Origin of the sequence: Marinobacter sp. 1_MG-2023, assembly GCF_030549045.1 — a bacterium.
Classification (GTDB): domain Bacteria; phylum Pseudomonadota; class Gammaproteobacteria; order Pseudomonadales; family Oleiphilaceae; genus Marinobacter.
In genome coordinates, this window is the sequence record NZ_JAUOST010000003.1 from 114,791 (window position 1) to 171,979 (window position 57,189).

At 56.1% G+C, this 57,189-nt stretch carries 57 protein-coding genes; 23 read left to right on the plus strand and 34 right to left on the minus strand.

The window, feature by feature from the left end; translation table 11 throughout:
- Window positions 1-5 precede the first annotated feature (5 nt).
- Window positions 6-239, plus strand: a complete 234-nt coding sequence (locus Q4606_RS09960) for a DUF2789 domain-containing protein (protein ID WP_303607422.1) — start codon at window positions 6-8, stop codon at window positions 237-239.
- Window positions 240-284: 45 nt separating this feature from the next.
- On the opposite strand, the gene Q4606_RS09965 is transcribed toward Q4606_RS09960, so the two are convergent.
- From Q4606_RS09965 to Q4606_RS10000, 8 genes are all read right to left on the minus strand, one after another.
- Window positions 285-1,724, minus strand: coding sequence for a GGDEF domain-containing protein (locus Q4606_RS09965; protein ID WP_303597131.1), 1,440 nt, complete (start codon window positions 1,722-1,724; stop codon window positions 285-287).
- Window positions 1,724-2,698 carry a tyrosine recombinase XerC gene (xerC, locus tag Q4606_RS09970; protein ID WP_303607423.1) on the minus strand — a complete coding sequence of 325 codons (975 nt, stop codon included), beginning with the start codon at window positions 2,696-2,698 and terminating at the stop codon, window positions 1,724-1,726. Before xerC ends, Q4606_RS09965 begins: the two co-directional genes overlap by 1 nt.
- Before the next feature lies 1 nt (window position 2,699).
- Window positions 2,700-3,446 (minus strand): DUF484 family protein, encoded by a 747-nt coding sequence (locus Q4606_RS09975; protein ID WP_303597129.1) that lies wholly within the window; start codon window positions 3,444-3,446, stop codon window positions 2,700-2,702.
- Between the two features lie 16 nt (window positions 3,447-3,462).
- On the minus strand, window positions 3,463-4,380 hold the full coding sequence (dapF, locus tag Q4606_RS09980) for a diaminopimelate epimerase (RefSeq protein WP_303597128.1): 918 nt from the start codon (window positions 4,378-4,380) through the stop codon (window positions 3,463-3,465).
- Between the two features lie 14 nt (window positions 4,381-4,394).
- Window positions 4,395-5,645 (minus strand): diaminopimelate decarboxylase, encoded by a 1,251-nt coding sequence (lysA, locus tag Q4606_RS09985; protein WP_303607424.1) that lies wholly within the window; start codon window positions 5,643-5,645, stop codon window positions 4,395-4,397.
- Complete coding sequence (locus Q4606_RS09990; protein WP_303607425.1) at window positions 5,632-5,787, minus strand: lipoprotein; 156 nt, start codon at window positions 5,785-5,787, stop codon at window positions 5,632-5,634. The genes lysA and Q4606_RS09990 overlap by 14 nt, the downstream gene beginning before the upstream one ends.
- Before the next feature lie 70 nt (window positions 5,788-5,857).
- The gene (locus Q4606_RS09995) at window positions 5,858-8,386 is read right to left on the minus strand and encodes a class I adenylate cyclase (protein ID WP_303607426.1); all 2,529 of its coding nucleotides are present in this window, start codon (window positions 8,384-8,386) and stop codon (window positions 5,858-5,860) included.
- On the minus strand, window positions 8,386-8,727 hold the full coding sequence (locus Q4606_RS10000; RefSeq protein ID WP_303607427.1) for a hypothetical protein: 342 nt from the start codon (window positions 8,725-8,727) through the stop codon (window positions 8,386-8,388). The genes Q4606_RS09995 and Q4606_RS10000 overlap by 1 nt, the downstream gene beginning before the upstream one ends.
- A 127-nt stretch (window positions 8,728-8,854) precedes the next feature.
- Here Q4606_RS10000 and Q4606_RS10005 point away from each other — a divergent pair, with 127 nt between their 5' ends.
- Complete coding sequence (locus Q4606_RS10005; protein ID WP_303607428.1) at window positions 8,855-11,311, plus strand: EAL domain-containing protein; 2,457 nt, start codon at window positions 8,855-8,857, stop codon at window positions 11,309-11,311.
- Here the strand turns inward: Q4606_RS10005 and argH are convergent.
- Window positions 11,308-12,717, minus strand: coding sequence for an argininosuccinate lyase (argH, locus tag Q4606_RS10010; RefSeq protein ID WP_303607429.1), 1,410 nt, complete (start codon window positions 12,715-12,717; stop codon window positions 11,308-11,310). The genes Q4606_RS10005 and argH overlap by 4 nt on opposite strands.
- 184 nt (window positions 12,718-12,901) lie before the next feature.
- Here argH and Q4606_RS10015 point away from each other — a divergent pair, with 184 nt between their 5' ends.
- The 6 genes from Q4606_RS10015 (at window position 12,902) to Q4606_RS10040 (ending at window position 18,830) form a co-directional block, all read left to right on the plus strand.
- Window positions 12,902-13,870: a sensor histidine kinase gene (locus tag Q4606_RS10015; RefSeq protein ID WP_368497847.1), complete on the plus strand. Its 969-nt coding sequence runs from the start codon at window positions 12,902-12,904 to the stop codon at window positions 13,868-13,870.
- Window positions 13,867-14,637 (plus strand): LytTR family DNA-binding domain-containing protein, encoded by a 771-nt coding sequence (locus Q4606_RS10020; protein WP_303607430.1) that lies wholly within the window; start codon window positions 13,867-13,869, stop codon window positions 14,635-14,637. The genes Q4606_RS10015 and Q4606_RS10020 overlap by 4 nt, the downstream gene beginning before the upstream one ends.
- A 120-nt stretch (window positions 14,638-14,757) precedes the next feature.
- Window positions 14,758-15,699, plus strand: a complete 942-nt coding sequence (gene hemC / locus Q4606_RS10025) for a hydroxymethylbilane synthase (protein ID WP_303607431.1) — start codon at window positions 14,758-14,760, stop codon at window positions 15,697-15,699.
- Window positions 15,680-16,492, plus strand: coding sequence for a uroporphyrinogen-III synthase (locus Q4606_RS10030; protein WP_303597119.1), 813 nt, complete (start codon window positions 15,680-15,682; stop codon window positions 16,490-16,492). The genes hemC and Q4606_RS10030 overlap by 20 nt, the downstream gene beginning before the upstream one ends.
- An 8-nt stretch (window positions 16,493-16,500) precedes the next feature.
- A complete protein-coding gene (locus Q4606_RS10035) occupies window positions 16,501-17,592 on the plus strand; it encodes a uroporphyrinogen-III C-methyltransferase (RefSeq protein ID WP_303597118.1) in 1,092 nt (363 codons plus the stop codon).
- Window positions 17,589-18,830, plus strand: a complete 1,242-nt coding sequence (locus Q4606_RS10040; RefSeq protein ID WP_303597117.1) for a heme biosynthesis HemY N-terminal domain-containing protein — start codon at window positions 17,589-17,591, stop codon at window positions 18,828-18,830. The genes Q4606_RS10035 and Q4606_RS10040 overlap by 4 nt, the downstream gene beginning before the upstream one ends.
- A gap of 87 nt (window positions 18,831-18,917) precedes the next feature.
- Here Q4606_RS10040 and Q4606_RS10045 read toward each other — a convergent pair whose 3' ends face one another.
- From Q4606_RS10045 to rho, 3 genes are all read right to left on the minus strand, one after another.
- Window positions 18,918-19,922, minus strand: a complete 1,005-nt coding sequence (locus Q4606_RS10045) for a 2Fe-2S iron-sulfur cluster-binding protein (RefSeq protein WP_303607590.1) — start codon at window positions 19,920-19,922, stop codon at window positions 18,918-18,920.
- A gap of 1 nt (window position 19,923) precedes the next feature.
- Complete coding sequence (ubiD, locus tag Q4606_RS10050; RefSeq protein ID WP_303607432.1) at window positions 19,924-21,411, minus strand: 4-hydroxy-3-polyprenylbenzoate decarboxylase; 1,488 nt, start codon at window positions 21,409-21,411, stop codon at window positions 19,924-19,926.
- 422 nt (window positions 21,412-21,833) lie between these two features.
- Window positions 21,834-23,096, minus strand: coding sequence for a transcription termination factor Rho (gene rho, locus Q4606_RS10055; protein WP_303597115.1), 1,263 nt, complete (start codon window positions 23,094-23,096; stop codon window positions 21,834-21,836).
- Between the two features lie 366 nt (window positions 23,097-23,462).
- Between rho and moaB the strand changes: the two genes are divergently transcribed.
- The 4 genes from moaB to Q4606_RS10075 are packed head-to-tail and all read left to right on the plus strand — an operon-like array spanning window position 23,463 to window position 25,983.
- The gene (moaB, locus tag Q4606_RS10060; RefSeq protein ID WP_303607433.1) at window positions 23,463-24,035 is read left to right on the plus strand and encodes a molybdenum cofactor biosynthesis protein B; all 573 of its coding nucleotides are present in this window, start codon (window positions 23,463-23,465) and stop codon (window positions 24,033-24,035) included.
- Between the two features lie 23 nt (window positions 24,036-24,058).
- A complete protein-coding gene (gene glp / locus Q4606_RS10065) occupies window positions 24,059-25,270 on the plus strand; it encodes a gephyrin-like molybdotransferase Glp (RefSeq protein WP_303607434.1) in 1,212 nt (403 codons plus the stop codon).
- Window position 25,271: 1 nt separating this feature from the next.
- Entirely contained in the window at window positions 25,272-25,532 is a 261-nt protein-coding gene (gene moaD / locus Q4606_RS10070; RefSeq protein WP_303607435.1) for a molybdopterin converting factor subunit 1, read from the plus strand.
- 1 nt (window position 25,533) lies between these two features.
- Entirely contained in the window at window positions 25,534-25,983 is a 450-nt protein-coding gene (locus tag Q4606_RS10075) for a molybdenum cofactor biosynthesis protein MoaE (protein WP_303607436.1), read from the plus strand.
- A gap of 14 nt (window positions 25,984-25,997) precedes the next feature.
- On the opposite strand, the gene Q4606_RS10080 is transcribed toward Q4606_RS10075, so the two are convergent.
- The 8 genes from Q4606_RS10080 to Q4606_RS10115 form a co-directional block, all read right to left on the minus strand.
- Window positions 25,998-26,255: a sulfurtransferase TusA family protein gene (locus Q4606_RS10080; RefSeq protein ID WP_303597110.1), complete on the minus strand. Its 258-nt coding sequence runs from the start codon at window positions 26,253-26,255 to the stop codon at window positions 25,998-26,000.
- A gap of 99 nt (window positions 26,256-26,354) precedes the next feature.
- Window positions 26,355-27,527, minus strand: a complete 1,173-nt coding sequence (locus tag Q4606_RS10085) for a formate dehydrogenase subunit gamma (protein WP_303607437.1) — start codon at window positions 27,525-27,527, stop codon at window positions 26,355-26,357.
- A gap of 85 nt (window positions 27,528-27,612) precedes the next feature.
- Window positions 27,613-28,221 (minus strand): formate dehydrogenase FDH3 subunit beta, encoded by a 609-nt coding sequence (gene fdh3B / locus Q4606_RS10090; protein WP_303597108.1) that lies wholly within the window; start codon window positions 28,219-28,221, stop codon window positions 27,613-27,615.
- Window positions 28,222-28,236: 15 nt separating this feature from the next.
- Window positions 28,237-31,122: a formate dehydrogenase subunit alpha gene (locus Q4606_RS10095; RefSeq protein WP_303607438.1), complete on the minus strand. Its 2,886-nt coding sequence runs from the start codon at window positions 31,120-31,122 to the stop codon at window positions 28,237-28,239.
- A gap of 89 nt (window positions 31,123-31,211) precedes the next feature.
- Window positions 31,212-31,403 carry a twin-arginine translocation signal domain-containing protein gene (locus tag Q4606_RS10100; protein WP_303597106.1) on the minus strand — a complete coding sequence of 64 codons (192 nt, stop codon included), beginning with the start codon at window positions 31,401-31,403 and terminating at the stop codon, window positions 31,212-31,214.
- 41 nt (window positions 31,404-31,444) lie between these two features.
- A complete protein-coding gene (locus Q4606_RS10105; RefSeq protein ID WP_303597105.1) occupies window positions 31,445-32,056 on the minus strand; it encodes a molecular chaperone in 612 nt (203 codons plus the stop codon).
- 89 nt (window positions 32,057-32,145) lie between these two features.
- Window positions 32,146-32,745, minus strand: coding sequence for a DUF3306 domain-containing protein (locus Q4606_RS10110; protein WP_303607439.1), 600 nt, complete (start codon window positions 32,743-32,745; stop codon window positions 32,146-32,148).
- Window positions 32,745-33,323: a DUF3305 domain-containing protein gene (locus tag Q4606_RS10115; RefSeq protein WP_303597103.1), complete on the minus strand. Its 579-nt coding sequence runs from the start codon at window positions 33,321-33,323 to the stop codon at window positions 32,745-32,747. Before Q4606_RS10115 ends, Q4606_RS10110 begins: the two co-directional genes overlap by 1 nt.
- Window positions 33,324-33,464: 141 nt before the next feature.
- Between Q4606_RS10115 and Q4606_RS10120 the strand changes: the two genes are divergently transcribed.
- Genes Q4606_RS10120 through Q4606_RS10135 form a run of 4 tightly spaced genes read left to right on the plus strand, consistent with a single transcriptional unit; the run spans window position 33,465 to window position 37,479 of the window.
- Window positions 33,465-35,444 (plus strand): 4Fe-4S binding protein, encoded by a 1,980-nt coding sequence (locus Q4606_RS10120; RefSeq protein ID WP_303607440.1) that lies wholly within the window; start codon window positions 33,465-33,467, stop codon window positions 35,442-35,444.
- Between the two features lie 15 nt (window positions 35,445-35,459).
- Window positions 35,460-36,305: an Mrp/NBP35 family ATP-binding protein gene (locus Q4606_RS10125; RefSeq protein ID WP_303607441.1), complete on the plus strand. Its 846-nt coding sequence runs from the start codon at window positions 35,460-35,462 to the stop codon at window positions 36,303-36,305.
- On the plus strand, window positions 36,302-37,006 hold the full coding sequence (locus tag Q4606_RS10130) for a biotin/lipoate--protein ligase family protein (protein ID WP_303607442.1): 705 nt from the start codon (window positions 36,302-36,304) through the stop codon (window positions 37,004-37,006). Before Q4606_RS10125 ends, Q4606_RS10130 begins: the two co-directional genes overlap by 4 nt.
- The gene (locus Q4606_RS10135; RefSeq protein ID WP_303607443.1) at window positions 37,003-37,479 is read left to right on the plus strand and encodes a DUF6505 family protein; all 477 of its coding nucleotides are present in this window, start codon (window positions 37,003-37,005) and stop codon (window positions 37,477-37,479) included. The genes Q4606_RS10130 and Q4606_RS10135 overlap by 4 nt, the downstream gene beginning before the upstream one ends.
- Here Q4606_RS10135 and Q4606_RS10140 read toward each other — a convergent pair whose 3' ends face one another.
- The 7 genes from Q4606_RS10140 to Q4606_RS10170 all read right to left on the minus strand — a co-directional run bounded on the left by Q4606_RS10140 (window position 37,480) and on the right by Q4606_RS10170 (window position 43,021).
- Window positions 37,480-38,727 carry a molybdopterin-binding protein gene (locus Q4606_RS10140; RefSeq protein WP_303607444.1) on the minus strand — a complete coding sequence of 416 codons (1,248 nt, stop codon included), beginning with the start codon at window positions 38,725-38,727 and terminating at the stop codon, window positions 37,480-37,482. It lies immediately after the preceding gene.
- An 11-nt stretch (window positions 38,728-38,738) separates the two neighbouring features.
- On the minus strand, window positions 38,739-39,230 hold the full coding sequence (mobB, locus tag Q4606_RS10145; RefSeq protein WP_303607445.1) for a molybdopterin-guanine dinucleotide biosynthesis protein B: 492 nt from the start codon (window positions 39,228-39,230) through the stop codon (window positions 38,739-38,741).
- Complete coding sequence (gene mobA / locus Q4606_RS10150; protein WP_303607446.1) at window positions 39,227-39,814, minus strand: molybdenum cofactor guanylyltransferase MobA; 588 nt, start codon at window positions 39,812-39,814, stop codon at window positions 39,227-39,229. Before mobA ends, mobB begins: the two co-directional genes overlap by 4 nt.
- Window positions 39,807-40,676, minus strand: a complete 870-nt coding sequence (fdhD, locus tag Q4606_RS10155; RefSeq protein ID WP_303597095.1) for a formate dehydrogenase accessory sulfurtransferase FdhD — start codon at window positions 40,674-40,676, stop codon at window positions 39,807-39,809. The genes mobA and fdhD overlap by 8 nt, the downstream gene beginning before the upstream one ends.
- A 65-nt stretch (window positions 40,677-40,741) precedes the next feature.
- Window positions 40,742-41,548, minus strand: coding sequence for a substrate-binding domain-containing protein (locus tag Q4606_RS10160; RefSeq protein ID WP_303597094.1), 807 nt, complete (start codon window positions 41,546-41,548; stop codon window positions 40,742-40,744).
- Window positions 41,549-41,582: 34 nt separating this feature from the next.
- Window positions 41,583-42,326: an ATP-binding cassette domain-containing protein gene (locus Q4606_RS10165; protein WP_303597093.1), complete on the minus strand. Its 744-nt coding sequence runs from the start codon at window positions 42,324-42,326 to the stop codon at window positions 41,583-41,585.
- The gene (locus Q4606_RS10170) at window positions 42,323-43,021 is read right to left on the minus strand and encodes an ABC transporter permease (protein WP_303597092.1); all 699 of its coding nucleotides are present in this window, start codon (window positions 43,019-43,021) and stop codon (window positions 42,323-42,325) included. Before Q4606_RS10170 ends, Q4606_RS10165 begins: the two co-directional genes overlap by 4 nt.
- A 114-nt stretch (window positions 43,022-43,135) precedes the next feature.
- On the opposite strand from Q4606_RS10170, the gene Q4606_RS10175 reads away from it, so the two are divergent.
- On the plus strand, window positions 43,136-44,020 hold the full coding sequence (locus tag Q4606_RS10175; RefSeq protein WP_303597091.1) for a helix-turn-helix transcriptional regulator: 885 nt from the start codon (window positions 43,136-43,138) through the stop codon (window positions 44,018-44,020).
- Window positions 44,021-44,064: 44 nt separating this feature from the next.
- Window positions 44,065-45,189, plus strand: coding sequence for a putative sulfate/molybdate transporter (locus tag Q4606_RS10180; protein ID WP_303607447.1), 1,125 nt, complete (start codon window positions 44,065-44,067; stop codon window positions 45,187-45,189).
- Between the two features lie 57 nt (window positions 45,190-45,246).
- Here Q4606_RS10180 and trxA read toward each other — a convergent pair whose 3' ends face one another.
- On the minus strand, window positions 45,247-45,573 hold the full coding sequence (trxA, locus tag Q4606_RS10185) for a thioredoxin TrxA (protein ID WP_008169901.1): 327 nt from the start codon (window positions 45,571-45,573) through the stop codon (window positions 45,247-45,249).
- A gap of 210 nt (window positions 45,574-45,783) precedes the next feature.
- Here trxA and ppx point away from each other — a divergent pair, with 210 nt between their 5' ends.
- Complete coding sequence (gene ppx, locus Q4606_RS10190; RefSeq protein ID WP_303597089.1) at window positions 45,784-47,310, plus strand: exopolyphosphatase; 1,527 nt, start codon at window positions 45,784-45,786, stop codon at window positions 47,308-47,310.
- Between the two features lie 8 nt (window positions 47,311-47,318).
- Here the strand turns inward: ppx and Q4606_RS10195 are convergent, their stop codons facing one another.
- On the minus strand, window positions 47,319-49,298 hold the full coding sequence (locus tag Q4606_RS10195) for an ATP-binding cassette domain-containing protein (protein ID WP_303607448.1): 1,980 nt from the start codon (window positions 49,296-49,298) through the stop codon (window positions 47,319-47,321).
- Here Q4606_RS10195 and Q4606_RS10200 point away from each other — a divergent pair.
- The 3 genes from Q4606_RS10200 (at window position 49,297) to Q4606_RS10210 (ending at window position 51,143) form a co-directional block, all read left to right on the plus strand.
- Entirely contained in the window at window positions 49,297-49,902 is a 606-nt protein-coding gene (locus Q4606_RS10200; RefSeq protein ID WP_303607449.1) for a DUF2390 domain-containing protein, read from the plus strand. The two genes, Q4606_RS10195 and Q4606_RS10200, sit on opposite strands and share 2 nt — an antisense overlap.
- Entirely contained in the window at window positions 49,899-50,282 is a 384-nt protein-coding gene (locus Q4606_RS10205) for a DUF4124 domain-containing protein (protein ID WP_303597086.1), read from the plus strand. The genes Q4606_RS10200 and Q4606_RS10205 overlap by 4 nt, the downstream gene beginning before the upstream one ends.
- Window positions 50,283-50,429: 147 nt before the next feature.
- A complete protein-coding gene (locus tag Q4606_RS10210) occupies window positions 50,430-51,143 on the plus strand; it encodes an FKBP-type peptidyl-prolyl cis-trans isomerase (protein ID WP_303597085.1) in 714 nt (237 codons plus the stop codon).
- A gap of 92 nt (window positions 51,144-51,235) precedes the next feature.
- Here Q4606_RS10210 and rsd read toward each other — a convergent pair whose 3' ends face one another.
- On the minus strand, window positions 51,236-51,715 hold the full coding sequence (gene rsd / locus Q4606_RS10215) for a sigma D regulator (protein WP_303597084.1): 480 nt from the start codon (window positions 51,713-51,715) through the stop codon (window positions 51,236-51,238).
- A 102-nt stretch (window positions 51,716-51,817) separates the two neighbouring features.
- Entirely contained in the window at window positions 51,818-52,324 is a 507-nt protein-coding gene (locus tag Q4606_RS10220; protein WP_303597083.1) for a disulfide bond formation protein B, read from the minus strand.
- A 114-nt stretch (window positions 52,325-52,438) separates the two neighbouring features.
- Between Q4606_RS10220 and fliL the strand changes: the two genes are divergently transcribed.
- On the plus strand, window positions 52,439-52,882 hold the full coding sequence (fliL, locus tag Q4606_RS10225; RefSeq protein ID WP_303597082.1) for a flagellar basal body-associated protein FliL: 444 nt from the start codon (window positions 52,439-52,441) through the stop codon (window positions 52,880-52,882).
- Between the two features lie 6 nt (window positions 52,883-52,888).
- Here fliL and Q4606_RS10230 read toward each other — a convergent pair whose 3' ends face one another.
- The 3 genes from Q4606_RS10230 to Q4606_RS10240 form a co-directional block, all read right to left on the minus strand.
- Entirely contained in the window at window positions 52,889-53,104 is a 216-nt protein-coding gene (locus Q4606_RS10230; RefSeq protein ID WP_303607450.1) for a hypothetical protein, read from the minus strand.
- 89 nt (window positions 53,105-53,193) lie between these two features.
- A complete protein-coding gene (gshA, locus tag Q4606_RS10235) occupies window positions 53,194-54,747 on the minus strand; it encodes a glutamate--cysteine ligase (RefSeq protein ID WP_303597080.1) in 1,554 nt (517 codons plus the stop codon).
- Between the two features lie 68 nt (window positions 54,748-54,815).
- Window positions 54,816-57,188: a Tex family protein gene (locus tag Q4606_RS10240; protein ID WP_303607451.1), complete on the minus strand. Its 2,373-nt coding sequence runs from the start codon at window positions 57,186-57,188 to the stop codon at window positions 54,816-54,818.
- Window position 57,189: the final 1 nt, after the last annotated feature.

Here is a 57,189-nt window from a genome sequence, read left to right on the forward strand (position 1 = left end):
TCTCTATGGACACCAGCAAACACAATTTGAGTACGCTTTTTGATCAGCTCGGACTGGCCTCTGACGAGAAGAGCATAGAAGCGTTCACCTCCCGCTACTCCCCCCTGCCCCGAGAAATTGCTCTGCAGGACGCCCCTTTCTGGTCTGAAGGCCAGTCCCAGTTCCTTGAAGAAGGCCTGGAAGATGACAGCGACTGGGCGGAGGTGATCGACGAACTGGATGCTATGATGCGACATTGATGCACCATTGCCGTTATATTCAGCAGGTCTGCATGGATTCGCTGTCTAACCTACTCTGACGCAATTCCGACCTGCGTCCTTTGCGGTATAGAGCGCACGATCCGCACGATCAAAAACCGTTTCCTCGGTATCGTCAGGCTTGAAAGCCGTAAGGCCTGCAGAGAAGGTAATCGTTACAGGGCTGCCGCCAAAATGAAACGGAAGAGCGCTGATATGGTCGCGAAGCTTTTCCATCACCATCAACGCATCGTCTGCCCGAGTCTCCGGAAAGAGCAACACAAATTCCTCACCGCCAAAGCGCGCAGCAAAGTCCGTATTACGTAACCGGTTTTTGATTTCTCTGGCCACGAGTTGAAGCACTCTGTCACCGGCTTTGTGCCCAAACGAATCGTTCACCCGCTTGAAGAGGTCTATATCCATTACACCCACTGTCAGTGGGTATTGGTAGCGTCTCCAACGGTTAAACTCGAACGACAAACGCTCCTGCCAGGCCTCCCGGTTCGGTAACTGCGTAAGCAGGTCTGTCAAAGCCCGTTCGCGTTCCTGGCGGACCTGACCCTGCATCCGCTCGGAGTGCGCCTCCATAACCGCCACTTTCTCCTGCACGGCCTGCAACTGTTCGGAAAGCATTTTTTCCCGCTCCGTCTCCTCAACTCGGAAACGGTCAACCGCCTGACCGATAAACTCCAGATGGCGACTAACTGACGTCTTGAGACCCTGAAGGTCGTCACTCGCCTCAATATGCCGGCTAACCAACTCAATCTCTTCACGAATGTTGCAATCAAGCGCTTCTGCTGCTGCCTGACGGCCAGACTGCGCAGACGATTGCACAGAAAAATGCTCCTGCAGCATTTCAAGGCGCTCATCAAGGCGCTTGAGAAAAGACTCGAACTCTCTCTGACTGCGGGTAACGGCAGCGACAATCAGGTCTGCGACCTGGTTTAGCCCATCCCGAAGCTCATCCCAGTTTTCGCTGGTCAGCAATGCCCTTTGAAGGTTCCTCGCTTTCGTCTCGGCATCTGGTTCCAGCGAAACCTGGATAAGTAGCTGGCCCAGCAAATGACCGACCCTCCGGGCAATACGGAGGCGCTGGCTCTGATGCTCGGCATTGGCCACACTACAAGAAGGGTCAGAGTCAGATTCATCTTCAGTCATGGCCGAAGGCTTCGGGCTAGAAGCAACCGTTGCAGACAGCTCGGAGCCGCCGCCATGGCTAGCTGGAACATCATCCAGCAGAGCGACCTGACGATCGATCTGCTCCTGTAGCTCCTTCCAACTATCTATATCAACTTTGCTCTTGCGCAGGTCCAACCGGACGCGGGCAAGCAGGCGATCAAGCTCTGGAGCCTGGCCTTCGGAAGCAAGACAGGTGCGCACCAACATACGTTCAAGCGTATTACGCTCGGCCTTCCAATGTTCCGCCCTGTGTTCTGCAGCTTCAAGCTCCTGGAAATACTTTTCTTTCCAGGATTGATCCGATGACATTAAGCGTTCCCTTCCTGTCCGGGGTTCTGATCGTCACGGTCACGCGAGTTGCCTCGGCGCGCCCTGGGGTGGCTCTGGTCATAAACCCGTGCCAAATGCTGGAAGTCAAGATGAGTATAGACCTGTGTGGTGGCTATGTCCGCATGCCCCAGTAATTCTTGTACCGCCCGTAAGTCTCCGCTGGATTCAAGCATATGACTGGCGAATGAGTGTCGCAACATATGCGGATGGAGCTTCTGGTCAGCACCTTTAACAACACCCCACCGGCTCAGGCGAGCCTGAATACTGCGCCGGCTCAGGCGATCGCCCCGGCGGCTCACAAAGAGGGCAGGCTCGGATTCCGGCGCCAACCCTGTGCGGACAGGCAACCACTGTGCTATGGCCTCCAGTGCCTTCCTGCCTACAGGCAGCAAACGGGTCTTGCTGCCTTTACCCAGAACCCGTGCTTCACCACTCCTGCAATCAACGGCATCAATATCGAGGCTAGCCAACTCCGAGAGGCGCAAGCCGGAAGAGTACATAAGCTCGAACATGCAACGGTCGCGCACTTCCAAGGGGTCATCCGGCTGGGCATCAAGAAGCGAACTGAGCTGATCTACATCCGCGACCCGAGGCAATCGCCTGCTGCTCTTCGGGGCCCGGATATCCAATGCAGGGTTATCCGTGGCCCGCCGCTCTCGCAACAAATACTGGTAGAAACGCCTTATGGCCGAAAGGTGGCGGGCAATGCTGCGACCACTCAGGCCCTGGCGGCTGAGGTGGGCCACGTAGCGACGTAGATCGTGACCGCTGACACCCTGCCACTCGGCGTTGCCCTGCTCAACGAGCCAGGCTGCAAACCGATACAGGTCGTGTTGGTAACTATCACAGGTCCGGGGAGAATGACGTTTTTCAGATGCGAGGTGCTGAATAAAATCCGCCAAGTACCCGCTTAGCTCATCAGGTAATTGAGCCGGCGCGGACACCTTGGTCACTTTAGCGAGCCTCGGTCGCAAGGTCCGTAACTGGAGCCGCCGTTGTGTAGCGCTGAACCATAGGTGGCAGAAGCCGGCTGAGCGTGTCGCTGATGTAGCTTAGAAACAGTGACCCCATGCTCTGGTCAAAATAGCCAGGCTGGCAACTGCCAACTGCAAAAACACCCACAAGGTCGTCATTGCGCAAAGGCACCAGTGCAACCGACGCAATAGGTTCATCGCGGTCAGGAAACAGAAACTCCCGCTCACTCTCCCGGAACTGGCCGCAAACCGCTCTACTGCCATCCAGCAGATTCCCGAGACGGTTCCGTGCCTCAGCCGGGCTCACAACATGGAGCGCCCCCTGAGAGCTGCCGGGCACTTCCACATCGGTAAACAGAATTACAGAAGCGGCGTCCAACCCGAAATCTCCGCGAATACTGTCATCAATAGTCGATGCCATATCCATGAGGTTGCGGGCTTCAATTACCTGCATCAGCAACCGTTTGCTTTTTTCAAACAGTCGATCATTGTGCCGCGCGATGGAAACCAGCTCGACCAGTTCGTGCTTCAGGGTGTCACGCTGTTCGCGAAACAGGTGAACCTGGCGCTCAACCAGAGAGATAGCCCTGCCGCTATCGTGGGGCAGGGTCAGGCTGCGCAGAAGCTCATCCTGTTCAATAAAAAAATCAGGGTTGCTTCTCAGGTACTCAGCCACATCTTCCTGGGTAAGCTCACCGGCCTTCTGGCGGGCCGTTTGGTCTGTCATCGTGATCTCCTGGCTTTCAGGTACGTTGTTTGTGTGGGCGGCTAGGCTTTCGGCGCCGGTTACCACCTGGTTCACCAGGCAGTCTCAACTGCCCCTCAAATACACTTGTGGCGGGTCCTTGCATCATAACAGGCGCCCCTTCACCCTGCCATTCAATGACCAACCGCCCTCCGCGCAAATCCACCTCGACACGATTGTCGAGCAGCCCCCGCAGACACCCGGCCACTACGGCCGCGCATGCCCCACTCCCACAAGCAAGCGTCTCGCCCGAACCACGTTCAAACACCCTGAGGCGCGCCTGGCTCCGGCTGACGATCTGCAGAAAACCGATATTGGCTCTGGATGGGAACCTTGGATGGCTTTCAAGAAGCGGTCCAAGGTCGGCAACTGGCGCTGTATCCACATCGTCAACCAGGATAACGGCGTGTGGGTTGCCCATGGAAACAGCACTGAGCTCAACTTCTCCGGCATTCGTGTCCACCGTATAGACATTTTTACGCTCTTCGGCAGCAAAAGGAATGGCCGGCGGGTTCAATTCGGGCACGCCCATGTTGACCATCACCATGCCGTCTTTGACTACCCTCAGCTCAATCACCCCTGCGGCAGTCTGGACCCGAATGATCTTTTTGTTGGTCAACCGCTGATCGCGGACAAATTTTGCGAAACACCTGGCACCATTGCCACACTGCTCGACCTCGGAACCATCGGCATTGAAAATGCGATAGCGGAAGTCCACATCCGGCAACCCGGGAGGCTCAACTACCAGCAACTGATCAAAGCCGATACCAAAGTTTCTGTCGGCCAGTTCCCGGATCATCTCCGACCCCAGCCGAAAAGGCTGACTGATGGCGTCGACCACCATGAAGTCATTGCCCAGCCCGTGCATTTTAGTGAACCGGAGCAGTGGTCCCTGATTTCGGCGCTGTTGTGTCATCTCCTGCCCTGCACTCATTCCGGCAGGCAGCTTTCTGGAGCAAGCTGATCCTCAAGGGTCTCGCGGCGGCGAACAATATGTACCTGGCCCCCATCCACCATGAGTTCTGGCGGGCGGTTTCGGGTGTTGTAATTAGAGCTCATAACGAAACCATAGGCACCCGCAGAGCGAACGGCCAGCAGGTCACCAGCTTTTAGCCGAAGCTGCCTGTTTTTACCCAGGAAATCCCCGGTCTCACACACCGGACCAACCAGATCCCAGGTTTTTTCTTCAACATCCTGATGCGGCTGTGCTGGCACTATGGCCTGCCAGGCACTATAAAGTGCTGGCCGGATCAGGTCGTTCATGGCAGCGTCAATGATTGCAAAGTTGTGATGTTCCGTGCACTTCAGGAATTCGACCCGCGTAAGCAGTATGCCGGCATTGGCTGCAATTGAACGGCCGGGCTCGAGAATCAGCTCAAGCTTGCGATTCCCGATTCGCTCATCCAGAGCCCTGACATATTCAGAAGGCTGCGGAGGCTGCTCATCGTTATAGGTAACACCAAGGCCACCACCCATATCCAGGTGCCGGATGTGAATACCACTCTCAGCCAGAGAGTCGACCAGATCCAGTACCCGATCGAGCGCATCCAGAAACGGAGAGGAAGATGTCAGCTGCGACCCGATGTGACAATCAACACCTTTGATATCAAGATTCGACAGTGTTGCAGCCCGGGCGTAAACGGCCGGCGCTTCCGTGATATCGATACCGAACTTGTTTTCTTTCAGGCCAGTGGATATGTATGGGTGAGTTCCGGCATCAACATCCGGGTTCACTCGCAAAGAAACGGGTGCTTTAACACCCAGCTCTGCAGCCACCGCATCCAGCCGGTCCAACTCAGTATCGGATTCAACGTTGAAACAGCGGACGCCCGCTTCCAGCGCCCTGCGCATTTCCCACTCTTGCTTACCCACGCCGGAAAACACAACCTTGCCTGCATCGCCGCCAGCACGTAGCACACGTTCCAGTTCTCCGGCCGACACAATGTCAAACCCAGCCCCCAAGCGAGCCAACACGTTAAGCACGGCAAGATTGCTATTCGCTTTGACGGCGTAACACACAAGATGCTCCCGCTCTTTCAGAGCATCATCGTAGGCCTTGTAATGGCGCTCCAGAGTGGCCCGGGAATACACATAAGCCGGTGTACCAAAGCGCTCTGCAATAGAAGAAACAGCCACATCTTCGGCGTAAAGCTCGCCGTTACGGTAGTTAAAATGATCCATTGGGTTCCTGATCGTGTAGCGGAGTCTGGTGCGGCAAAACTGACGCCTCCGGGTTCTCCCGGTATAAAGGCCCTTTCTGGCCACAGCCGCCAAGTGCCGTCGCCACAACCAGAATCATGATTGGCAGTGTCCACGTGCGCATACTTGCCACCCCTGAGTTTGTAATGAGCAAAGTATACCTGACCCGTGGCCCGCACGGCGAGGGCGATGGGCTATCGAAACGCCTCCAGTTCACGGTTCAGCGACTCTTCCAGAGCGGCGCGATAATAAAGATACTGGCTGGTCTGTATATCCTGCTGATAGACCCTTGGATCAAGGTCATGAGGCAGGTGCACATCCGTCAGATAAACCGGGTACTGCTCCCGGCTGTGGCGCAGCGAACGAATATAGTGAGCAACAGCCGGAATCAGCTGATCGCCGTATTGCAGCACTGTGAATTCCTGCTCATCACAGTAAAGGTCAAAGCGAACGCGGCTGTCCCCCTCCTGCACGCCCACGGCCTGCACCTCAAGCCCCGGTATTGCTGCGCCAGAATCAACGTGCGGCCTGTACTCCGGGCGCCACAGCCCATCAATTACCAGCATTTCGTAGCACCGGACTCCGGCTAAGGCCACAGGCATTTCGCTATTACGCAACGTGCGACGTTCTATCAGGTTCTCCAGAAAACGCAGCAGAGGTATCAGAAAATAGCGGCGGCTGGTGGCAGGCTGTTCCCAACTGAACAGTGAGCCGCGCTCATCAATGACCCAAATCTGCGCCCGCTCGCCACGCAAAAAATAGAAGACCTGAATACTGTCCGGCTCACTGGCCTGGCAGGCAGCCCGCAACGCAGGCTCTTCCAGCAGTGCGTGGCGATCGAAAATGACTGGGAGGTATAGGTCACGGGGCTGAGCCAGGCATTCCATGAGAGCATTCCGGCTTTCAAGGGCAATAAATCCTGGCTCCGGACCGGTGAATTCAAGCAGAAAATACCGGCGATCCATTTCGATGACGTAACGCAAGGGGTGCGGCCCGGTGCCACCAGCAAAGAACTGGCGTAACACATCCGCAAACAGCTCCTGAACTCGCCGAGCAATAGCGCTACCATGCCCCCGCTTGTGGCTGTGTACCTTAATGCCAGGAACTGCACGGGGATCAAGAGCAACCGATGCGAGCACATTTTTTAAGCACTGAACCAGTGTATCACCGGAGGCATAGTGCTGAAGGCTGACTTCGTGCCAACTGTTAAGCGTAATCTGATCAATAGTAACAACCAGGTTTTCACGCCCACCGCTGAAACCCAGCGAGTCATGCCGGGCGCTCAGCTTGTGCAATCCACGCTCGGTGAGATGAGACTGGGGATCAATACCCACATTGATCAGGAGAAGGTTGCGCAGGGGCCGAACGCCGCGAGCAAGCGCGTCTCGGCCTGCCGGTACCAAGGGAAACGACACAAACCCCGAAAGCGCATCCAGCATTTCCCGCAGCTCACTGATGGATGCAACACCCTGCCCCGCACGGACATTGAGGCGCGTAGACCGGGTCAGCAAGCCGTTGCAGTAACACCAGGCAACCAATTCCGCAAGGTTGCCAGAGCGCCGGATAACCGGCTGCCAGAAGGCATCCGAAGGGTCTTCCAGATCACGGTAAAGTAACCAGCCGCTTCCTGCGCCGCCCTGTTCAGACTGATGGTGAAATGCCAGGTTCTCCTCCGCCAGCGACGGAGCCAGGCCCGGGTTGATCTGCTCAATTTTGCCGGCCTTTCGCTGGAATGCCGCGTAAAGCTTGCGTCCGAGAAGGCTGATGTCGCTGATGCTGATCGCCGACTGCTCACCATGATCACGGGCCATTTTTGAGAGCAAACGGTAGCTATGTGTCAGTTCCGACACGACCGCACGGCGCAGAGAGGAAACATCTTCAGCCCGCCAGAGCTGACGATTATCTAACGCTTGAATCTGATTCTCCCGCCAACCCCATCCGTCCACGAGCTCTCTCAACAGCCGGGTTCTCCAAGGCTCCGCACCCTGCTCACCCGACGCGCCGATGCGAGTCAGTGGCAGCCCCGCTTTGATGTAGAAACTCCGACGCACCAGATCAAGCCTTGCCTCCGCCCCGGCTGCTTTCAACCACTGCTCGAGACGCTGGTACAACATGACATACGGGTCCAGAACATCAACATTGGTAACGCCACTGAAAACCGTTTGCTTGAACACCCGCGACAAAACCGGCTGATCCTGAGTCTGTGCATAACACTCAGTCAGCAACAGTTTCAGAATAGACTTCCAGGGCGCATCAATGCCCTTATAGAGTTGCCACACACCCGCACCAAGAAATTCGCTTGGTGGAATGGCTGGCACGGCACCGAAATCGATGTACTCGTCGTCGCGGATAAAGCGGTAGTCCACCAGTCTGCTTACACATTCCCTGTAGCGGTCTTCCTGATCCGAAGGAATGAGCCACCAGAGCGGATAACATCCGCCCAGATGAATTCCGGTACGATAGAACTCATCCAATAGCAGATAATGCTGGGCGCTGCCGCAGTTTTCACCGCTCACCTCCGCTCGTGGCCGGCCGTCCCGCCATTCGGCTGCAGAGAACACGAATACATGCAGCTCAATACCAAAAGACAGCGCCCACTCGGTCAGCTTTCCGGCCTTGCGCTCCAGGCAACGGATTCCCGCTTCCTGCAGGTCGTCCCGGTGACACAACCAGACATCCAGATCGCTGGCCACAGAGTGCCCCAGGGTTCCAGGACTGCCCATCAGGAAAAGAGCTTCCAGATCTGCCCGTCGCGACCCTCATCCCGAATACTGAAGGTACGGGCCAGGCGCCGCGCGGCCCCCACAGCTGCGGGATTTGGCTGATAGTGGCTAAGGCCGTAGGGACAGTCGACGTCCAGATAGCCGGGCAGCGCCGGATGGTTGGTGTGAAACACCAGGGGTAAAACCTCCAGCACTACCTGTTGCCGATAGGTGAGCGACGAATGGGTCCTCTCCCAACGCTGGTGATTAACCATGAGAAACCGGTCCCGCAGTCGACGCAGGGTTTTGCGGTCAATGCCCTCATCAAAATCCAGGGCAATCGGTTTGGCATGAGCGGTCAAGGCGGCTCCGGGGGAGAGGTTAGAAAGGTTCTTTCCGATTTATTTATCAGTATGATGAACTCATCGTGGCAAAACCATCAGAAAAATAAAAGCGGATTGCGCTCCCGAAAACCCGAGGCTGGGCCCAGTGAAAGAATTTGTCATACAACGTTATCGGACCGATACATCCAAGGGTAACAGTCGCCCCACCCTGTTGCGTATCGACGATGAAGGCAAGGTGTTGTTTGCAGACCAAAATGCCGAAGCCGTGCTCGGGTACGAGGCCAGCGAGCTGGTCGGTGGTGTGGTACACAAGGTTCTGGCATCCCGGGAAGACGACCCATTTGCACCGGTAAACCGGCACCGTATCGAGAGTGGCCGGAATGCGCTGGTCACGTTCCGTCATAAAGAAGGCTTTTTCTATACCGCCTGCATCTCACTGCGCATCAGCATGCGCGATTCCGACGAAGCCGCCAGTGCCCGAATCATCCAGCAGGACAGTGCCGCCATAGACCCGCGTTTACTGCGCTCCGCAGAAAGCGCTGCCGGCTTTGGAATATGGGAGCTGGACATTGCGAGCAACCAGATTATCTGGACCGAAGGGTTATACCGCTTGCTTGAGCTACAACCATGCACTGACATGACCCCCGAACAGGCCCTGTTTTACTGCCAGAGCGGCCAGGAGCGCATCCGGGCGCTGTTTCGCAGGTGCGCGCGCACCGGAACACCTTTTACCATCGATCTGGACATTCTCACAGCGCGCCATAGACGGATCCGCGCCACCCTCAGCGGCCGCGCGCTCAAAGCCGGCGGGCGGATAGGTAAACTCGGCGGCACTCTGGTTGACCTCACAGGTGAAATGCAGCGCGACGAGGCTCGCACACGGGCCGAGCAGATTCTTTGCGCCACCACAGCTGCAAGCCCGGGGCTGATCGCCGCTGTCGACAAAAACCTGAACCTGCTGCATTGCAACGCCCCCTACGCCAGGCTTTTTGCCAGCATTTTCGGCGCAACTCCCCGGGTCGGCGACAACCTGAGCAAGCTGCTGGCGAAACACCCGAATGAGCGACATCTCTTAGAGCAACTCTGGCAAAGGGCCTTTGAGCAGGGCAACTTTATTGTTGATATGCCCATCACCCAACAGAGTGGTGAATGGCCGGTTTATGAGTTTCATTATCAGCGCCTCACTGACAACCCGAACAGCGCCAAAAGCGAAACCATAGGTGCGGTCGTTGTCGCCAGTGATACCAGTAGCCGCGCAAGCAACAACGATGATAGCGAATATCGGTATCGACACGACCCGGTAACCGGGCTTGCCAATCGGCGAGAGTTCACTGCCCGCCTTCAACGCAGCAGGGAACAAAAAGGTGGCGAATCAGCCGGTAACAGCCTCTTATACCTGAACCTGGATGGATTCGGCCACGTCAGTAGCGTGGCGGGTAATGGTGCCTGCGATCGCTACCTCAGAGAGCTGGCCAGCAGCCTCGATGTTCGCAGCAGGACTCAGGATACATTAGCTAGGCTTTCCGGAGACACTTTCGCGGTGCTCATCGAGAACTGCACTGAGCCTGCTGCACGAAAAATCGCAGACGACACGCTGAACCTGATCCGTCACTTTGTTTTCGAGTGGCAGGGCAGTCAGTTGCAAACCACCGCCAGCGGCGGCCTGTTAATCATCGACAAAACCACGCCGGCGGAGCCGGAGCAACTGCTGGGGCAAGCCGCAGACCTCTGCCACGACGCGAAAACATCCGGACGCAACCGGGTTCATACTGCTCACTACTCCCGCCCAAAAACAGAGACCAGTGATGGCAATGAATACGTCGACCAGATTCGCAGCGCGCTGGATCAACAGGCGCTGATACTCGAATTCCAGTCACTCAAGCCGGTTGCTAGCGCAACATGGGGCGACCATATCGAAATTCTCTGCCGCATCCCCGGAAACGGTGAACAGGAACAGTGGTTACAGCCAGACCAGTTTCTCCCGGTCGCCGAGCGTTTTGATCTGGCCAAGCGACTGGACCGGCAGGTTATACTGCAAACCCTCACCTGGCTGGGCGATCACCGTTTGCTTGAACCGAGATTAAAATACTGCGGTTTCAACCTCTCCCTTGCCAGCGTTCTGGACGATACCTTTGCAGATTTCATGGAATCCGTACTGCGGGTTTCAAACTATCCCGCAGAGTGCTTCTGCCTCGAAATACGCGAACCCCACGCAACCCAATATCCAGATGAAGTTACCGTGCTATGTGATGCACTTCACCGGATTGGCTGTCGCGTGGCGCTGGATGGCGCCGGCGCTTCCGTGGCAAGCTTCGGCCTGACAGCGAAACTACCAGTGGATATCATCAAGCTGGATCGGAGCCTGATGCTCAGGCTGGGAGATGACCCGGTTCAGCAGATCATGGTGGAAGCACTACACCGGATTGCACAGGAGGCGGGGAAAATAACGGTTGCCACCTTTATCGAGAACGACGACATTCTCAGGAAGGTGAGAACACTTGGTCTCCACTACGGCCAGGGGTTCAGGCTATGTCCGCCCAAACCCCTGACTGAACTGGTGCCGGTGGCCGTCGACCTTTCCACCGGGCGAATTGGCGGCTAACCCAACAACTTACGCGCTCGGGCCACGGCCGCCCGTACCTGAGCGGGAGCCGTACCACCAAGATGGTCGCGGGCCTGAACCGAGCCCTCGAGGGTCAGCACGTCAAACACATCGTCATTGATGGTATCAGAGAAGCGCTTCAGCTCTTCGATCGTCATGTCTGAAAGGTCGCGCTCTTCGGCGACACCGAAAGCAACGGCCTTACCCACAACTTCATGGGCATCGCGGAAAGGCATGCCCTTCTTGACCAGATAGTCCGCCAGGTCCGTCGCTGTCGAGAAACCGCGCTTGGCCGCCACGCGCATGTTATCGGCCTTGGCTCGAATAGCCGGAACCATGTCGGCGTATGCTTTCAGGCAGCCTTTGATGGTGTCGGCCGTGTCGAAAAGAGGCTCTTTGTCCTCCTGGTTATCCTTGTTATAGGCCAGTGGCTGGCTTTTCATCAGCATAAGCAAGGACATCAGGTGACCGGTCACCCGCCCGGTTTTGCCTCGAACAAGCTCAGGCACATCCGGGTTCTTTTTCTGCGGCATAATCGAAGAACCGGTGCAAAAGCGATCCGGCAGGTCAATAAAATCAAACTGTGCCGAAGCCCACAACACCAACTCTTCACTGAAGCGGGACATATGCGTCATCAGCAACGCCGAAAAGCTGCAGAATTCAATAGCGAAATCCCGGTCACTGACTGAATCCAGTGAGTTCTCAGAGGGCCTGTCAAAGCCCAACAGCCTGGCCGTCATGGCCCGGTCGATGGGATAGGTAGTGCCGGCCAGGGCTGCCGCACCCAACGGCATCACGTTCACCCGTTTACGACAGTCCTGCAGACGCTCGGCATCGCGAACCAGCATCTCATACCAGGCCAGAAGGTGGTGACCAAAAGTGACCGGCTGTGCGGTCTGGAGATGGGTAAACCCGGGCATGATGGTATCGGCTTCGCGCTCAGCAAGCTCCAGCAGACCAGATTGCAGGCGCCGAAGTTCTTCGGCGATCACATCGATCTCGTCGCGCAGGTACAAGCGGATATCGGTTGCTACCTGGTCATTACGGCTGCGGCCGGTGTGCAGTTTCTTGCCGGTAATGCCAATACGGTTGGTCAGCTGGGCTTCTATGTTCATGTGAACGTCTTCAAGACTGACAGACCAATCAAAGCGCCCCGCTTCGATGTCTGCCTTTACGCCCTTCAGGCCATCGATGATGCTATCTCGTTCTTCCACTGTCAGAACACCAACCTCGGCGAGCATGGTCGCGTGGGCAATGGAGCCAGTGATGTCGTGGTGATACAAACGCTGATCAAACCCTACGGAAGCGGTGAAACGCTCCACGAATGCATCTGTGGGTTCGCTGAAGCGTCCGCCCCAGGGTTTTTCTGAGGTTGTGGCCTGGTCAGGTTTTTTCTGATCCGTCATGGTCTATCTTTCCTGCTGGCAGCCCGGCATTATCTGGCGGGAACTTGGTATATTAAGGGTACATTGAACGTGGCGGGAGTATAGCATTCTGACCCGTACAAAAGAGACTCCCCTGCGCGGGGACAAAACAGTCATCACTCAGGAATTCTTCGTACCGGACCTGTGCCGGGTGCGATCCGTTTTCATGCTGTTGATCACCAGCGAGTTGCTGGTACTGGTACTGGCGATCGTTCAGGCCAGCGACGGCTGGATCGACTGGAATTATTTCGCGCTCCTGTCGCTGTTTGTGCAATGGACTACCCTCACGAGCGCTGCGCTTATCTGCCTGCTAAGGCAACGGCTGGCCCGCATATCCGTGCCCCGCGCAACCCTTGCAATCGTAACCATTGTGCTGCTGGATGTACTCGCCTTCAGCCTGTTTGCCGACAATGTTCTGAACCCTCAGCCGGGGATCATCGACTGGCAAGCGATTGCCAAAAAGCTGCTACTGGCCCTGCTGATCGTATTAATAATACTCCGCTATTTTTACATACAACACCAATGGCAACAGCAACGTGAAGCGGAAATGCAGGCGCACCTGGCGGCGTTGCAGGCCCGAATACAGCCGCATTTCCTTTTTAACAGCATGAACACCATCGCCAGCCTTATTGCCATAGACCCGGAGCAGGCCGAAGAGGCTGTGCTGGACTTATCCGAACTCTTTCGTGCGAGCCTGCGCACGGGTGACCAGCTCATCCCGCTGGAAAAGGAGCTTGAACTTTGCCAGCGCTACCTCGCCATCGAAGCCCTGCGACTCGGACCGCGCCTGAAGCTGGAATGGCAAATTGCAGAAGGGGTCGGGCGCCAGGCCATTCCGCCACTAACCCTGCAGCCGCTGGTAGAGAACGCGGTGTATCATGGCATACAACCCCGTCCGGAGGGTGGTACGGTGCGCATTGAGGCGGAAGCACGGGGCAACTTTGTGTACCTGCTGGTACAAAACCCGAAACCGGATGGCAATGGAAACCCGCACAACGGCAACCGCATGGCTCTGAGCAACATACAGGCACGACTGCAAGCCATTTTCGGGGAGCCGGCCATTCTCAAACATAGCCACCAGGGAGACGTTTACACGGTTACCCTGAGGCTGCCAAAAACCACACAGCAACCATGACAAAACAAAAAATTCTGATTGTTGACGACGAACCTCTCGCCCGCGGCCGCCTCCGTCGGCTGGCCGAGGATTTACCGGACTACCAGGTTTGCGGTGAAGCCGAAGATGGCAATGCAGCGCTTGCCCGGGTAGCAGAGCTGCAACCGGATATACTGCTACTCGACATCCGCATGCCCGGCCTTGACGGCATGGAAGTCGCCGCACATCTCAACAAGCTCAGCACCCCGCCGGCTATCATTTTCTGCACGGCGTATGACAGCTACGCAATTCAGGCTTTCGATGTGCAGGCTTTAGCCTACTTGCTGAAGCCTGTGCGCAAGCAGGCGCTTGAAGAGGCGCTTGCCAGAGCGGGGAGAGTCAACAGGGTGCAACTGCAAGCACTGGCCAACGAACTACCTGATAACAGCGCGAGCCGGGATGATGCAGAAAGCGAGCAGCTGGCGGTGCGCAGCCACAGGGGAACCGAGCTAATCGATATAGCCGGGATCCGCTATTGCCAGGCGGATCAGAAATACGTAACCATTCATCATTCCCGTGGCGAAGCCGTATCCGACTACACCCTGAAAGAACTGGAAAATGCCTATCCGCGCCAGCTACTCCGGATTCACCGCAACACCCTGGTCGGTGTTCGTTTTATTCAAGCGTTAAAACGCACAGCGGAAGGCCACAACCTGGTGGCGCTGAGAGACGATCTTGGTGAGCTTCAAGTAAGCCGCCGGCATGCAAGCAACGTGCGCCAATGGCTTCAGGGTCAGCTGCCAGGCTAGGTATCGCGAAGCAAGGCGAGACCTTGCAGCTGCAGGCGATGTAGAGCAAGCACCTACGGGACTTTTACGACGCCACGAGGTAACCTTGGCGAACATTTTTCAGAACTGACAGTGAGCACCATGTCCAAACGAACCCTTCGTGTCGCAACCCGCAGCAGCGCCCTGGCGTTATGGCAGGCAGAATTCATCAAAGCCGAACTCGAACGGCTCCACGACAACGTGATTGTGGAGTTGGTCAAGATTAAAACCCAGGGCGACAAGATTCTCGATGTGCCTCTGGCCAAAATCGGCGGCAAAGGCCTGTTTGTAAAAGAGCTGGAAGAAGCCATGCTCGATGGCCGTGCTGACCTGGCGGTTCACTCCATGAAAGACGTGCCCATGGAGTTTCCCGAGGGTCTGGGCCTGGTTGCTATCTGCGAACGGGAAGATCCGACGGATGCATTCGTCAGCAACCATTACGATAACGTCGATGCCCTCCCCGAAGGCTCTATCGTGGGCACAGCGAGCCTGCGCCGGGAGTCACAGCTTCGCGCCTACCGGCCGGACCTGGAAATCCGGGTCCTGCGCGGCAACGTGAACACTCGCCTGGCCAAGCTCGATGCCGGCGACTACGACGCAATCGTTCTGGCGAGTTCCGGCCTGAAGCGTCTGGGCTTTCACGACCGTATCCGCTACTCCATGCCAGACACTGTTTCCCTGCCTGCCGTTGGCCAGGGAGCTCTCGGCATTGAGTGCCGTCTCAATGATGACGAGCTGCGTGCCATGCTTGCACCGCTGAACCATCCCGACACGGCGGATCGCGTAAAATCAGAGCGGTCTCTTAACCGTCGCCTGGAAGGCGGCTGCCAGGTACCTATCGCAGCCTATGCACTACTGGAAGATGACAAAACCGTTTGGCTGCGTGGGCTGGTAGGTGCGGTTGATGGTACACAGCTTCTCCGTGTCGAAGGCCGTGCTCCCAGAGCCGAAGGTGAGCGCCTGGGACGAGAGCTGGCAGAAGAGCTTCTCGCCATGGGAGCAGACAAAATACTGGCCGAAATCTATGGTCATACCCCGCACTGACCCAACCAGCCTGGCCGGCCGACGGGTTCTGATCTGTCGGCCCGAGCCTGAAGCATCACGGCTGGCCCGGCAGTTCCAGGTTGCCGGCGCAGAGGCGCTCGTATTTCCTCTATTAGAAAGAGAGCCGCTGGCCGAGACGCCGGAACGCCGAAGCACCATTCTCAGCCTGGATGAATTCACTCATATTATTGCTGTCAGCCCTTACGCGGCAAGGCTTCTACTGGAAGAGCTGGACATCTGGTGGCCCCAGCTTCCCATGGGGTTGAACTGGTACGGCGTAGGAGCCGGCACTGCAAAAGTCCTTGCGGAACATGGGTTAAAACCTCGCAAGCCTGAAGAGGGCTGGACCAGTGAAGCCCTGCTAAAGCTGCCCTCCCTGGCTGAGTTGAACGGAGAGCGGGTGTTGGTGGCCCGGGGCGAGGAGGGGAGGGAGTTAATCCGTAAAACGCTGGAAGCACGAGGCGCCCGAGTTACCCCTATGCCCCTGTATCGGCGATTCTGTCCGGATTACTCCGCAACACAGGTCCAGAGGGCCCTGGATCAGTTTGCGCCAGAGGCTATTATCGCGCTCTCTGGAGAGACCCTGAACAATCTCATCGCACTAAGTGCGAATTGCAGCCATAATCTATACGATAGTTCCGTTATTGTGCCCGCCCGGCGTATCGCCGATCAGGCTCGCGCAGCGGGATTTAACGCTCCGTGCATACCAGGAAGCCTTGCCGACAAAGACATCGTGGCCGCTGTCACAGAACAACTGGCAGGCCAGGACGGTGGCTCCGGAAAAGCCAAGTAAGGACGCCCGTGACTGATACAACGAAACAACTACCCGCCCCAATTGCGAAAGAACAACCCACCCGGCAGAAAGTCTGGCCGGTCTGGGTTATTGCTATCATTGCACTCATCAGTGTTGCTGCGCTGGCCTTCTGGAACTGGCAGCAATGGAACGTTCACCAAACTACGATGCAATCACTGGAGAGTCTGAAACAGGATACTGCCCAGCTTGAAAACCTCTACGGTGACCGTGGCAGCCAACAAGGCCAGCGTCTACAGTCCCTGGAAGACAAACTGACCTCCCAAAGGGAATTGATCGCCACCCAGCAGCGACAGATTGATCACAACGCCCGCGAACTTTTGGAAGCCGGCAACCGTACCCGTACTGACTGGCTGCTGGCCGAAGCCGAGTACCTGCTGCGCATTGCTAACCAGCGACTGCTGATTGAAAAAGACATTCGCGGTGCTCTTTCCGCGCTTGAAGCCACTGACGAGGTATTAACCGAATCAGACGATATAGGTGTGTACCCGGTGCGCCAGCAACTGGCACGGGAAATCCTGGCGCTCAGGGGCATAACCGGTGTCGACAGAACCGGCCTTTACCTCACCCTTGAGGCCGCCATCGACAGCGTACACCAGCTGACCGATCAGGCCCTTATCAGCGAGCAGGCTCCAGGATTTGTCGGCAACGGCCAGTCTGATGCAGATCCCGGGGAAGGCGGAGAACCCGGCATATTCGCCAGAGGCTGGACAAAGTTCAAATCCACATTGATGCAGGTGGTTGTGGTTCGTCGCCTGGATGAATCGGTCAAGCCTCTGCTATCACCGGATCAAAGCGCCTACGCGCGACTGAACCTGCAACTGATGCTGGAAGAAGCAGAAATGGCCGTGCTCAGAGGTAATCAGCCATTGTATGAGCGTGCTCTGGTCAAGGCGCAGGCCGCTGTTGACGACTGGTATGACGCAAGCAATCCACGGGTGAGCGCGCTAAGCAGCACACTTGCAGAGCTCGCAACACGCAATGTCGCACCGGAATTACCAGACATCAGCAAATCTCTGGAACTGCTCAAACAACGACTTGCAGGCCGCCTGAACAACGACAATGGAGGCGATGATTCATGATTCGCCTGCTTCTGATCGTTCTGTTTGCGCTGTTAATCGGCACCGGGCTCTCACTCGGGCTGCAGTACGACCTGGGATACATACGCATCAGCCTGGGCAACTACCTGATCGAAACCAACTTCTGGGTAGGCCTTGCCCTGCTCATTGCAGTGGTTGCATTGATCGTACTATCCATCAATCTGATACGCCGCATGCGACAAGGCACCGGGCTGATCGCCGGCTGGGTGTCCCGCGGCAAGGAACGCCGGGCAAGGCGGCGCACCACTCAGGGCCTGTTGGCACTGGCAGAAGGCAACTGGCCAAGAGCCCGCAAGATGCTGACGTCAGCAGCCGGTAACGCAGACACACCTCTGATTAACTACCTTGCCGCGGCTCAAGCGGCTTCTGAGTGTGGTGATCACGAAGCCGTGGACGAGCTGCTCCGCAAAGCATTTGAAAGCACACCAGGGTCTGATATGGCCGTTGGCATCACCCAGGCCCAACTGCAGCTTGCCGGCAACCGCCTTGAACAGGCACTGGCAACACTGGTGCGCCTGCGCAAGCAATCGCCACATCACCCTTTTGTACTCAAGCTGCTTAAAAACACCTATCTTCGCCTTGAAGACTGGCGGGAGCTTTCGAAACTGCTGCCTGAACTGCGTAAGCGCAGCGTGCTTCCGGAATCCGAGCTTGGCGAGCTTGAGAGGCAGGTTTGGCACAACCTTCTTGAAAGGGCGGCTGAAGACTGCCGGCGCCAACAAAAAGAGAGCCCGGAAGCGTCACTGGAACCGCTCACCCGCCTTTGGGATGAACTGCCAGGGTTTCTGCGCAGAGACGAGAAGACCATCGCGGATTATGCGCGCTTGCTGGCCGATCTCGGTGATGAGGCACAGGCCGAAACTCTGTTGCGCAAAGTTCTACACAATCACTGGAGCGATGATCTGGTCAACCTTTATGGCCGGATTGAAGGGCAGAAACCGGACGAGCAACTGCTTGCAGCCGAGCAGTGGCTAAAAGACCGCCCTAACAATGCAGAACTGCTTCTGGCACTCGGTCGACTGAGCCTGCGCAATGAACTCTGGGGAAAAGCCAGGGAGTATTTCGAGACCAGCCTGAAGTTACGTCGCAGCCGGGAAGCTCTTGCGGAACTGAGCCGCCTGAGCGCGCACATGGGCGACGAAGAAGTGAGTATCAAACTGATGATGCAAGGGCTTGCAAATGATAACGGGCTTCCAAGGCTCCCGATGCCCAAAGCCTGAAATCAGGACAATACCACGAGACTCAGTTGAAAGAATAAGGCAGGCCAATACAGGTGCCAGAACGGGCGTTCTGGCACCTGTTTCATTCTAGCTCCGGGGTGCATATTCCAGCACATCGGAGAAGAATCCTTCCGGAGGCAATCCGGCTTCTATCAAGGCATCCATCAGCGTGTAAACCATGGTTGGCGAGCCACTGGCGTGTACTTCCACGTTCTTCCAGTCCGCTCCGGTAGCCAGTACTGCCCGCACAAGCTGGTCGTGGTGCCCACTCCAGTCATTATCCTCGTCATCGCCGACTACCGGCTGAAACGTAAATGCTGACCATTCCTGCTCCCACTGGCGAGCCATAGACCTGAGATACATATCTTCATGGCGCCGCACGCCCCAGAACAGTTTGACCGGCTGAGAAAAAGACGTACCGCGTAAATATTCCACCAAACTCTTCATCTGCGCAAAGCCGGTACCAGCCGCAATCAACAACAATGGTTTTTCCGGCGCGCTGGCAATGCATGCCTTGCCATGGGGCAACTCCAGACTGACTGCTTCACCGGAAGTCAGCGCATCAATAACTTTTTGTGCTGACACCCATTCCGGAGAGGCCTGAATATGTAATTCGATGTTCTGCTCTGAGGGGCTGCTCGCGATAGAAAAGTAACAGGGTTCAGCATCCGGCAGGATGACCGACAAATACTGGCCCGCATGAAAGGACAGCTCGCGCCGACGGGGCAGCTGAAGCTCAACCCGATACACATCGTGGCTGATAGATCGCACATCCACGACGTTTGCCTGGAACTTTCGGGGCTGGTTCTTTCCTGCTGCCATAACGGCACTTATCTCCAGTTCAAGATGGTCGCACGCAACGGTTCTGCACATCATCAACCGCGCACCGACCGGAATCATCTGTTGGTTTCGGGTGTTAAGAGCTGATCCGCTAAGAAGTCGCGCCTCGCAGAGCTCACACACGCCATTTTTGCAAGCGAATGGAACGGCAATACCTGCATCGGCAGCAGCACTCAACAAATCTGTGTTAATGCCTGCTGAATAACGGATTCCGGAAGGTTTTAAACCTACCCACCGCGGCTCACTGCCCATATCAATCGGGGCAGTCAGGCGGATTTTCAATCCCCAGGCTGCCCCAGAGCTCATCTACCCGCTGCTTTACTTCGTCGGTCATGGCAATCGGCTCGCCCCACTCCCGGTTTGTTTCACCCGGCCATTTATTGGTTGCGTCCATTCCCATTTTGGAACCCAGACCGGATACAGGCGAAGCAAAGTCCAGGTAATCGATTGGCGTGTTCTCTACCAACATGGTGTCGCGTGCAGGATCCATTCGGGTCGTAATGGCCCAGATCACATCTTCCCAGTTGCGGGCATTCACATCATCATCGGTAACAATCACGAACTTGGTGTACATGAACTGGCGCAGGAAAGACCATACGCCCATCATTACCCGCTTGGCATGGCCCGGGTACTGTTTTTTCATGGTCACCACGGCAAGACGATACGAGCAGCCCTCTGGCGGGAGGTAAAAATCCACGATTTCAGGAAACTGCTTTTGCAGTATCGGGATAAAAACTTCGTTCAACGCCACACCAAGGATCGCCGGCTCATCTGGCGGCCTGCCAGTATAGGTGCTGTGATAAATGGGATTTTTGCGATGGGTGATTCGCTCAACGGTGAACACCGGGAACTGGTCCACTTCATTGTAGTAGCCGGTGTGATCCCCAAACGGACCTTCGGGCGCAATATCATCCGGATAAATAAAGCCTTCCAGCACAATTTCGGCGCTGGCCGGCACTTGTAGATCACTGAGACCGCATTGTACCAACTCGGTGCGACTGCCCCGGAGCAATCCTGCAAATGCATACTCAGACAACGAATCAGGCACCGGGGTCACCGCCCCCAGAATCGTTGCAGGGTCTGCACCCAGAGCTACGGCTACCGGATAGGGTTTACCGGGATTCGCTTTCTGAAACTCCTGAAAATCCAGCGCTCCGCCGCGATGGCTGAGCCAGCGCATGATCAGCCTGTTACGGCCAATCAACTGTTGACGGTAGATTCCAAGATTCTGGCGTTCTTTATGAGGCCCGCGAGTAATCACCAGCGGCCAGGTTACAAGCGGCCCTGCATCTCCGGGCCAGCAGTGCTGCACAGGAATCTGGTAAAGATCGATCTGATCTTTTTCGATCACCACTTCCTGGCAGGGCGCAGATCTGAGTACTTTCGGGCTCATGCGCATTACCTGCCGGATCAGCGGTAATTTTTCGATAGCGTCTTTAAAACCTTTGGGGGGGTCCGGCTCTTTGAGATAGGCCAGCAATTTGCCAATGTCCCGGAGCGCGGTCACGTTTTCCTGCCCCATGCCCAGAGCCACTCTTCTGGTTGTGCCGAAGAGGTTGGCAAGCACTGGCATGTCGTAGCCTTTGGGATTTTCAAACAACAATGCAGGGCCACCTGCCCGCAGTGTGCGGTCGCAGATTTCGGTCATTTCCAGGTGGGGGTCTACTTCAACTGAGATGCGTTTCAGTTCGCCCAGTTTCTCCAACTGGTCAATGAAGTCCCGCAGGTCGTTGTATTTCATCGTTGGCTCCGTTCTCTGTTGGCCATTAATTACGGAGTTTATCGCTTTCCGGACTTCTGACCCGATGCGCAGAACGCAATGAGGGCCTGCTTACCCAGACACGCCGTGAACCCATCCCTGGGGGCTTGGTCTTGCCATCCATGGCAAGACACAGTCTGGGTAAGCAGGCCCTCACCGCATTCACCGGATCAGCAGTTAACTCAAGGAAAAACCACAAAAGCTCAAAAGCTCAAAAGCTCAACTGCAACCGACAAAAGCGCGCGCCCAAAATTAGATCGGCAGTACCGGGGCGACCTTCCCCGGACTGTGCATTGCCAGGGATGGCAATGCCAAGCCCCCAGGGATGGGTTCACGGCGTGTCCGGGGAAGGTCGCCCCGGTACTGCCAGCCCCACAATCCCAAGGGCGCCAAGACTTCAGCTCTTAGCGACGCTTCATCGATTGGAAGAACTCGTCGTTGGTCTTGGTGTCTTTCAGCTTGTCCAGCAAAAACTCGATGGCGGCAGTGTCGTCGTCCATGGAGTGCAGAAGCTTACGCAGAATCCACACACGCTGAATATCCGCTTCGGTCATCAGCAGATCTTCACGGCGGGTGCCGGAGCTGCGAATGTTAATGGCGGGATATACACGTTTCTCAGCAATCTTACGATCAAGGTGGACTTCCATGTTGCCTGTGCCCTTGAACTCCTCATAGATCACTTCGTCCATTTTGGAACCCGTGTTCACCAGAGCCGTTGCAAGAATAGTCAGACTACCGCCTTCTTCCACATTACGTGCCGCACCGAAGAAGCGCTTGGGCTTTTCCAGAGCATGGGCATCTACACCACCGGTCAATACCTTACCGGAGGACGGAATGACCGTATTGTAGGCTCGAGCCAGACGGGTGATGGAATCCAACAAGATAACTACGTCTTTTTTGTGCTCAACCAGACGCTTGGCTTTTTCGATCACCATTTCGGCAACCTGAACGTGACGCGCAGGTGGCTCATCAAAGGTGGAAGCAATGACTTCGCCACGCACAGTGCGCTGCATTTCAGTAACTTCTTCCGGACGCTCATCAATCAGCAACACCATAACGTGGCATTCCGGATTATTGCGCGTAATTGACTGGGCAATACTCTGCATCAGCAGCGTTTTACCAGCCTTGGGTGGCGATACAATCAACCCACGCTGGCCTTTGCCAATGGGAGCAACCAGATCCAGCACACGGGAAGACAAGTCTTCAGTACTGCCGTTGCCGGCTTCCAGTTGCATGCGCTCATCAGGAAACAGCGGCGTCAGGTTTTCAAACAGGATCTTGTTGCGCGCGTTGTCTGGCTTGTCGAAATTAATCTCGGCAACTTTCAACAGAGCAAAGTAGCGCTCGCCATCTTTCGGCGGACGGATCTTGCCGGCAACGGTATCGCCCGTGCGCAAGTTAAAGCGACGGATCTGGCTGGGGGAGACATAAATGTCGTCTGGCCCGGCCAGGTAGGAGGCGTCGGCAGAGCGCAGAAAGCCGAAACCGTCCTGCAGAATCTCCAGTACGCCATCGCCATAAATGTCTTCGCCGCCTTTGGCATGCTTCTTCAGTATGGTGAAGATAACATCCTGTTTACGCGAGCGCGCCAGGTTATCGAGGCCCATATCTTGCGCGATATCGAGCAATTCGGGCATGGAGTTCTGCTTGAGTTCAGTAAGATTCATAGGTTATTAGATTTTCAGGAATGGAATTAAACGGAAGTTGGGATGACAGGGGTGCCCCTGAACAGATAAGTGAATTAGTTGTTAAAACAGGTGCTGGCCAAATGGAGCAACCGGTATAGAAGAGATCCGGAATAAAGTACTGAAGCCAGTAGAGTGGACACAACCGTTCGTAAGGCAAGGACGATAATCTGCTACCTTACGTGCCAATGTCAAGTGCAGGAACCAAATAAACGTCAATCTTGTGGCCTGAGCGCCTGTATGCAGGCCCCGGCGCCTCCCCCTGATGGGTTACTCCCTTCCATTAGCTGCCACTGAAAGGGATACTGGTAACCAAAATTTCCCCTGTGATTTTCGGAGTAGCTTCCCATGAGCACTGAACCCACGAACGACCTGAAACCTCTCAATATCGCTATTCTTACGGTCTCTGACACCCGCGGCCCTGCTGAAGACTCCTCCGGACAGTTTCTTGAAGACAGCGTAGTAGAGGCCGGGCACCAGCTTATTTCGCGGCGCATCCTGCCTGACGACGTTTACCTGATACGCGCAGCTCTGTCATCGTGGATTGCAGACGCGGATGTTCATGTAATCGTCATCACAGGTGGTACCGGCTTTAGCGAACGCGACAGCACGCCAGAGGCAGTTGCACCGCTGCTGGACAAAACCATTGAAGGTTTTGGCGAAGAGTTCCGGCGCCTGTCCGCTTTGGAAATTGGCAGCTCTACCATTCAGTCCAGAGCCCTTGGTGGCCTTGCCAACTATACGGCAATCTTTTGTTTACCTGGTTCCACCGGAGCTTGCCGCACCGGCTGGAATGGCATTCTGAGCTCTCAGCTGGACAGCCGCCACGGCCCCTGCAACTTTTCGGCCCTGGTCGGCCGCAAGCCTGAACGGGCGATCGAGCGCCTTCAACAAGTTATCGGGCAACGCGCCACGCGTTAATTCTGAACACGGAGACATTCACCATGACAGCCACTCTGACGCCGGTCGAAGAAGCCATTGCCCACCTTCTGGGCAAGGCTCCGGTGATTACAGCAACCGAAGCTCTGCCGCTTACCGAAAGCTATGGCCGAATACTTGCGAGGGATTATCAGGCTCCGGCAGATGTCCCCCCGGCCGACAACAGTGCGGTGGATGGCTATGCTCTGCGTGCCGAGGATTACGTGCCTGGCCAGGCCCTGCCGCTGTCTGACCGGATCCCCGCAGGCTCAGCCCCAAGCCCATTGAAACCCGGCACCGCTGCCCGCATTTTTACCGGCTCGGAAGTTCCCGCCGGGGCAGACACGGTTGTCATGCAGGAGCGGGTTGAGGTTGCCGATGACGGCATCCTGATCAATGCCGATATAAAAGCCGACCAGAACATCCGCCGACGTGGGCAGGATCTCGCAAAAGGCAGTCTGGCACTAGCCAAAGGTACGAAAGTCCGGGCCCAGGAAATGGGTCTTCTGGCGTCTATGGGCCTGGCCGAGGTAACGCTGGTGCGAAAGCTGCGCGTCGCGATTCTGTCCACCGGCGATGAACTGGTCGACCCGGGAAACCCGCTGGAGGCGGGTCAGATTTATAACACCAACCGTTTCACCCTGCTTGCCCTGGCTGCTGAAGCGGGTTGTGAGGTCGTGCTGTGTGAGACGTTGCGAGACAACCGGACCATCACCCGGGAAACACTCGAGCGCGCAGCGGCGCAGGCCGACCTGATCATCACCAGCGGAGGCGTTTCCGTGGGTGAAGAAGATCATGTGCGAGCTGTGCTGGAAGAATCCGGCGAGCTGTCGCTCTGGCGCCTGGCGATCAAACCTGGCAAACCCCTTGCCTTTGGCTCAATCAAAGGCACGCCTGTACTGGGCCTGCCTGGCAACCCGGCAACCGTACTCGTGACCTTTCTGGTTGTAGGCATGCCGTACATACGCACCTGCCAGGGCCGCCTGCGGACTTACCCAGTGGGCCAGCAAGTGCCCGCAGCATTTAACGTTACCTCGCCTTCTATACGCAGGGAATTTGTCCGTGCACGCCTTGAATCTGTTGAAGGAAAAACCCAAGTCAACGCGTACCCGAACCAGAGCTCTGGAGTTCTTAGTTCTGCCTGCTGGGCCGATGGCCTGGCAATCGTTCCGGAGCACTCCACGGTTGCAGCAGGCGACCTGTTGACCTATTACCCATTCACCGAGCTACTGAGCTGATATGACTGACCAGACCATTACCGTCCGTTTTTTTGCACGCCTCCGGGAGGAACTCGGTACGGAGCAACTCACGCTGCCGGCAGAGGGGGATCAGAGCGTCAGCGACCTGCTTGCAACACTGGCGAGCCGCGGCGGTTCCTGGGCGCAACTGCAAGGCAGTCAGCCAGTGATGATTGCAATCAACCAAGCCATGGCAAAGCCTGACGCGCCGGTGAGAGCTGGTGACGAAGTGGCTTTTTTCCCACCGGTAACCGGGGGTTGAAATGATTAGCATACAAACTGCAGATTTCGATTCCGGCGCGGAGCATAAGGCTCTGCGTGCCAGCGGTGCCGGAACAGGAGCTATTGCAACGTTTACGGGACTGGTTCGCGATAGTGGCGATACGCAGGGTGTATCGGGGCTGTTTCTGGAGCACTACCCCGGAATGACAGAACAGGTAATCAGCGGGCTCATTGAGGAGGCTTCGCGACGTTGGGATGTTCGTAAGGTTCGGGTAATTCATCGGGTTGGCAGGCTGTTGCTGCAGGACCAGATTGTCTTTGTGGGTGTTTGCAGCAGCCACCGAGGTGATGCATTTGCAGCTTGCGAGTTCATAATGGATGCGTTGAAGACGTCTGCGCCCTTCTGGAAAAAGGAGCTGTCTGAGAGCGGGGAACACTGGGTGGAACAGAAGGCTTCGGATGTGGCCCGGGGGAAGGCCTGGGATAAGTAGCCCCAAAATATGGGTCACGCCAGGCAGATACAATAACGGATGACGCCCGCCTCCTCTTCCCGGATCCATTCAATCCTGTGGCCAGCTATTTCGCACAGTGCCTGTAAGTCCCGACGACCAGTGGGGTCGTCGGCCAGGAATTCCACTTGTGTCCCGCTGGGCAAGCCCTGGATACGTTTTTTAAAACGCAAAACAGGGAGAGGGCACACCAAACCGACAGCATCGATTTGATGTGTTGCTGATTGATCAGTCAAGACGCACGCTCGTTTCACTACTTCCCTGCTCGGCGGACGACCACCCGAATTGATTCAGAACGACTGGCGCGAGGGAGGCAATCAACAAAGACACGACAAACGCAGAAATCATAACCTTCACGACAATCCCCCCTTACCTTGTCTGGACTCAACCTCGGCCACCCACAAATCGTGATGTTGGCGCGCCCATTCCACATCAACCTGACCGTTACCCATAGCATCGAACGCACCTTCCATGCCGACGGTGCCGATATAAATATGAGCAATAATGGCGAGCATCATGACAAACGCCATAATCGAGTGCCATATGTTGGCGTACTGCATCTCTTCATGGGGTGTCAGAGCCGTCGCGAAGTCTGTTCCCAAAACCCCGTTTATGACACTGAAGGTCTCGGCAAACATAGGCATTTGAAATGGAAACAACAGAGACAAGCCAGACAGAGAGAGCGAGAAACCCAACACCATAACAGTCCAGAAAACGATCTTCTGACCGGCGTTGAATTTTCTCGCTGAAGGATGGGATTTGGTAAAAATACCGCCACCCGCCTTGAGCCACTGCCAATCGAGCTTGCCAGGGATGTTGTGCGCCACCCACATAACAAACGTCATTACCAATCCGAGCATAAAGGACCAGGAAATATTGTTATGAACCCACTTGGAGCCGGCAGCCAGAGTCGCAAAGGCGTCGGCGCCCATGACAGGGATCAGAAAACTTCGCCCCATCAGGGTAATGAGGCCAGTTATTCCCAGCGCAATAAACGAGCCGGCCAACAGCCAGTGACCAAACCGCTCGATGGCTTTGAATCGCTGAATCGTGGTGCCTGCCGGGCCGCCATCGATCATGATTTTTCCGCGAATGAGGTAAAACACGACCAGAAGGGCAATGAAGCCCAGGAGCGCACCGCCACCATAAGTGATGATCGGCCCCTCACGCAGTTTGTACCATGTCATCCCGCCGTCCTGGATCAGAACGTCAGCCGCTGGCCCCCTGGCCGGTGTGTAGGCGTCAAAACGGTTATAGCGAATGGAACGGTAAGTGTCCGAGACAGACACTCCACCCCGCGTACCCAATTGCTCGGTTGCCGGCGCGGCAGAGGCGGGATCACCCAGCTTTTCAGACCGGAAAGCCTCGTCAACTTTCAACTTCTCCTGACGAGCCATGATGTCTTCCAGGGTTTGCGCACCCCCGGTGGCTGCCCGGTCAACCGAAGGGGCTTCTTGCGCCCAGGCAGAATTGAATAACAGTGTCGCCAGCACAAAGATGGCGACACCAAATAACTTTAAGTTCATGAGCGCACTCCAACGGAATCAAACAAGAAGAATTCGTTGCCTCACCATGCCCGGGGCCAACAGGCCCCGGAACACTCAGGCGAACTTATGCACCTTTCTTCTCGTAGGCTGTGCCCCAACCCCAGGCGCCCGAACCGAAACCACGACTCACGACACGCTGACGATAGATGTCCGCCACCTCGTTGCCATCACCGGCCAACAAAGCTTTGGTCGAACACATTTCTGCACAGAGTGGTAGCTTGCCCTCTGCGATACGGTTGCGCCCGTATTTGGAGAACTCAGCCTCGGAGTTGTCTTCTTCGGGACCGCCTGCGCAGAATGTACATTTGTCCATTTTGCCACGGCTACCAAAGTTACCCGCCTGGGGAAACTGGGGTGCGCCGAAGGGGCAGGCGTAGAAGCAATACCCACAACCAATGCACAGATCCTTGGAGTGCAACACGATGCCGTCTTCAGTCTGGTAGAAGCAATCCACCGGACAAACCGCCATACAAGGCGCATCTGAACAGTGCATGCAAGCTACCGAGATCGAGCGCTCGCCAGGCTTACCATCTTCGATGGTCACCACGCGTCGACGGTTGATACCCCAGGGGACTTCATGCTCATTCTTACAGGCCGTCACGCAGGCATTACATTCGATGCAGCGTTCGGCGTCGCAAAGGAATTTTGCGCGTGCTTGTCCTTCAAGTGCCATGGTCTACACCTCTTGTTATGCCGGCATGATCGAACACAGGGTGGATTTGGTCTCTTGCATCTGCGTGACCGAGTCATACCCATATGTTTGAACAACGTTTGTAGATTCACCCAGAACATAAGGATCAGAGCCTTTGGGATACTTATCCCTCAGAGACTTACCTTCCAGGTGCCCGCCGAAGTGGAACGGCATGAAGGCTACGCCCTCACCGACACGTTCGGTCACCATTGCCTTGACTTTAATGCGCCCGCCTTCCGGACCGGCAACCCAGACATCATTGCCATCGCGGATGTTCAGGTTATTCGCGTCTCGAGGATTCACCTCAATAAACATGTCCTGCTGCAATTCTGCCAGCCAGGGGTTGGAGCGCGTCTCGTCACCGCCACCCTCATATTCGACCAGACGACCAGAAGTCAGGATGATGGGGAAGTCCTTGCTGAAGTCTTTCTTCTGAATGGACTCGTACAAGGTAGGAACACGCCAGAACGTCTTGTCTGCATAGGTCGGATAATCTTTGACCAAGTCTCGGCGTGTCGTGTAGAGCGGCTCTCGGTGAATCGGCACAGGATCCGGGAAGTTCCACACCACAGTCCGCGCCTTGGCGTTACCAAAAGGTGCACACTCGTGTTTGATCGCAACACGTTGTATACCGCCAGACAGGTCGGTCTTCCAGTTAGTCTCGGGGCCGGCAATCGCGTCTATGGTGGCACGCTCTTCAGCCGTAAGATCTCCATCCCACCCCAGATCCATCAACATTTGCATGGTGAACTCGGGATATCCGTCCTTGATATCGGAGTTTTTCGAGTAGACCCCTTCTGCCAATAGGTTTTCGCCATTGCGCTCGACACCGAACCGGGCACGGAAGGTTAGCCCCCCCTCAGACACCGGCAACGACATATCGTACAGGTTCGGTGTTCCCGGATGGTTCATCTCTGGCGTACCCCAACTGGGCCAGGGCAAACCGTAGATATCTCCATCGCATGGCCCACCACTTGCACGAAGGGTAGTCCTGTCGAAGTGGTGCTGATACTGCATGTGTTTCTTGAGGCGCTCAGGCGACTGGCCCGTGTAGCCGATTGTCCACATTCCGCGGTTGAATTCGCGAGTGAGGTCCTCGATCACAGGCTCATCGCCTTCAATAGCGATGTTGCGGAACATACGATCGGTGAAGCCGAATTTATCCGCAAACAGCTTCATGATTTCGTGATCAACCTTCGAGTCAAACAGTGGCTCGATAACGGTTTCACGCCACTGGAGCGACCGGTTCGATGCGGTTACGGAACCACGGGTCTCGAACTGGGTGGTCGTTGGCAACAGGTAAGCGCCATCTTTGCGATCATGCAGCACCGCCGAAACGGTCGGGAAAGGATCGACTACCACCAGAAGATCCAGTTTCTCCATGGCTTCCTTCATTTCAAGCATTCGGGTCTGGGAGTTGGGCGCATGCCCCCACAGAACCATGGCGCGGGTGTTGTCAGGCTGTTCAAGATTTTCCTTGGCTTCCAGAACACCATCGATCCAGCGAGAAACGGGAATACCCTTCTCATTCATCATGTTTTTGGACTTGCCGTTTTTGTCCCACACGGCAAACCGACCTTTCAGCCAATCCGTGTCTTCCTCCCATACGCGTGCCCAGTGGGCCCAGGCGCCCGCGCTCAGGCCGTAGTAACCCGGCAGGGTGTCAGCCAGAACGCCAAGGTCCGTGGCGCCCTGCACATTGTCGTGACCACGGAAGATATTAGTGCCGCCGCCGGGAGTACCCATATTACCCAGAGCCAGCTGCAAGATGCAGTATGCTCGCGTGTTGTTGTTGCCGTTGGAGTGCTGGGTACCACCCATACACCAGATCACCGTGCCCGGGCGGTTATTGACCAGGGTGCGGGCGACACGCTCAAGCTGAGCGCCCGGCGCCCCGGTTACACGCTCGACTTCTTCCGGATTCCAGCGTTTCACCTCTTCACGAATCTCATCCATTCCCCAGACCCGGGTGCGGATGAACTCTTTATCTTCCCACTTATTCTCGAAAATATGCCACAGAATACCCCAGACCAAGGCAACGTCTGAGCCGGGCCGGAAACGGACAAACTCATCAGCATGAGCTGCGGTGCGTGTGAATCTCGGGTCACACACAATCAGCGGCGCGTTGTTTTCTTCTTTGGCCTTCAGAACATGCAGAAGCGATACAGGGTGTGCCTCTGCGGGGTTGCCCCCGATGATGAAGATCGCTTTGGAATTGTGAATGTCGTTGTAGGAGTTGGTCATCGCACCGTAGCCCCAGGTGTTGGCTACGCCGGCTACGGTGGTGGAGTGACAGATTCGCGCCTGGTGATCAACGTTATTTGTGCCCCAGTAGGCAGCAAATTTACGATATAGGTAAGCCTGCTCGTTGTTGAACTTGGCACTGCCCAGCCAGTAGACCGAGTCAGGCCCGCTCTCGTCGCGGATCTGCAGCATCTTGTCGCCGATCTCATTGATGGCCGTATCCCAGGAAATCTTCTGCCACTGACCGTTGACCATTTTCATGGGCGACTTCAGTCGACGCTCGCCATGCGCATGCTCGCGCACCGAAGCACCTTTGGCGCAGTGGGACCCCAAATTAAAAGGGCTGTCCCAACCTGGCTCCTGGCCGGTCCATACGCCGTTCTGGACTTCGGCTTCTACCGTGCAGCCTACCGAGCAGTGCGTACACACCGATTTTTTACGGACGACTTCGCCACCACTGGTCGATGGGGTCGCAGCTTCAACCCGTCCCGACGTCAGCGACAATGCCGCCAAACCACCCACTGCGACACCAGAGGTCGTTAAGAACTGACGACGATCCAGAGTCTTGGCAGCGAGAGATGAAAGTAAAGAGCCTGCACGGGGGCCTTTCGCTACCCCGTTGGTCTTCTTCCTTAACATGTCTCATACCTCTCTCATTATTATTCTCGTTTTTTCTGGAGGTGTGATCATCCAAGAGCATCACGCAATCTTGAATGGATCACGCTTCCTCAAAAGCGAGCCGATTCGAAATATTTACGTGTGTGTTCCGTATCACGTAGTCCGCGACTCTTCGGCGCGTCTTGTCTGACGACCTCCGCTGCGGCGTTCGGTGCAACCGTCATTGCAACGGCAGCGGGAGCTGCGGCTGCGGCCATTTGCAGGAAACGGCGACGGCTGTTGTCACGCTTAGGGTTGTCCATAGGACACCTCCCCCTGGGTTAAGGGACCATTCAGGCCCCGGTTACTGAATTGCAAAGGCATCCGCCTCTATCGTAATGAAGACCCGCCCAAGCGAGCCCACAGGTGTGTAGAAGATGGCACTTTGCGCTTCTTCCAAATCTGTAAAAAATAATGCCGCCCACTTCGCCAGATGTGCGTCGAAAAAGGCCTTTTGCGAGGCCAGGCTGCTATCACAGGGGAATTCACCAGAAATGATGCCCGCCATAATTTCACAAAGCGTTCCTATGTGATCTTCCGGTTCCTTAACATCGCTACGGGCTTTGATGCCCCGGGCCAAGAGATCTGTACGCAATTCCGCAAGGGGCTTCTCGTTCAAAAAACCTGTGAGGTAATAGCTGGCGTATGGCAGAAGCTCTCCGCGACCGAGTCCAACGAACAGGTTGTTGTACTCGCTTTCAACATCTGGCGACGAGGTGCGCTGCGCTAGAGCGGCCAGATTTTTAGAAACCGAGCCAAGAGGCGTGTCATCACCCTCTAACGACGCCAAGCCTTCAAGCAGCTCTGCCGAGGGAGGGTTGCCCAGCAGGACCCCCAGTAATTGATAAATCTGAGCCCTCGCTCGATCCTCGTCACTGATCGAGCGAGGGCATTGAACTTCAGCAGTGTTGAGCAAGTCTCAATCCTTAGCTTTTGATTAATTTTTGTACTGTTTATCTTTATAGCGCCGATCCAACGCAGGCGCAACTTCGCACCTGAATACGATTACTCAAAACGCATTCTGGGGCGGTAGTGCGGCACGACATCTACATCAGCTTCGCCAACTGAGGATTCGACGCTACGCTCATCGGGCAGTGGATCAACAGCAACCGTGGGCTCCGGTTTTTCTGCAGTTCTTACAGCCTCAACCGGATCTGGTGTTTCCACTGGTGCGTCGACCGGATTTTCGAGTTGCGCATCGATTTTCCTGGTTTTATCAATCAAACCTTGACCCACTTTGTATAGGGTCTTTGCACCTTTAACTGTCATACCAGCGTCAGTGAAATCCTCATCATAATCGTTAAGGCCATCCAATACCGCCAGAACGGGGTTGGATTTCCAGAGTGATCGCAGCGCTTTGCGGCGCAGCAGATCAGGAATCTCTTTTCGCATAAACCCGGTAACGTCTGTCCCCAACTCAATATTGTCCGGATCAGGCAAGCCGTATTTATCGAGTATTTCCTGTTCAGACAAAGCCTCATTCAGCGCCCTCTCCTGCTCTTCAGGAGAGGGAACAGGCTCTGCAGAGGGAGCAGAAGCGGGATCAGTCTTTCTGTCCGCCTCTGCTTTTCTGCGCGACCAGCGCTGTAAACGTGACTCGGCCATCACTGCAGCCTCGGCTTTTTGATGTTGGCGGGAGCGCGATAGACATCGCTGTCCTGACGGATACGCGGATCGCCTTTTGCGTCCTCGATACCATCAACACGGATCTCGTCGCGACGGCGTTTCTTGAACGGCTCTTCTATATAATGCATGTCGACAAACTCTTTGATCCAGGCCGCCATGGACTCTGGTACAGGCACCGCTTCAACAATACTCTCGCCGCTATCAAGAGAATCCAGTGCCTCATGGGCGCTAGCGGTTACGGTGCTGACAACCCACCCCGATGGAGACCGGCCCGTTACATCTTTATCCATGACGACCCAGACTGAAGGAACGCTCATATTGAGGGACACCAGATACCCCTCCACATCGGCGCGAAACAACTCCATGGTCACTGTGCCTGCATGGAAATCGACCACCTCGCCCTCGTGAACCAGTTCTTTCCAAAAAGCCTCCGGTGCACCCGGTATAATGGCGACTGGCTTCCAGATATCACGCGCCCAGCGGGTAACGCCTGGCGACCGGCGAACGACGACCCCGACTTGTACCTCGCGTCTCCACTGATCTGTTCGACTGCTCATAACATTTCTCTTTTGTTATAGCCTGAAACTAGCAGGAACCGGACACTTATCCAATTGTCCAAACGTAAATGGCTGTGGCATGCTCGGACAGTAAAACCAATTCGTTTATGGATAACAACAACGAAAAGAGCCAGGTTCCTGATGACAGCACACAAAACCCTACTGCTATGTTCCTGCGACAAGACACAGTCCTTCGATCCTGATGCTCTGCGGGCGGCTGCAGACGCTGAACATGTTGTCGCGGTGAATCAACTGTGCGGCAAAGACATGAAAACTGCCGCTGAACATCTGGGAGCCCGCAACGATGTACTTATCGCCTGTGGCCAGCAGGCAGCCTTGTTCGAACGCCTTGCCGAGGACGTATACGCTGAGATTCAGTACGCCGCGCCGCTCCACACCATTGATATCCGTGACCGTGCCGGCTGGAGCGCTCCAAACGCCAACCCCAGGCGCTTACACGCCAAGCAGGCGGCCCTGATTGCAGCAGCCCAGCTGCCGTCCCCAATGGCACCAGCGAAAACCATACTGTCCAGCGGTGTATGTTGTATTGTCGGCCCCACCGAACTGGCTATCACAATGGCAGAGCTGGTTCAGGACGAACTCGGAGTCACTTGCATCGTTAATGATGCTGGCCCTATTCAGCTGCCTTCTGCTGCATACGACGTGGCGAAGGGACAGCTAACGGGGGCTTATGGCGCACTGGGTAACTTCAAACTGGAGTTTGCCCACCTGCAAACCCTCAATCCCGCCGGGCGTGGTGAACTGGGCTATGGGGAATCGAAGGCCACGGCCCGAAGCGAGTGCGACGTATTTATCGATCTGCGCGGCAGTGCCCCTGCATTTCCCAGTCACCAGAAGCGCAACGGCTATTTCTGGGCTGACCCGAAAAAGACCGGAGAGCTGGAACGTATCGCCCTGACGGCCCGGGAGCGTGTTGGCGAGTTCGAAAAAACGGTGTATTTCAGGCTGGAAGAATCCCTGTGTGCACACTCCCGAGCCAACCAGCCCGGGTGTACCCGCTGCCTGGATGTATGCCCCACCGAGGCAATTTTTTCTGCCGGTGATCATATCCAGATCGATTCAGATATCTGCGCCGGCTGCGGATCTTGTGCGGCGGTTTGCCCGACGTCAGCGGTGACCATGAACGAAACCCCGTTCGAAGCACTGACCAAAGCTGTGGATGTTATGGCCAAGGTCTATCGCGAGCAAACCGACGAATCCCCACGCCTGGTTTTTCACACCCTCGGCACCGGCGCCGAGGCCATGGCCTATCTGGCCAGATACGACGATGGGCTCGCAGACGATCTGATTCCGATGGGGCTGGAACACACAGACAGAGTTGGTCACGCCGAAATAATGGCAGCATTCGGGGCAGGCTATGCCGAAGTCCTGATTCTTGCCGACAACGAACTGGATCGTCGGGCTTTGTCTGCCGAAGTTGAATTGGCCCAAGCCATGCTCAAAGGAAGCGGTAACTCACCGGGTCGGGTTCGGGTTATCAACGCGATTGAGCTTTGCGATGCTGGCGACAACGCCGGGAGAGTGAGTGATCCTGTTTTGCTGGTTGGCGGGCGCCGGGACATCACAAGAGTGACTGTTGCCGCCATGTCTGACACGGTCGGAGCACCCATCCCCCTTCCTGCAGGCGCACCGTACGGTGCCATCGACGTTGATTCTGATAAATGCACACTCTGCCTGGCCTGCGTATCGCTATGTCCGACAGGCGCGCTTGGTGACCACCCGGACCGCCCCGAAATTCAGTTCACAGAAAACGCTTGTGTCCAATGCGGAGTCTGCGACAGTACCTGCCCGGAAACAGCTATCAGCATGCGGCCCCAGCTGGACGTATCCAAGGCTGCACTGGTTGCCCGCCCACTCCATGGCGAGGAGCCTTTCGAGTGCATCAAATGTGGCGTTCCGTTTGGCGTCGCCAGTACCATCAACCGCATTGTTGAGAAGCTTGAAAACCAGCACTGGATGTACAAGAACTCTGACAACGTCCAGCTTATCAAGATGTGCGATGACTGCCGGGTCAAATCCCAGTTCCACGGGGATCAGGCGCCCATGGCGAAGGGGGAGCGGCCCAGGGTGCGCACCAGAGACGATTACCTGGACAGCTAAAAAACAGGACACAACATGGTCGAATACACTGAAGTGGGAAAGCCCAACCTGATCGGCACCGATGCGCCAAAACCACGGGACAAAAACCCTAAAGGGATTGGTCGCATCATCGCCATTGCATCGGGCAAAGGCGGCGTGGGCAAGTCAACGGTTGCGTCCAACCTGGCTGTCGCGCTGGCTTCCAAGGGCCTGAAAGTTGGCCTCCTGGATGCCGACGTTTACGGCCCAAGCCAGCCCCGCATGTTGGGGGTTTCCGGCCGCCCGTCCAGTCCCGACGGGCATACCATTCTGCCCCTGCGCAATCATGGCGTGACATTGATGTCCCTGGGGCTTATGACCGCTGATGACGAAGCGATCGTCTGGCGCGGACCCATGCTCATGGGCGCCCTGGAACAGATGATGAATCAGGTGGACTGGGGCAGACTGGACGTTTTGCTGGTCGATCTTCCCCCGGGCACGGGCGACGTTCAGATGACGCTGAGCCAAAAATTTTTCGTTGCTGGCGCCGTTGTGGTCTCGACACCACAAGACATTGCAATGATGGATGCCCGCAAAGGCATTGATATGTTCAATCGGATGGACGTGCCGTTGCTCGGCTTGATCGAAAACATGGCTTCTTTCGTGTGTGACGGGTGCGGTAAAGAACACCACCCCTTTGGATCCGGCGGCGCCCGGGCAGAGGCAGCAAAGCTTGGAGCCCCCTTTCTTGGCGAGATCCCCCTCGACCTGGACATCCGTCTCGGTTCGGACGGAGGCGTGCCTATCGTGGTATCAAAGCCGGAAAGTCCGCAAGCAAAAGCCTTTCAACGCATAGCCGACGAGGTTATCGCTTCCGAGGCATACGCCAGGGCCATCCTATGATCGAGCGCCCCCGGTTTCCACCCTTACTCACGGGAGAGGTGGTTCCCAAACATACAGACCCCTTTAACAAGGCTGTCAGCCGGGCCATTGCAGGCGTTGATTCCGGCACCATCTTTTACTCCGAGGCAGGCGAAACCTTACGGGCGGCTTTGGTGCTGGCACCGGAGATGCCTCTGGAAGAGGCTATTCAAGCCGTGTATGTGGCCCAGATTGGCCTGGCGGAGAGTCTGGGCGCATTAGCGCCACCTGAAGTCCCCGTGTACTTCCAATGGCCAGACCGCATCAAGGTCAACGGCGCGCTGTGTGGTGGAGTTCGCTTTGCCGCGGATGGCTCCGACCCAAAGTCGCATCCCCAGTGGCTGGTTGTTGGCATTGATGTGCCTTTCAGCCGGTTGACCGACGAACCGGGCAACAACCCCAATCAAACCTGCCTGCAAGAGGAGGGCTGTGTTGATATTACCCCCATGGCGCTGCTGGAAAGCTGGTCCAAGCATACGTTGTTGTGGCTGACTTACTTCATGGATAGCGGGTTTGAACGCGTACACAACGAGTGGCGGCCTCGCTGTGACACCCTGGGTAAAATGATCGACTACCCAAAGCCAGGTACCTTTGTCGGGCTGGATGAAAAAGGTCGCATGTTATTGCGTCAGGACGTTATGACCGAAACATTGAGTTTGATTGAATTCGCGGAGCACGTATGAAACTCGCCCGAACCCTGCGACTGGATATATCTGACGAAAACGTCTTTGAAGTGCCTGCTCCCAGCGGGGAATGGGCAATCTCAGGCGGGTTCGAGTTTTCCAACTGGACTGAAACAGAGCTCAAAGGCAAGGCCCGCCAAGCCTTCACCAACGGTTGGTACAGCATAGAGTCGGGTGGCCGCGCCAGTTTTGTTGGCGTGTGCAAGATCACCGACGCCGAATTGGAACTGATGCGAAAAGCCCTCGCGCAAACTTTTGTAGAAAGTTACGGCGCGCCGGACATAGATGCGGCCTACCCGGTCGCCTACGAAGAAATCGATCAGATGTGTGATATGTGTGAGGATTTCGAGGAGAACACCCTGTTAATGGTCAGTCGCACGCTGACCGAGTTGGGCGTTGAGGAAACTTACCGCTCCAGGGCGCCACAAGATGCGTCACTGGAAGCCTTTGCCGTGCACGGCAGCGTCGAGTAATTACAACCCGAAGCTGCCGTAGGGAATAAACTGCACAGGAGTTCCCGGTTCGATCTGCTGAGCGCTTTCGTCCAGCTCCACCAAACCCTCAGACCAGGCAAGCCCGGTCACCCGGCCCGAACCTTCCGAGCCGAACACCTCAACCTGGCCATTGCGTATCCGGGCGCGCAGCATCTCGCTTCGCCCCGGCTTTTTGTTCTTATGAAAGTTGGCAGGTATCGCATAAGCCTGGGGTTCGAACCACTCACTGCCAGCAAGAAGCGCCATCGCTGGCGCACCAAAACGCAGTGCACAGACCCAGGCCGCTACCGGGTTGCCCGGCAAACCTACCACCGGTGTGCCCTGGAACATGGCTAGCGCCAGGGGCCGGCCCGGCTTTATCGCGATGCGCCAGTTACTGATGTCGCCATGTGCTTTCAATGTTTTTGATACATGGTCCTCGTCTCCCGCAGAGATTCCGCCACTCGTCAGGATCAGGTCGCAGCGCTTGGCGCCACTCTCCAAAGCGGCCTTTACGTCTTCGCCCCGGTCGAGTACATGACCGAGGTCCACCAGCTCATAACCAAGCTGGACCACCAGTGCACTCAGCATCGGGAGATTGGCGTCGTAGATTTGCCAATCAGTAACCGCTGAACCAACAGGTTTCACTTCATCCCCCGTGGACAAGACGCCAACACGGAGCCGCTCGAAGACATCAACCGAGTCGATGCCCACACTGGCAAGGACAGAAATCTGGGTAGGTGTCAGACGGGTACCCGCCGTGAGAACCCGGTCCTGTACCTGAATATCCTCTCCGGCCTCACGTAAGTTAGCGCCCGCTTTCAACGTACCCTGCAAATGCAGCTGGTTTTCGATGACCTCGCAGTCCTCTTCCAGAACCACCGTATCAGTACCAGCAGGTATCACCGCGCCGGTAAGAATACGGATAGCATGCCCTGCGGGTACATGCCCCATATAAGGTTCCCCGGCGGCACTTCGGCCCTCAACCAGAGGCATGGCGCAGGGCACATCAGTTAAAGGTCCTGCGAACGCATAGCCATCAACTGCAGAGTTGCTGCTGGGAGGATGTGCGCGAGGCGCATAGACATCGCTCGCCAATATCCGGCCACTCACCTGTGACAGAGGAACGGCAGGCTCTATGCCCACCACAGGATGCAGGCGTGAGCGCAAACGCTCCAGCGCCTCTTCTACTGGCGTCCAGTTGACTCCGGGGGGCAAAGCAAAACAGTCATTGCGAAGCGGGTTCATGGCTCTCCTGATTATTGCTTTTCAGAGTTCAGGACAAAATCAGCAATTCCGGGTACATCGTTCAAATCAAAAACGGGACCCGGGAACTCCGCAGCGTAGTCCGCCGCCAAAGCTACAATGTTGGAGTCTTCCGGGTACAAGGGTGTTCGCGAACTTTCCTGCCGATGCACTTCGATCTTTCGGTGCGAGTGGGTTTTGAACCCCTCTACCACGACCCAATCGCAGGGGCCCAGGCGAGCCAGCAATTGTTCCAGTGTTGGCTCTTCGGCGCCTCGTAGTTCGTGCATGATGGCGAAACGCTGTCCACCGGCCAGGATGACCTCCTGGGCACCAGCATCTCGGTGTTTGTAGCTATCAGTGCCTGGCTGGTCCACGTCCACCATGTGGTGGGCGTGCTTGATCGAGTTTACCGTGAGCCCCCTGTCGGAGAGCTCACGAATCAATGCACTGGCCAGCGTTGTTTTCCCGGAGTTCTTCCACCCCACGATACCAATTACATTCACTTGAGGTGTTTCTCCGCCCAGGCAAGGTCTTCTGGTGTATTAATGTTGAAAAAATCACCCTCGTTGAAAACCACCAGGGTTTCACCCTGGGATTGTGTCCACTGACGGATCTTGCGAACTCCAGCGTTCAGGGCTGCTCGCAAATCATGACGTAACGCGACCTGCCAGCGACCAAAGGTCGGCTGGGGCAGTCGACCGCGCTCCGGATCCGGGGTGGCTGCCAACACGACAGGAGTATCGTATCCGGCCAGCCGCTCTGCCAGGTTCCGGGGGAAGGATGGAGTATCCGCAGCGACGCTGATCAGCCACTCATGGCCCTGCTCGGCCGCCCAATCCATACCAGCCAGAACACCGGCCAGAGGCCCGGGAAAATCACCAATCGAATCTGCCACCACCGGCAAACTCAGGTCGTCATACCGGCTCAGGTCCCCATTGGCATTCAGCACAACGGCATCAACCTGCGGAGTAATACGCTCGATGACGCGTTCGATTAATGACTGGTCACCCAGCATCAGTCGTCCTTTGTCACCACCACCCATTCGGTTGGCCTGGCCACCGGCCAGAATAACCGCGCACTCAGTCATGCCCTGCCCCTTTTCGACGTTGCTTTCTGTCTTCATCGGGAACCTGGGACAGGTCCTGATCGAACACCAGGCGATGCTGGCCACTGAGGCAGGTGAATTTCTTGCCCCGCATCCGCCCGATCAGCGTCAACCCGACCTGTCGGGCAATATCGACACCCCAGGCCGTGAAGCCCGACCGGCTGATCAGGGTCGGTATGCCCATCAGGGCTGTTTTGATTACCATTTCAGAGGTCAATCGACCCGTTGTGTAGAGAACCTTGTCTGCCGCCGGGATGCCATTCAGGTACATCCAGCCTGCGATCTTGTCGACCGCATTGTGGCGCCCGACATCCTCCATGTAAGCAAGGATTTCGCGACCCTGACACAAAGCAGTGCCATGAATGGCGCCGGTTTCCATATACAGGCTGGGCGTGTGGTTAATCTGGTAGGAGAGATCGTAAAAGGTGCTGGTATGTACGGGGGTATCCGGCAGAAGCAATCCATCCAGCCCAGCCATCATGTCACCAAAAACAGTGCCCACGGCGCAGCCGGAAGTTCGGGTCTTCTTTTCCAGCTTGTGCTCCACATCCGTCACATTTTCGGTGCGAACCACAGCGACTTCCAGCTCCTCGTCAAAATCGATCTTCGTGACCTGATCAGTCTCTTTGAGCATACCCTGATTCAGGAGAAAACCGAGTGCCAGGTACTCAGGATGATCGCCGATGGTCATCGCTGTGACGATCTCCTGGCTATTCAGATAGATGGTCAGCGGACGCTCTTCGATCACACTGATCGACTTCGGTTGACCATTTTCATCAACACCCTCAACCATGCGGGATAGTCGAGGGTCTTCAGGGTTCGGCAAAAGAGTTATAGTCGTCATGTTTCCTGTAGCACTTTCAAGAACTCCACCGCCTTGAATCTCAATGAGCGTCCGCAAAGACTAGCCTATTTGGCATTCGGAAAAAACAGCTGTTGTCCGTCAACCTTAAAGTCGGCAATCGCTTGCTGGCCCTCTTCGGAAATCAGCCAATTGTGCCACTTCAGAGCCAGGTCGTGCTTGAGATGTGGGTGTTTATCCTCGGAAAGCAGCAAACTGCCATACTGGTTGAACAGCACCTTGTCGCCTTCGAAAAGTAGCGTCAGATTCTGACGGTTTCCGAATGCCACCCAGGTAGCGCGATCTGACATTACATAAGCATCCATGGCCGCAGCAGTATTGAGCGTTGGTCCCATTCCACTGCCGAGCTCCCTATACCAGTCTCCATCGGGCTCAACACCGGCGTTTGCCCAAAGGCGCAACTCCGCACGGTTGGTGCCACTGTCATCACCGCGCGAAGCAAAGGGTGCCTCCGCCTTGGCAATAGCCGCAAAGGCTTCTTCAGCAGTTTTCGCCTTGCTGATATTAGCCGGGTCCCCTGCGGGCCCAATCAATACGAAGTCGTTATACATGACATCAGCTCGCTCGCTGGCGTAGCCGTCTTCGACAAACCGCTGCTCCCCCGCCGTGTCGTGCACCAGCAGGCTGTCGGCATCGCCGCGACGCGCGATTTCAAACGCCTGCCCTGTGCCCACGGCTACCACCCGAACGTCGATTCCGGTAGCGTCTTCAAACTTTGGCAAGATGGAGCTGAACAACCCCGAATTCTCAGTCGATGTGGTGGAGGCCAGGGTAATGTGGTCTTCGGCGTAGGCGCTGAATGCCAGGCCGATACTGGTTACACCTGCCAACAACAGATTAAGCGTCTTTTTCATCTTGTTTTCTCCTTTACTTAATGTGAAAGCCGAACTATTCGACCAGTTCTCCCGCTATAAATGCCTGCGCCTCTCGAGAGACAGGCTTGTCAAAAAAAGTATCAGAAGGCGTGTGTTCACGGATTTTTCCGCCCGACAAGAAAATCACATCCCCGGCAAGGCGCCTCGCCTGATGTAAATCATGAGTAGTCATCACAATGCGCGTACCCCGCTGATGAAATTCGCGCACCGCGGCCTCGACAGCTTTGATCGCCGCCGGGTCAAGCGCAGAGGTGGGCTCATCAAGAAACAACACATTGGGAGAAAGCACCCAGGCGCGCGCCAGAGCCAGTCGCTGCTGCTCACCACCCGAGAGCACCCGCGCTGGCGTATGGCTACACGCACTAAGGCCAAAACGGTCAAGCGCATCAAAAGCAAGCTTTGCTCGGGACTTGCGCGGCACCTTGTTCACCGCCAACGCGTGAATGAGATTGGCTACGGCCGAGCGGCGTAAAAGCACCGGCTGCTGGAACACCATTGCCTGGCGGGGACGCCCCTCGCCGGACCAGCTGACCTGCCCCTGAGTAGGAGTGAGCAAACCGTGCGCCAATCGCAGCAGAAGACTTTTGCCTGCCCCGTTAGGCCCCATCACCATAGAGGGGCCGGCGCTCTTCAGAGTGAATGAACAAGGCCCCAGAAGAACCTTGTCTTCGTGGCTAAAAACGACGTCATCAAAGCTCAATGCTGGCGGAGGGCAAAGGGCGGAGGAAGCAAGGAGCGAAGCGTTAAACGCAGTCATCCTGTCCGCCTCCGGGTCATCTCACCCACCCAATAAGCGCATGCGTTAACCAACATGATCAGCGACAGCAGCACAACCCCCAGTCCCAGCGCCAAGGGGAGGTTGCCTTTCCCGGTTTCCAGCACGATGGAGGTTGTCATTACTCGCGTGACGCCCTCAATGTTGCCGCCAACCATCATCACTGCGCCCACCTCGGCACTGGCGCGACCGAACCCGGCAAGCAGAATGGTCAATAGCGCAAAGCGGGCATCCCAAAGAAGAGTGGGCACCATGCGCGAGCGTGACATGCCCAGCGAGACGAACTGCTCACGGTATTCTCCCAGAAGCTCTTCTACTTTTTGGCGCGAGAGCGCGGCCAGAATGGGCAGCACCAGAAGCACCTGCGCAATGACCATGGCCCCCGGTGTAAACAATAAGCCCCACTCACCCAACGGCCCGGCGCGCGAGAGCGACAAATATACGATAAGCCCGGCGACAACCGGAGGCAGCCCCATCAGGGCATTGAGCACGACAATTAATCCGCCGCGCCCGGGGAATCGCCATAGCGCTACAGCCGCTCCAAGGGGAAATCCCAGCACCGCTGCGACCAGTACCGCGAGAAGCGAAATTTGTAGCGAAAGCGCCACGATCTGAAAAAGCGCGGCATCAAAATTTAACAGTAGCGATAGCGCTACATAGAACGCATTATTTTCCACGGCTGCGTCTCCTTGATATTCAGCATCGTGGCGTTTATAACTACGCTTTGCACAATCTGCTGAAAAATATGCAGCCAAGAACAGCATTGTGCGCTCGAACAGCAGGAGATACAGATGCCCCTACCCGCCTACCTCACTACGGCTGAAGCTGCAGAGTATCTGCGCCTGAAAGAGCGCAAAGTCTACGACCTGGTCAGCCAAGGCGTTATTCCCTGCGTTCGGGTGACAGGAAAACTGTTATTTCCGCGTCAGCGTATTGATCTTTGGCTAATGAATCACCTGGAAAGTGATGACGCTGTAAGCTCTCCAATCCCTCCAATCCTGGCGGGCAGCCAGGACCCCCTTCTGGAGTGGGCCGTTAAAGAGAGCGGCGCGGAGCTGGCTTTACTGTGTCAGGGAAGCGGCGACGGCGTACACAGATTAATTGATGGGCGCGCGATGCTCGCCGGGATGCATATCTGGCATGCGGAAAGCCGGCGCTACAACGACCCTGCCACATTGGGGCTGAGCGGGATGCGCGACCTGGTGCTGATCCGTTGGGCAAAACGTCAGCAGGGACTGCTATTAGCCTCCGACAATCCCCATCAACTTTCGCGATTAGAGGATATTACTCGCCCCGGCATAAGGTTCGCGCACCGCCAGCCCGATGCCGGCGTCAGCCATTTGCTGCAGGGTTTGCTCACTCGCCACCGTATCGATGCCGCGAAGCTGACATGGGCAGCTCACCCATCGCTCAGCGAGGATGATCTTGCCTTGGCTATTCGTCAGGGAGAAGCGGATATCGGAGTAGGAATCAAAGCTGCGGCGCGGCGCCAGGGGCTGGCTTTTATACCTCTGCAAGAGGAATATTTCGACCTGGCCATGCGCAGGCGGCACTATTTTGAGCCGACGCTACAGCGTTTATTGGCATTCGCCAGAAGCGACCGCTTTGCTCAGCGTGCCGAAGTGCTTGGTGGCTACGATATCAGTGAACTGGGGAAAGTCGTGTATAACGCCTGAACAACTCCAATATCAATAAGCGGTCGAATCAACCTGGAGCCTGCATGCGTTCACTACAAAAAGGCCTGGTGAAGGATGCCAGCGGAGCGCTGGGTGATCTTGGCACCCTGATTCCTCTGGGTCTCGGTGCTATTGGGCTAGCTGGCCTGGCACCGGTACCGGTATTGGTGGGGTTTGCCGTTTTCTACATCGCAACAGGGCTGTATTACCGCCTGCCGATACCAGTGCAACCCATGAAAGCCGTTGCTGCAGTGCTGCTCACCACTCAAGTAAGTTCTCAGAGCCTTATCGCCAGCGGGGTGCTGATCGGGGGGATTTTACTGCTACTCGGTTTCACCGGGTGGATTAACGGGGCGGCACGCCTCATACCAAAATCTGTGCTGAGCGGCCTTCAATTGGGGTTGGGGTTAATGCTGGCCAACATGAGCCTCGGCCTGATGGCCACATCCCTGCCGCTGGGTGTGGTCACGCTGGTCATTCTGGGCATTATCCTGAAGGTGTTGCCGAACTGGCCAGCCGCAGTGATAGGGCTGGGTTCGTCTATCGCCATCGGAACAATTATGGGGGCGCCGGGGCTCACGCTTCCTCTCGCGGATTCGACCACACTCTCACTCCCCGAGTTGCCCAGCATGGACGATTGGCAACAGTCCATTTCCATGCTGGTGCTACCCCAACTGGCGCTCACGATAACCAATGCCATTGTACTGACCGCTCTGGTGGTGGGGGACTATTTCGGCGAGCAATCGCACCGAGTCTCGCCAGCCCGGCTTTCGGTGACTAGCGGTTTGGCGAATCTCGTTATGGTGCCTCTCGGTGCCTTACCCATGTGCCACGGAGCGGGTGGCGTGGCGGCGCATTATCGCTTCGGCGCCCGAACCGGCATGGCGCCCGTTTTGCTGGGAACGGCTTTGCTTCTGGTGGTTTTTATACCTGGCGGGCTCTCCATGATTGCGGCAATTCCTATGGCCGGGCTTGGGGCTCTTCTGTTCGTGGCCGCCGTCGAGCTTGCATTGTCCAGACGCCTGTGGACAGCCAAACCGTCCTGTTGGCCAGTTATTGCAATAACCGCATTGGTAACCGTTTGGGCCGACCCGTTTTTCGGGCTTCTGGCCGGAGTCGCTTCTGAGACTGTTCGAGCCGCCTGGTTACGCAGGCGAGAGGTTGTCTAGACGAAAAAACCGCCCGAGAGCGTGGCTCAGGGGCGGTTTTAAGCAGTCGGGATGCAATCAGAGATTGCTGTCCAGGAATGCTGCGAGCTGCGATTTGGACAGTGCGCCCACTTTCGTGGCGTCGACGTTGCCGTTTTTGAACAGCATCAGGGTCGGAATGCCACGGATGTTAAACTTGGGCGGCGTCTGTTCGTTTTCGTCGATGTTGAGTTTGCAGACTTTCAGCTTGCCATCGTATTCATCGGCAATTTCTTCAAGTACGGGCGCAATCATTTTGCAGGGGCCGCACCATTCCGCCCAGTAATCTACCAGTACGGGTACGTCAGACTGAAGCACGTCCTGTTCAAAAGATGCATCCGTTACGTTTACGATATTTCCGCTCATTTCATTTTCCTGATTAGTGCTTTGACGACTACTTTACGCGATTGATCCCGCCTATGTGAAGCAGTAGATCCACCAGCTTGAATCAGAGATCTTCTGAAACCAGCCAAATCCACCAGCACTCTGCCAAAGCCAAACCCGGGCATTTACTGACAGGTCCGGGGATTATCGCTTATAGTACGCGCACGTTCATACCACAGGACTCTGATCACAGTGACGGCCTCCTCTTCTGCCGAAAACACGTCTACTCCGCCGGATATGCTGGCAGCCATTGATATGGGCTCAAACAGTTTCCACATGGTTGTGGCCAGGCTCGTACACGGCGAAATCCGCACCATCGAAAAAATGGGCGAAAAAGTACAGCTCGGCGACGGCCTTGATTCCGAAAACTGCCTGACCGAGGAAGCCCAGGAGCGTGGCCTGGATTGCCTGCGCAGGTTTGCCCAGCGCCTCAATGGCACGCCGCCGGAAGGTGTGCAGGTGGTCGGCACCAACGCGCTCAGGGTGGCGCGCAATGCCAGCCAGTTTATTGCTCGGGCCGAGGAGGTTCTGGGTTATCCGGTAGAGATTATTGCCGGCAGGGAAGAAGCCCGACTGATTTACCTGGGCGTCTCGCACACCTTGTCTGATGATGCCGGGGGCCGCCTGGTGATTGATATCGGTGGCGGCAGCACGGAGGTGATTATCGGCAATCGCTTTGAGCCTCAGGAGCTGGAAAGCCTGCACATGGGCTGCGTCTCCTTCAGGAATCGCTACTTTGCTGATGGGCGGATCACCCGAAAGCAAATGGACAGAGCCATCACCCATGCCGAACAGGAACTCTTGAGTATCCGCAAGCTCTACCGCTCAGTCGGCTGGCAAAGCGCAGTGGGTTCGTCCGGCTCAATCAAAGCCATCAGCACAGTGTTGGCGACCCTCAAGATAACTGATGGCACAATTACCCGGAGTGCCATGGAGGAGTTGCGCCGGCGGCTCGTGGATATGGGCAATATTGAGAAGCTCGGCGATCTGGGGCTTCGCCCGGATCGTCAGAATATTTTCCCTGCCGGTTTCGCCATCCTTATGGGTGCGTTCCAGTCTCTCGACATACCGGAAATGACCTTCGCTGACGGCGCACTGAGAGAAGGCTTGCTGTACGGCATTGCCGGACGTATCCGGCACGAAGATGTGCGAGAGCGAAGCATCACTGCCCTCCAGGAGCGGTATCACCTGGATCAGAGCCAGGGCGCCGCCGTTGAAGCTACAGCGATTGCCGCGTGGCAACAGATTGCGGGCCACTGGGGCATTGATACGGTAACGGATGAGGAGGTTCTGCGCTGGGCCTGCCAGCTGCATGAGATTGGCCTGACCATATCGCACAGCCAGTATCACAAGCACGGCGCCTACCTTCTGCGCTATTCCGACATGGCCGGTTTCACGCAGCAGGCCCAGCAGGAACTGGCAGTTCTGGTGCGCGGCCACAGGCGCAAATTTGCCGCTTCCATCTTTGAGGGAATAGATCCCAGTGACAAAGAGCGCCTGCAGCGCCTCTGTATACTGGTGCGCCTTGCTGTGCTGATCCAACACCCCCGGAACATGGAGCCACCACCGGCCTTCACACTTCAACCCAGGAAAAACGGTCTTTTACTGTCGTTTCCCGAGGGCTGGTTTGATGAGCGCCCACTCACGCTTGCGGATCTGATGAACGAGCAGGACTACCTGGCGAAGCAGAACTTTGTGCTTGAGCTGGCCGGCGGCTGACGGCCTCTTTAACCCGCCAGCTCCTCTTCCATCGCTTCTACCGTTTCGCTAATATCGAGCCATTGCGCTTCGATATCCTCAAGCTGTGCCTTGGCTTGGGACTGCTCACCGAGCAATTCCTTTAAACGACCTTTGCCCCCATCGCCATACAAGTCCGGGTCAGCAAGATCTGACTCCAGGCCTTTCAGTGTCTCGTTCAGCGATTCCATTTGTTTTTCCAGTGCCGCCTGCTTCTTCCGGAATGGGCTCAGTTTCTGTCTGAGCGCCGCTTCTGCACGCTTGCGCACCTTCCGGTCTTCAGCGCTTTCGCCGACTGCGGTTTCAGGCCCGAACCCTGACTCGCTGGCATCGGAGCCGCTGCCTCCAGCCAGCTGGCGTTTCGGCGCCTCGGTATCGTCCTTGCGGCGATCCGCCAGCCAGCGTTCGTAATCCTCAAGGTCGCCCTGGTACTCGACAACCCGACCGTCGTTAACCAGCCAGAATTCATCAACGGTGTTTCGCAACAGGTGTCTGTCATGTGAAACCACCACGATGGCGCCTTCGAAATTCTGCAGTGCCATGGTCAAAGCCTGGCGCATTTCCAGATCAAGGTGGTTGGTCGGCTCATCCAGCAAAAGCAGGTTAGGCTTCTGCCAGGCAATAACCGCCAAAGCAACACGGGCCTTTTCACCGCCGGAGAATGAGCGAATAGGGCTTAAAGCCTCATCACCATGAAAATCGAAGCCACCCAGGAAATTGCGAACGCTCTGCTCAGAAGCCCGTGGGGATAATCGCTGCAGGTGCAGAAACGGGCTCGCGTCGAGATCCAGAGACTCCAGCTGATGCTGGGCAAAATAGCCAATGGCCAAATGTTCGCCACAGACTCGTTCTCCGGAAAGCAGCGTGCTTGCCGAACCGTCTTCACCCTGCCCCAGCAGCGCGTCCATCAAGGTGGACTTGCCCGCACCGTTTGGCCCCAGCAGGCCAATGCGACTGCCAGGCAAAAGGGTCAGGTTGATATTATCGAGAATTACGGTTTCACCGTGCCCGGCCTGACCGTGCCGTATGGAAAGCAGCGGATTGGATACCTTGTCCGCAACCGGAAACTCAAAACTGAAAGGTGAATCAACATGAGCAGGAGCAATCTTTTCCATCCGCTCCAGTGATTTTACCCGGCTCTGAGCCTGACGCGCCTTGGTGGCCTGGGCTTTGAAGCGATCAATGAACCGCTGGATTTCCGCTATTCTCGCCTGCTGACGTTCGAAGCCTGCCTGCTGTTGGGCCAGTCTCTCGCTACGCCGGGCTTCGAACGCGGAATAATTACCTGTGTAAAGCTCCAGCTTCTGCCTGTCAAAATGAACCACATGAGTTGCAACCCGGTCCATGAAATCACGATCGTGCGAGATAAACAGCAGGGTGCCCTGGAAACGACGCAACCAGTTTTCCAGCCACAGACACGCATCCAGATCCAGGTGGTTGGTGGGTTCGTCCAGCAATAACAGATCCGCAGGCCGCATCAGCGCCTGGGCAAGATTCAACCGGATCCGCCAGCCACCTGAAAATGCTGATACAGGCCGGTCCGCGTCGCCATTCTGAAACCCCAGTCCACGCAACAAAGACTCTGCGCGCCTGCCGGCAGACCAGGCTTCGTGTACATCCAGCTCACCGTGAATATGGGCCACAGCATTATCATCACCACTGGCTTCAGCCTGCTGAAGCTCCCGCTCAAGCCGGCGCAAGTCCAGGTCCCCATCAAGAACAAAGTCCCTGGCGCTTCGCTCTGTCGCCTCAACTTCCTGCGCCATGTGGGCAATGCGGCAGCCACCCGGGAGTGAAACACTGCCCTGCTCTGGCGACAGCTGCCCAAGCAGCAACTGAAAAAGGCTGCTTTTACCAGCGCCATTGGCCCCTACAATTGCGACCCGCTGACCGGATTGCACTGTGAGTGTGACGGAATCTAGTAACCAGACGCCACCCCGTTGTAAACTGAGATCGGTTATCGTTAACATGTCGTCATATATTCAGCGTAAAATGATCAGGGACGGTTCAGTGCTCATGTCAGTCAGCTCGCAAACCATCCCGGATTTACCGTTAAAAGCCATGGAGTTGCCGGCGCACCTGGAACCCGACAACCCGCTTTGGAGATTTGCACTGACGTTCTGGCAACAATCGACGGCACAAGAAACCTGCCTGGCTCTTCAAAACGAGGGCTGGAGCGTAACACGAATTCTATGCGCCGGATGGTTTGCACTGAACGGCAGGGCGTACACCGGAATCGAGGACGCTACGGTAACAGAGTGGCGCGATCGTGTAACCGGCAGCTTGCGCATGATTCGCAAGTCAGTACCAAAAGCGCAGGCCCCGTACAACGCTTTGCGCACGAATCTGGCCAGCCTGGAGCTTGAATCAGAGCGCATCGAGCTGGCTTTGGCTTGGCAGGCTTTTGCAGCGCCTAACCCGGAACAGAACAACATGACCGAATGTGAGAATCTGATCCGACCCAATCTCGCTGCTGCAGCACCGGAATCCGGCACGACTGCGACCACCAGGCAGCTTTTGAGCACATTAGGCGACGAATTTATCGCCTTTCAACAAGGACACATACAGCCATGATGATCAAATGGCTCGTCCGACTATCGTTTCCAGCTCTCGGTCTGCTGTTACTGCTGATGTTCTTTGGCCTGAATGACCCTGAGCAGGCATCCGAGCCGGTTGCAGAAGACACACAGCCTGAAATCCCTGCATTTGAGGGCCTCGTGCCTTCTCCGATCCCGACAGAGGGCCCCGATATCGTATTCAAGTGGCGGGATACCGATGGCAACTGGCATTACGCTGACCAACCTCCAGAGCATGGTCCCTGGAATACGCTGGCCATTGAAAGGGCTGACAAGAACCGGCCACCTGAAAGAACTCCCAATCCGGAGACCGACTGGCAGTCGCCGTACAGTGCGCCCTTTTATCTCGGCCCAAGTGCCGGAAACAGCGGTAGCTGACCACGTTTTGGCGGTTGTTCCGAGTGCCAGTGAGTCCTTAACAGAAGTTCAGTGGAATCTGCGCTCTGAACCCGTTACCGTTTCCCTTCTGAAACACACAATACGTGGGTTATCGCCCACTTCTTACTGACCCAAAAGGACGATGTAATGAAAAAAACGCTGCTTGCACTGGCGATGACCGGCATTGTTGCCGGCTGCTCAACTCCTCCAGAGGCTCCAGCAGACCCGAAACTGGATTCCACTGACCAAAAGGTCAGCTACGGCATGGGCCTGGTACTCGGTGAGCGGATGAATAACGACCTGCCGAACCTGCAAATGGATCAGTTTCTTCAAGGCATTCAGCATGGCCACGCCGGCGATGAGGAAACCAAGCGTATGAGCCGTGAGGAAATTCAGCAGGCTCTGATGGAGTACCAGCAAACTCTGCAGGAAGAGCAAGGCAAACAGATGGAAGAACTGGCCCAGAAAAACCTGGATGCCGGAGAAACCTTCCTTGCTGAAAATGCCGAGCGCGATGGTATCGAGACAACAGAGTCCGGACTTCAGTACGAAGTACTGGAAGAAGGCAATGGCGAACAACCCGCTGACACTGACACAGTGCAGGTTCACTACACTGGCGAACTGCTGTCTGGCGAAGTTTTTGACAGCTCCCGTGAACGCGGTGAGCCGGTAAGCTTTGCCCTGAACCAGGTTATTCCAGGCTGGACTGAAGGTCTGCAGCTAATGAGCGAAGGCGCCCGCTACAAGCTCTATATCCCGTCGGACCTGGCCTACGGCCCTGGTGGCAACCGAGCTATCGGTCCCAACGAGACCCTGGTGTTTGACGTGGAGCTGCTGGCTATCAACCCAGACGCCAACTAAGAAAAATGTGCTTCAGCTTGCCTGAAGCCATAAAAAAAGCCTCAGCCAGCGTTACCGCTGCTGAGGCTTTTTTGTAGTTGCTCTGACCAGATTCAGGCGGGGGCTACTTTGTCGGCATGTACGTTGTGAAGGTGTTCAATCAGAAAATCCTCCATCTCGAAACGACTCTCGAGCGTCTCACCCAAGCGGGAAAGCTCATCAAACAAGGCTTTTATATCCTGTTCAGATAGCTCGTTTTCACCCAGCCTGTCATTAAAGTTAAGCGCCACTTCTGTTGTTTGCTCAATGCGCGGATAAACCTTCGCCGCCAGTTCAAGCCCGCCATCATTGAATTCCCGGGCTTCTCTGACCAACTGTTCGTATATCTCGAAGTGACCCGTAGACACATAATCCACCAGCACTTCACAAAGCCGGACGAACTTTTGCTTCAGGGCTTCTGTTTGCGAAAAATCGCTCTCTCCGGATAAATCGCAGTAATGAACCAACAGCTCCTGTCGATCCTTTAGCCAACGGTCGATGAGTTCGCTGACGCCGCCCCAACGCTCCCTGGCATTTCGGCAATTTTCCAACATGACGCCTGTTCTCCACTTGATAATCCGGCCGTTCAGGCCTGACGCTGATATTTGTTAAGTGAGGATTAAGTTACCCCATGCCCGCTGCCTGCCGCAACCGTTTCAGCCAGCGATCCAGCCTTTTGGCTTTCCCCGATGAAAAAGCATCACCAGACCCACAATCACCAGCAAAGTAAAAAAGACAGCGGTCCAGCCAGGAATGCTCAGCCCAAGAAAACGCCAAACCACAGCAGCACAATCGCCGGTGCCTTTGAGCGCTGTAGTCAGCACGTCTGCCAAGGGCAGCACATCAAGCATATAATCCACCGAGGGCCCACAGGCGGGCACCTGGTCAGCAGGCAAACTTTGCAACCACAACTGTCGCCCCGCCACACCCAGACCCGCACCTGCCGTTACTGCAAGCAACAGGCCGTATACCCGAAGCCCCAGCTGACCAGGGCCATGCAACGCTGCCACCAGGCTAACCAATCCCACACCCATGAAGCCAAACCGTTGCAGCCAGCACAAAGGACATGGCTCTAGCCCCATAAAATGTTCCATGTAATACGCCACGCTCAAAAGCGCGGCACAGACTACAAAAACAACTGCAAAAACTGCTCTTCCTTTCACAAAGTTTCCCCGGTTTTCCACAAATGCTCCGTCGGGCCTGCTATTCTCGGTTTATCCGGCGGAAACGCTGCTGATTTTGTCACTAAACCCTAAACCATGACGAACTGCAAGCTTATGACACCTCAGCCAAAATTCCTTGTATTCAGCTTATTCCTGCTATTTTCAATGCTCCCTACGGCCTGGGCGGAAGAAACCACCAACGCTGACAAGGAAACTAATGAAGAATCAGGCGTTACTGACTATATTGCCATGGAGCCAGCGTTCGTAACCCACGTTGGCAGCCCGGGTGGCAAGCTGACTTACCTGAAAGCAGCGGTGACACTGAGAGCCTCGAATCAAACCACCCGCACCGCCGTTGTAGCCCATATGCCAAGACTGCGCCACGAGCTTGTGATGCTGTTTGGTGAACAGACTGATACTGCAACATTGACGACACTGGATGGCCAGAAGGCTCTGCGCGAAGAAGCGCAATCAAGAATCAACGGGGTGCTGGAGGAACAGCAAACCGGCGAAGCGATTACCGGTGTGCTGTTTACGGAATTTGTCGTGCAGAAATAATGGACTTCAGGCAATCCGGGAAAACAGATCATCATCCATGGCACGCTTTTCCCGGATAGCGTCACCAGCGTCATCCCAACCAGCCTCCCAGGCAGCTACAACGACTTCGCCGCGATAGGGACAGCGGGTTTTATCCATACCCATGGATGCTGTCATGTAGCCTTGGCGATAGGCCTTGTTCAGTGCCTCAACATCCCAGCCCAGCTTTATATCCCTTGCCATGCCACTTCTCCCTTATGCTGATGCAGCCGACGTTAACACCAGCGTCAGGAAGTGACAAACTTTTGTTGGGCTTCTGTGAAGCACGCCCGTCAGGAGCGGAGATACTGCTCAAGAAAATCGCCGAACTCCTGCGTATCAGAGTCCTCAATCCGCTTCTGTTCCGCAAGAGAGTCCCGGGTCGCCTCGACATAGGCAGCTTCCACACCTGCGTCCATACCTTCCTTCCGGAGTGCATTCTGATGTGCGAGCGCCATCTCCATGGTCCAATCCCGGTGACCGAGCCCAGCAGACTGCATGGCATCGATAACCCGGGCTGAACACACCTGTCTGTCACCCGACAGGACTCCCTGCTGGGCAGCGAGAGCCTTACGGTAGACATCGCCACCATTCCAGCCATCCAACAGTTCCGCCAGCGGCTCTAGGCGATCCAGTATTGCCGTCGCTGCATCACCAACGGGAGTGCGTTCGCCGCCCTGGCAAAGAGTGAGCTCGCGATTACGACCTTTGGCGACAACATCTTTGTAGTTGTCATCGAGCATGCCACATTCCGCATCGTCGATTCGCGGCGAGTCTGACAGCAAACAATCCAGCAGGAAGAGGTCCAGAAAGTCGACCTGCGCTTCACTGACGCCTACCGCAGAGAAGGGGTCCAGATCCAGGCAGCGCACCTCAATATACTCAACCCCGCGGGATTGAAGCGCGTGAATCGGCTTCTCCCCACTTTGAGCTGTGCGCTTGGGGCGGACCGCACTGTAGTACTCATTCTCAATTTGTAACACGCTGGTATTGATCTGGATAAACTGACCATCACGTTTGGTACCCAAGGCTTCGTAGGGCGGCCAATTGGTATGAATGGCTCTGTCCAGCGTCTGAGTGTAGGTGCTGAGCTTGTTAAAACAGATGTTCAAAGAAGACTGGGCATTATTGTGATAACCCAGGTCGCTCATGCGCAACGACGTGGCGTACTGTCCAAACCAGCTGCGCTCATCAAATCGCCCGAGGTCGTGACGCACACCGTCAACAAAGCTCGCATCCAACGCCGGGGAGGCACCGAACAACAACATCAGCAACCAGCTGCGGCGACGGAAATTGCGAATCAGCCAAAAGTACTGCTCGGATTTAAAATCTTTCATGCTTTGCTGATCACCCAGCGCACTCTGCCAGATGCTCCAGAAGCTGTCGGGTAACGAAAGATTATAGTGAGCACCTGCGATGCTTTGCATCATGCGCCCGTAGCGCACCGCCAGACCTTGACGGTAAACATGCTTCAACCGGCCCGTGTTGGACGAGCCGTACTCCGCGATTGGAATACTGGCATCGCCATTCAACTCACAAGGCATACTGGCCGGCCAGAAAACCTCATCGCCCAGATTCTGCTGAACGAAACGGTGGGTGTTGCGCAGAGACTCCAACATCTCGGCTGTGCTGCTGCAAACCGGCGTTATTAGCTCGAGCAAAGCCTCAGAATAGTCCGTTGTAATAGACGGATGTGTGAGCGCAGAGCCCAAGGCATCAGGGTGTGGCGTCTGAGCAATGAACCCGTTGCGGTCAACGCGCAAACCTTCTTTTTCTACCCCTTTCAGAAACCCGTTCCAGTCGCTCGCTGCGAACTGGCGGAACAGAGAATGGCGGGATTCGGCCATGATTGACTCCTGCTGCAACCGGCGCTACCTCATGAGCTGCGCCGCCTGATGGAATTAGTTTAAACCGCTTAACGCTTGCCTTTGCTGGCCGACGCAAACGCCTGAGCGAGTGCTCCTGCCATGGCACCCTGATCAGCACCCTTGTTCCGGCCCGGCACTGATGACCTGGCTGAAGACCGACTCTCCGACCGGCCACTGTTGTTACCGGCGCCCTGGCCGCCCGATGCGCGCCCAGGCGCAGACCGCTTTGAATCCGCTTTTTCACCTGGCTGGTCATCCATGCGCATCGTCAACGCAATCCGCTTGCGGGGAATGTCCACCTCCATCACCTTGACCTTCACAATATCTCCGGCCTTGACCACTTCACGGGGGTCTTTCACGAAGGTATTGGACAGCGCAGAGATGTGCACCAGCCCGTCCTGATGAACGCCTATGTCTACGAACGCCCCGAAATTAGTGACGTTGGTCACCGAGCCTTCCAGGATCATGCCGGGCTTGAGATCGCCGAGGGTTTCCACGCCTTCCTCAAAACTCGCAAAGCGGAACTCCGGGCGCGGATCCCGGCCCGGTTTCTCAAGCTCGGAGAGAATATCCCGGATGGTTGGGACACCAAACTGTTCTGTTACGTAATCCTGCGGATTCAGACCACGCAAAAACGCCGCATCGCCAATAATCCCCTCAACCTTCCGATTATTCTTTACTGCAATGTTCTCAACCACCCCATAAGCTTCAGGGTGCACAGACGACCTGTCCAATGGGTTCTCACCGCTGGCAATACGTAAGAAGCCTGCTGCCTGTTCAAACGTCCGCTCGCCCAGCCGGGAAACCTTCAACAGCTGCTTGCGGTTGTGGAACATGCCATTCTGATTGCGGTATTCAATAATATTTTGCGCAATGGTCTGATTGAGCCCCGACACTCTCGCCAGCAAGGGTGTGGAGGCGGTATTCAGATCCACACCAACACCGTTAACACAATCCTCAACAACAGCATCAAGGCTGCGAGAGAGCTGAACCTGCGATACATCGTGCTGGTACTGACCAACGCCAATAGATTTCGGTTCGATTTTGACCAGCTCAGCCAACGGGTCCTGCAACCGGCGGGCAATGGACACAGCTCCGCGAATGGTTACATCGAGATCGGGCAGCTCTTTGGAGGCAAACTCGGAGGCCGAATAAATGGACGCACCTGATTCACTTACCACAATACGCGCCAGCTTGAGCTCCGGATAACGTTTACTCAGATCCCCCACCAGCTTCTCCGTTTCACGGGACGCTGTGCCGTTGCCAATGGCGACCAGTTCAATGCGATATTCACGGCACCAGGCTGCAAGCTTTTCAATGGAGCTGTCCCACTGATTCTTGGGCGCATGGGGGAAAATAGCGCCATGACCGGCAACCTGGCCAGTACCATCGATAACCGCCACCTTCACACCCGTGCGTAAGCCAGGATCCAGCCCAAGAGTCGGACGTGGTCCGGCAGGCGCCAACAACAGCAGGTCTTTGAGGTTAGCCGCAAACACGTTGATGGCCTCGGTTTCCGCCGCCTCACGTACCTGAGAAACCAGGTCGGTCTCAATCTGCGTTGACAGTTTTACCCGCCAGGTCCAGCGCACAACCTCTGAAAGCCATTTATCGGCGGCCCGCCCCTTGTCCCGGATATTCCAGCGCGCTGCAATGCGCTGCTCAGCTGGGTGTGGCTGGCGGCGATCATCATCGGCATCACCCACAACCAACGTGTAGGCAAGAATGCCTTCGTTGCGACCGCGCAGTATCGCCAGTGCCCGGTGCGAAGGCACTTTCTTCAGTGGCTCTACATGATCGAAGTAATCCCGGAACTTGGCGCCTTCGTTTTCCTTGCCTTCAAGCACGGTGACTTTTAACTGACCTTGCTGCCAGATAAGATCCCGCAGTTCGCCCAACAGCTCCGCGTCTTCGGCAAAGCGCTCCATCAGAATATATCGTGCGCCGTCGAGTGCGGCCTTGGTATCGGCAACACCGGCATCCGCATTGATATAAGCTTCAGCCGTCGCTTCGGGAGCCAGGCCCGGATCGCCGTACAAGGCGTCAGCCAGAGGCTCCAGACCCGCTTCCCGGGCAATCTGGGCCTTGGTGCGACGTTTAGGTTTGAAGGGCAGGTAAAGATCTTCCAGGCGGTTCTTGGCATCCGCACTCAGGATGCTGGCACGCAATTCGTCGGTCAGCTTACCCTGCTCTTCGATGCTCTTGAGGATAGTGCCGCGACGATCTTCCAGCTCTCTGAGGTAGCGCAGGCGCTCCTCAAGCACGCGAAGCTGGCTGTCATCCAGCGAGCCGGTCACTTCTTTGCGGTAGCGGGCAATAAATGGAACTGTGGAACCTTCGTCCAGCAGGGCCACGGTGGCATTAACCTGTTGCTCACGTACGCCGAGTTCGTCAGCTATGCGCCTGGAGATACTGTTCATG

Coding starts and splice junctions, on each gene's coding strand:
- Q4606_RS09960 (WP_303607422.1), top strand. CDS start 6: ATGGACACCAGCAAACACAATTTGAGTACGCTTTTTGATCAGCTCGGA.
- Q4606_RS09965 (WP_303597131.1), bottom strand. CDS start 1,724: ATGTCATCGGATCAATCCTGGAAAGAAAAGTATTTCCAGGAGCTTGAA.
- Q4606_RS09975 (WP_303597129.1), bottom strand. CDS start 3,446: ATGACAGACCAAACGGCCCGCCAGAAGGCCGGTGAGCTTACCCAGGAA.
- dapF (WP_303597128.1), bottom strand. CDS start 4,380: ATGACACAACAGCGCCGAAATCAGGGACCACTGCTCCGGTTCACTAAA.
- lysA (WP_303607424.1), bottom strand. CDS start 5,645: ATGGATCATTTTAACTACCGTAACGGCGAGCTTTACGCCGAAGATGTG.
- Q4606_RS09990 (WP_303607425.1), bottom strand. CDS start 5,787: ATGCGCACGTGGACACTGCCAATCATGATTCTGGTTGTGGCGACGGCA.
- Q4606_RS09995 (WP_303607426.1), bottom strand. CDS start 8,386: ATGGGCAGTCCTGGAACCCTGGGGCACTCTGTGGCCAGCGATCTGGAT.
- argH (WP_303607429.1), bottom strand. CDS start 12,717: ATGACGGATCAGAAAAAACCTGACCAGGCCACAACCTCAGAAAAACCC.
- Q4606_RS10015 (WP_368497847.1), top strand. CDS start 12,902: ATGCTGTTGATCACCAGCGAGTTGCTGGTACTGGTACTGGCGATCGTT.
- Q4606_RS10020 (WP_303607430.1), top strand. CDS start 13,867: ATGACAAAACAAAAAATTCTGATTGTTGACGACGAACCTCTCGCCCGC.
- hemC (WP_303607431.1), top strand. CDS start 14,758: ATGTCCAAACGAACCCTTCGTGTCGCAACCCGCAGCAGCGCCCTGGCG.
- Q4606_RS10030 (WP_303597119.1), top strand. CDS start 15,680: ATGGTCATACCCCGCACTGACCCAACCAGCCTGGCCGGCCGACGGGTT.
- Q4606_RS10040 (WP_303597117.1), top strand. CDS start 17,589: ATGATTCGCCTGCTTCTGATCGTTCTGTTTGCGCTGTTAATCGGCACC.
- Q4606_RS10045 (WP_303607590.1), bottom strand. CDS start 19,922: ATGGGCAGTGAGCCGCGGTGGGTAGGTTTAAAACCTTCCGGAATCCGT.
- ubiD (WP_303607432.1), bottom strand. CDS start 21,411: ATGAAATACAACGACCTGCGGGACTTCATTGACCAGTTGGAGAAACTG.
- rho (WP_303597115.1), bottom strand. CDS start 23,096: ATGAATCTTACTGAACTCAAGCAGAACTCCATGCCCGAATTGCTCGAT.
- moaB (WP_303607433.1), top strand. CDS start 23,463: ATGAGCACTGAACCCACGAACGACCTGAAACCTCTCAATATCGCTATT.
- glp (WP_303607434.1), top strand. CDS start 24,059: ATGACAGCCACTCTGACGCCGGTCGAAGAAGCCATTGCCCACCTTCTG.
- moaD (WP_303607435.1), top strand. CDS start 25,272: ATGACTGACCAGACCATTACCGTCCGTTTTTTTGCACGCCTCCGGGAG.
- Q4606_RS10075 (WP_303607436.1), top strand. CDS start 25,534: ATGATTAGCATACAAACTGCAGATTTCGATTCCGGCGCGGAGCATAAG.
- Q4606_RS10085 (WP_303607437.1), bottom strand. CDS start 27,527: ATGAACTTAAAGTTATTTGGTGTCGCCATCTTTGTGCTGGCGACACTG.
- fdh3B (WP_303597108.1), bottom strand. CDS start 28,221: ATGGCACTTGAAGGACAAGCACGCGCAAAATTCCTTTGCGACGCCGAA.
- Q4606_RS10095 (WP_303607438.1), bottom strand. CDS start 31,122: ATGTTAAGGAAGAAGACCAACGGGGTAGCGAAAGGCCCCCGTGCAGGC.
- Q4606_RS10100 (WP_303597106.1), bottom strand. CDS start 31,403: ATGGACAACCCTAAGCGTGACAACAGCCGTCGCCGTTTCCTGCAAATG.
- Q4606_RS10110 (WP_303607439.1), bottom strand. CDS start 32,745: ATGGCCGAGTCACGTTTACAGCGCTGGTCGCGCAGAAAAGCAGAGGCG.
- Q4606_RS10115 (WP_303597103.1), bottom strand. CDS start 33,323: ATGAGCAGTCGAACAGATCAGTGGAGACGCGAGGTACAAGTCGGGGTC.
- Q4606_RS10120 (WP_303607440.1), top strand. CDS start 33,465: ATGACAGCACACAAAACCCTACTGCTATGTTCCTGCGACAAGACACAG.
- Q4606_RS10125 (WP_303607441.1), top strand. CDS start 35,460: ATGGTCGAATACACTGAAGTGGGAAAGCCCAACCTGATCGGCACCGAT.
- Q4606_RS10130 (WP_303607442.1), top strand. CDS start 36,302: ATGATCGAGCGCCCCCGGTTTCCACCCTTACTCACGGGAGAGGTGGTT.
- Q4606_RS10135 (WP_303607443.1), top strand. CDS start 37,003: ATGAAACTCGCCCGAACCCTGCGACTGGATATATCTGACGAAAACGTC.
- Q4606_RS10140 (WP_303607444.1), bottom strand. CDS start 38,727: ATGAACCCGCTTCGCAATGACTGTTTTGCTTTGCCCCCCGGAGTCAAC.
- mobA (WP_303607446.1), bottom strand. CDS start 39,814: ATGACTGAGTGCGCGGTTATTCTGGCCGGTGGCCAGGCCAACCGAATG.
- fdhD (WP_303597095.1), bottom strand. CDS start 40,676: ATGACGACTATAACTCTTTTGCCGAACCCTGAAGACCCTCGACTATCC.
- Q4606_RS10160 (WP_303597094.1), bottom strand. CDS start 41,548: ATGAAAAAGACGCTTAATCTGTTGTTGGCAGGTGTAACCAGTATCGGC.
- Q4606_RS10165 (WP_303597093.1), bottom strand. CDS start 42,326: ATGACTGCGTTTAACGCTTCGCTCCTTGCTTCCTCCGCCCTTTGCCCT.
- Q4606_RS10175 (WP_303597091.1), top strand. CDS start 43,136: ATGCCCCTACCCGCCTACCTCACTACGGCTGAAGCTGCAGAGTATCTG.
- Q4606_RS10180 (WP_303607447.1), top strand. CDS start 44,065: ATGCGTTCACTACAAAAAGGCCTGGTGAAGGATGCCAGCGGAGCGCTG.
- trxA (WP_008169901.1), bottom strand. CDS start 45,573: ATGAGCGGAAATATCGTAAACGTAACGGATGCATCTTTTGAACAGGAC.
- Q4606_RS10200 (WP_303607449.1), top strand. CDS start 49,297: ATGTCGTCATATATTCAGCGTAAAATGATCAGGGACGGTTCAGTGCTC.
- Q4606_RS10195 (WP_303607448.1), bottom strand. CDS start 49,298: ATGTTAACGATAACCGATCTCAGTTTACAACGGGGTGGCGTCTGGTTA.
- Q4606_RS10205 (WP_303597086.1), top strand. CDS start 49,899: ATGATGATCAAATGGCTCGTCCGACTATCGTTTCCAGCTCTCGGTCTG.
- Q4606_RS10210 (WP_303597085.1), top strand. CDS start 50,430: ATGAAAAAAACGCTGCTTGCACTGGCGATGACCGGCATTGTTGCCGGC.
- rsd (WP_303597084.1), bottom strand. CDS start 51,715: ATGTTGGAAAATTGCCGAAATGCCAGGGAGCGTTGGGGCGGCGTCAGC.
- fliL (WP_303597082.1), top strand. CDS start 52,439: ATGACACCTCAGCCAAAATTCCTTGTATTCAGCTTATTCCTGCTATTT.
- Q4606_RS10230 (WP_303607450.1), bottom strand. CDS start 53,104: ATGGCAAGGGATATAAAGCTGGGCTGGGATGTTGAGGCACTGAACAAG.
- gshA (WP_303597080.1), bottom strand. CDS start 54,747: ATGGCCGAATCCCGCCATTCTCTGTTCCGCCAGTTCGCAGCGAGCGAC.
- Q4606_RS10240 (WP_303607451.1), bottom strand. CDS start 57,188: ATGAACAGTATCTCCAGGCGCATAGCTGACGAACTCGGCGTACGTGAG.